Source organism: Mesorhizobium caraganae, from assembly GCF_016836705.1.
In the GTDB taxonomy this organism is placed as follows: Bacteria; Pseudomonadota; Alphaproteobacteria; order Rhizobiales; family Rhizobiaceae; genus Mesorhizobium; species Mesorhizobium caraganae.
Map to the genome: position 1 here is coordinate 56,584 of NZ_JAFCGY010000014.1, position 54,503 is coordinate 111,086.

At 62.1% G+C, this 54,503-nt stretch carries 55 protein-coding genes, 1 tRNA gene and 1 pseudogene (1 of these 57 running past the window's edge); 25 read left to right on the plus strand and 32 right to left on the minus strand.

Annotated features, from left to right (window positions below):
* Window positions 1-147: 147 nt before the first annotated feature.
* Window positions 148-897, plus strand: a complete 750-nt coding sequence (locus tag JQK88_RS21805; RefSeq protein WP_192251175.1) for a cytochrome c biogenesis CcdA family protein — start codon at window positions 148-150, stop codon at window positions 895-897.
* Window positions 898-936: 39 nt separating this feature from the next.
* Here the strand turns inward: JQK88_RS21805 and JQK88_RS21810 are convergent, their stop codons facing one another.
* Complete coding sequence (locus tag JQK88_RS21810; RefSeq protein ID WP_203279418.1) at window positions 937-1,386, minus strand: universal stress protein; 450 nt, start codon at window positions 1,384-1,386, stop codon at window positions 937-939.
* A gap of 662 nt (window positions 1,387-2,048) precedes the next feature.
* Between JQK88_RS21810 and glmU the strand changes: the two genes are divergently transcribed.
* On the plus strand, window positions 2,049-3,422 hold the full coding sequence (glmU, locus tag JQK88_RS21815; protein WP_192251171.1) for a bifunctional UDP-N-acetylglucosamine diphosphorylase/glucosamine-1-phosphate N-acetyltransferase GlmU: 1,374 nt from the start codon (window positions 2,049-2,051) through the stop codon (window positions 3,420-3,422).
* A gap of 3 nt (window positions 3,423-3,425) precedes the next feature.
* On the opposite strand, the gene JQK88_RS21820 is transcribed toward glmU, so the two are convergent.
* Window positions 3,426-3,788 (minus strand): ADP-ribosylation/crystallin J1, encoded by a 363-nt coding sequence (locus tag JQK88_RS21820; RefSeq protein ID WP_203279419.1) that lies wholly within the window; start codon window positions 3,786-3,788, stop codon window positions 3,426-3,428.
* A 210-nt stretch (window positions 3,789-3,998) separates the two neighbouring features.
* On the opposite strand from JQK88_RS21820, the gene glmS reads away from it, so the two are divergent.
* The 4 genes and pseudogenes from glmS (at window position 3,999) to JQK88_RS21840 (ending at window position 7,355) form a co-directional block, all read left to right on the plus strand.
* Window positions 3,999-5,822, plus strand: a complete 1,824-nt coding sequence (gene glmS / locus JQK88_RS21825; protein WP_192251166.1) for a glutamine--fructose-6-phosphate transaminase (isomerizing) — start codon at window positions 3,999-4,001, stop codon at window positions 5,820-5,822.
* 90 nt (window positions 5,823-5,912) lie between these two features.
* Window positions 5,913-6,181: pseudogene (locus tag JQK88_RS36360) on the plus strand (type II toxin-antitoxin system RelE/ParE family toxin).
* A gap of 33 nt (window positions 6,182-6,214) precedes the next feature.
* On the plus strand, window positions 6,215-6,514 hold the full coding sequence (locus tag JQK88_RS21835; protein ID WP_142865495.1) for a HigA family addiction module antitoxin: 300 nt from the start codon (window positions 6,215-6,217) through the stop codon (window positions 6,512-6,514).
* Window positions 6,515-6,596: 82 nt separating this feature from the next.
* Window positions 6,597-7,355: a DUF502 domain-containing protein gene (locus JQK88_RS21840; protein WP_192251164.1), complete on the plus strand. Its 759-nt coding sequence runs from the start codon at window positions 6,597-6,599 to the stop codon at window positions 7,353-7,355.
* Here JQK88_RS21840 and recG read toward each other — a convergent pair.
* Complete coding sequence (gene recG, locus JQK88_RS21845; protein ID WP_203279420.1) at window positions 7,307-9,415, minus strand: ATP-dependent DNA helicase RecG; 2,109 nt, start codon at window positions 9,413-9,415, stop codon at window positions 7,307-7,309. The two genes, JQK88_RS21840 and recG, sit on opposite strands and share 49 nt — an antisense overlap.
* Before the next feature lie 357 nt (window positions 9,416-9,772).
* On the opposite strand from recG, the gene JQK88_RS21850 reads away from it, so the two are divergent.
* The 5 genes from JQK88_RS21850 (at window position 9,773) to JQK88_RS21870 (ending at window position 16,025) form a co-directional block, all read left to right on the plus strand.
* Entirely contained in the window at window positions 9,773-10,060 is a 288-nt protein-coding gene (locus JQK88_RS21850; protein ID WP_142864970.1) for an FAD assembly factor SdhE, read from the plus strand.
* A gap of 71 nt (window positions 10,061-10,131) precedes the next feature.
* Window positions 10,132-13,629 carry a transcription-repair coupling factor gene (mfd, locus tag JQK88_RS21855; protein WP_203279421.1) on the plus strand — a complete coding sequence of 1,166 codons (3,498 nt, stop codon included), beginning with the start codon at window positions 10,132-10,134 and terminating at the stop codon, window positions 13,627-13,629.
* A gap of 117 nt (window positions 13,630-13,746) precedes the next feature.
* A complete protein-coding gene (locus JQK88_RS21860) occupies window positions 13,747-14,079 on the plus strand; it encodes a DUF962 domain-containing protein (protein ID WP_192251155.1) in 333 nt (110 codons plus the stop codon).
* Window positions 14,080-14,081: 2 nt separating this feature from the next.
* The gene (locus JQK88_RS21865; protein ID WP_203279422.1) at window positions 14,082-14,516 is read left to right on the plus strand and encodes a DUF3995 domain-containing protein; all 435 of its coding nucleotides are present in this window, start codon (window positions 14,082-14,084) and stop codon (window positions 14,514-14,516) included.
* 135 nt (window positions 14,517-14,651) lie between these two features.
* The gene (locus JQK88_RS21870) at window positions 14,652-16,025 is read left to right on the plus strand and encodes a class II 3-deoxy-7-phosphoheptulonate synthase (protein WP_192251150.1); all 1,374 of its coding nucleotides are present in this window, start codon (window positions 14,652-14,654) and stop codon (window positions 16,023-16,025) included.
* Between the two features lie 57 nt (window positions 16,026-16,082).
* Here the strand turns inward: JQK88_RS21870 and JQK88_RS21875 are convergent, their stop codons facing one another.
* The 3 genes from JQK88_RS21875 to JQK88_RS21885 all read right to left on the minus strand — a co-directional run bounded on the left by JQK88_RS21875 (window position 16,083) and on the right by JQK88_RS21885 (window position 18,372).
* The gene (locus tag JQK88_RS21875; RefSeq protein ID WP_203279423.1) at window positions 16,083-16,853 is read right to left on the minus strand and encodes an RES family NAD+ phosphorylase; all 771 of its coding nucleotides are present in this window, start codon (window positions 16,851-16,853) and stop codon (window positions 16,083-16,085) included.
* Window positions 16,813-17,196: an MbcA/ParS/Xre antitoxin family protein gene (locus JQK88_RS21880; protein ID WP_203279424.1), complete on the minus strand. Its 384-nt coding sequence runs from the start codon at window positions 17,194-17,196 to the stop codon at window positions 16,813-16,815. Before JQK88_RS21880 ends, JQK88_RS21875 begins: the two co-directional genes overlap by 41 nt.
* A 105-nt stretch (window positions 17,197-17,301) precedes the next feature.
* Window positions 17,302-18,372, minus strand: a complete 1,071-nt coding sequence (locus tag JQK88_RS21885) for a GGDEF domain-containing protein (RefSeq protein ID WP_192251141.1) — start codon at window positions 18,370-18,372, stop codon at window positions 17,302-17,304.
* Window positions 18,373-18,696: 324 nt separating this feature from the next.
* Here JQK88_RS21885 and JQK88_RS21890 point away from each other — a divergent pair, with 324 nt between their 5' ends.
* The 3 genes from JQK88_RS21890 (at window position 18,697) to JQK88_RS21900 (ending at window position 20,252) form a co-directional block, all read left to right on the plus strand.
* A complete protein-coding gene (locus JQK88_RS21890; RefSeq protein ID WP_203279425.1) occupies window positions 18,697-19,116 on the plus strand; it encodes a GFA family protein in 420 nt (139 codons plus the stop codon).
* An 80-nt stretch (window positions 19,117-19,196) separates the two neighbouring features.
* Complete coding sequence (locus JQK88_RS21895) at window positions 19,197-19,556, plus strand: diacylglycerol kinase (protein WP_112392261.1); 360 nt, start codon at window positions 19,197-19,199, stop codon at window positions 19,554-19,556.
* 102 nt (window positions 19,557-19,658) lie between these two features.
* Window positions 19,659-20,252, plus strand: a complete 594-nt coding sequence (locus tag JQK88_RS21900) for a hemerythrin domain-containing protein (protein ID WP_203279426.1) — start codon at window positions 19,659-19,661, stop codon at window positions 20,250-20,252.
* 3 nt (window positions 20,253-20,255) lie between these two features.
* Here JQK88_RS21900 and JQK88_RS21905 read toward each other — a convergent pair whose 3' ends face one another.
* Both JQK88_RS21905 and JQK88_RS21910 read right to left on the minus strand, forming a co-directional pair.
* Window positions 20,256-20,861 (minus strand): DedA family protein, encoded by a 606-nt coding sequence (locus JQK88_RS21905; RefSeq protein ID WP_192251112.1) that lies wholly within the window; start codon window positions 20,859-20,861, stop codon window positions 20,256-20,258.
* Window positions 20,858-21,421, minus strand: a complete 564-nt coding sequence (locus JQK88_RS21910; protein WP_192251109.1) for a DUF1003 domain-containing protein — start codon at window positions 21,419-21,421, stop codon at window positions 20,858-20,860. Before JQK88_RS21910 ends, JQK88_RS21905 begins: the two co-directional genes overlap by 4 nt.
* Before the next feature lie 189 nt (window positions 21,422-21,610).
* On the opposite strand from JQK88_RS21910, the gene JQK88_RS21915 reads away from it, so the two are divergent.
* The 4 genes from JQK88_RS21915 to JQK88_RS21930 all read left to right on the plus strand — a co-directional run bounded on the left by JQK88_RS21915 (window position 21,611) and on the right by JQK88_RS21930 (window position 26,860).
* Complete coding sequence (locus tag JQK88_RS21915; RefSeq protein WP_203279427.1) at window positions 21,611-22,324, plus strand: DNA-3-methyladenine glycosylase I; 714 nt, start codon at window positions 21,611-21,613, stop codon at window positions 22,322-22,324.
* A 105-nt stretch (window positions 22,325-22,429) separates the two neighbouring features.
* Window positions 22,430-24,112: an NAD+ synthase gene (locus tag JQK88_RS21920; RefSeq protein ID WP_203279428.1), complete on the plus strand. Its 1,683-nt coding sequence runs from the start codon at window positions 22,430-22,432 to the stop codon at window positions 24,110-24,112.
* 143 nt (window positions 24,113-24,255) lie between these two features.
* Window positions 24,256-24,666, plus strand: a complete 411-nt coding sequence (locus JQK88_RS21925) for a GNAT family N-acetyltransferase (RefSeq protein ID WP_203279429.1) — start codon at window positions 24,256-24,258, stop codon at window positions 24,664-24,666.
* Between the two features lie 388 nt (window positions 24,667-25,054).
* A complete protein-coding gene (locus tag JQK88_RS21930; protein WP_192251100.1) occupies window positions 25,055-26,860 on the plus strand; it encodes an ABC transporter ATP-binding protein in 1,806 nt (601 codons plus the stop codon).
* A 44-nt stretch (window positions 26,861-26,904) separates the two neighbouring features.
* On the opposite strand, the gene JQK88_RS21935 is transcribed toward JQK88_RS21930, so the two are convergent.
* From JQK88_RS21935 to JQK88_RS21965, 7 genes are all read right to left on the minus strand, one after another.
* Window positions 26,905-27,318, minus strand: coding sequence for a GFA family protein (locus JQK88_RS21935; RefSeq protein ID WP_203279430.1), 414 nt, complete (start codon window positions 27,316-27,318; stop codon window positions 26,905-26,907).
* 26 nt (window positions 27,319-27,344) lie between these two features.
* Window positions 27,345-27,809 carry an SRPBCC family protein gene (locus JQK88_RS21940; RefSeq protein ID WP_192251097.1) on the minus strand — a complete coding sequence of 155 codons (465 nt, stop codon included), beginning with the start codon at window positions 27,807-27,809 and terminating at the stop codon, window positions 27,345-27,347.
* A complete protein-coding gene (locus tag JQK88_RS21945; RefSeq protein ID WP_112567254.1) occupies window positions 27,806-28,126 on the minus strand; it encodes an ArsR/SmtB family transcription factor in 321 nt (106 codons plus the stop codon). The genes JQK88_RS21940 and JQK88_RS21945 overlap by 4 nt, the downstream gene beginning before the upstream one ends.
* 204 nt (window positions 28,127-28,330) lie before the next feature.
* The gene (locus JQK88_RS21950) at window positions 28,331-28,828 is read right to left on the minus strand and encodes an NUDIX hydrolase (protein WP_203279431.1); all 498 of its coding nucleotides are present in this window, start codon (window positions 28,826-28,828) and stop codon (window positions 28,331-28,333) included.
* Between the two features lie 207 nt (window positions 28,829-29,035).
* Window positions 29,036-29,536 carry a xanthine phosphoribosyltransferase gene (gene gpt, locus JQK88_RS21955; protein ID WP_112567259.1) on the minus strand — a complete coding sequence of 167 codons (501 nt, stop codon included), beginning with the start codon at window positions 29,534-29,536 and terminating at the stop codon, window positions 29,036-29,038.
* Between the two features lie 106 nt (window positions 29,537-29,642).
* On the minus strand, window positions 29,643-30,476 hold the full coding sequence (locus JQK88_RS21960; RefSeq protein WP_192251083.1) for a universal stress protein: 834 nt from the start codon (window positions 30,474-30,476) through the stop codon (window positions 29,643-29,645).
* Window positions 30,477-30,576: 100 nt separating this feature from the next.
* A complete protein-coding gene (locus tag JQK88_RS21965; RefSeq protein ID WP_203279432.1) occupies window positions 30,577-31,317 on the minus strand; it encodes a competence/damage-inducible protein A in 741 nt (246 codons plus the stop codon).
* 171 nt (window positions 31,318-31,488) lie between these two features.
* Here JQK88_RS21965 and JQK88_RS21970 point away from each other — a divergent pair, with 171 nt between their 5' ends.
* Complete coding sequence (locus JQK88_RS21970) at window positions 31,489-32,457, plus strand: alpha/beta fold hydrolase (RefSeq protein WP_203279433.1); 969 nt, start codon at window positions 31,489-31,491, stop codon at window positions 32,455-32,457.
* Window positions 32,458-32,554: 97 nt separating this feature from the next.
* Window positions 32,555-32,833, plus strand: a complete 279-nt coding sequence (locus JQK88_RS21975) for a hypothetical protein (protein WP_192251074.1) — start codon at window positions 32,555-32,557, stop codon at window positions 32,831-32,833.
* A gap of 79 nt (window positions 32,834-32,912) precedes the next feature.
* Here JQK88_RS21975 and JQK88_RS21980 read toward each other — a convergent pair whose 3' ends face one another.
* From JQK88_RS21980 to JQK88_RS21995, 4 genes are all read right to left on the minus strand, one after another.
* Window positions 32,913-33,152, minus strand: a complete 240-nt coding sequence (locus tag JQK88_RS21980; protein ID WP_112567278.1) for a DUF2188 domain-containing protein — start codon at window positions 33,150-33,152, stop codon at window positions 32,913-32,915.
* A 42-nt stretch (window positions 33,153-33,194) separates the two neighbouring features.
* A complete protein-coding gene (locus JQK88_RS21985; protein WP_032891817.1) occupies window positions 33,195-33,473 on the minus strand; it encodes a DUF982 domain-containing protein in 279 nt (92 codons plus the stop codon).
* A gap of 73 nt (window positions 33,474-33,546) precedes the next feature.
* Window positions 33,547-33,900 carry an SH3 domain-containing protein gene (locus JQK88_RS21990; RefSeq protein ID WP_203279434.1) on the minus strand — a complete coding sequence of 118 codons (354 nt, stop codon included), beginning with the start codon at window positions 33,898-33,900 and terminating at the stop codon, window positions 33,547-33,549.
* Between the two features lie 17 nt (window positions 33,901-33,917).
* Entirely contained in the window at window positions 33,918-35,015 is a 1,098-nt protein-coding gene (locus tag JQK88_RS21995) for an NADH:flavin oxidoreductase/NADH oxidase (RefSeq protein ID WP_203279435.1), read from the minus strand.
* 267 nt (window positions 35,016-35,282) lie between these two features.
* Here JQK88_RS21995 and JQK88_RS22000 point away from each other — a divergent pair, with 267 nt between their 5' ends.
* A complete protein-coding gene (locus JQK88_RS22000; RefSeq protein ID WP_112567320.1) occupies window positions 35,283-35,861 on the plus strand; it encodes an NUDIX domain-containing protein in 579 nt (192 codons plus the stop codon).
* Between the two features lie 21 nt (window positions 35,862-35,882).
* Here the strand turns inward: JQK88_RS22000 and JQK88_RS22005 are convergent, their stop codons facing one another.
* The gene (locus JQK88_RS22005; RefSeq protein ID WP_203279457.1) at window positions 35,883-37,388 is read right to left on the minus strand and encodes an HAL/PAL/TAL family ammonia-lyase; all 1,506 of its coding nucleotides are present in this window, start codon (window positions 37,386-37,388) and stop codon (window positions 35,883-35,885) included.
* 288 nt (window positions 37,389-37,676) lie between these two features.
* Between JQK88_RS22005 and JQK88_RS22010 the strand changes: the two genes are divergently transcribed.
* Window positions 37,677-38,648, plus strand: coding sequence for an ATP-grasp fold amidoligase family protein (locus JQK88_RS22010; RefSeq protein ID WP_192251062.1), 972 nt, complete (start codon window positions 37,677-37,679; stop codon window positions 38,646-38,648).
* Between the two features lie 203 nt (window positions 38,649-38,851).
* Here the strand turns inward: JQK88_RS22010 and JQK88_RS22015 are convergent, their stop codons facing one another.
* The 5 genes from JQK88_RS22015 to JQK88_RS22035 form a co-directional block, all read right to left on the minus strand.
* Entirely contained in the window at window positions 38,852-39,058 is a 207-nt protein-coding gene (locus JQK88_RS22015; RefSeq protein WP_192251059.1) for a hypothetical protein, read from the minus strand.
* Window positions 39,059-39,192: 134 nt separating this feature from the next.
* A complete protein-coding gene (locus tag JQK88_RS22020) occupies window positions 39,193-39,384 on the minus strand; it encodes a hypothetical protein (RefSeq protein WP_192251055.1) in 192 nt (63 codons plus the stop codon).
* A gap of 2,483 nt (window positions 39,385-41,867) precedes the next feature.
* Entirely contained in the window at window positions 41,868-42,203 is a 336-nt protein-coding gene (locus JQK88_RS22025) for a hypothetical protein (protein ID WP_192251047.1), read from the minus strand.
* 543 nt (window positions 42,204-42,746) lie between these two features.
* Complete coding sequence (locus JQK88_RS22030; RefSeq protein ID WP_192258375.1) at window positions 42,747-42,971, minus strand: hypothetical protein; 225 nt, start codon at window positions 42,969-42,971, stop codon at window positions 42,747-42,749.
* A 92-nt stretch (window positions 42,972-43,063) separates the two neighbouring features.
* Window positions 43,064-43,333 carry a hypothetical protein gene (locus JQK88_RS22035; protein ID WP_203279436.1) on the minus strand — a complete coding sequence of 90 codons (270 nt, stop codon included), beginning with the start codon at window positions 43,331-43,333 and terminating at the stop codon, window positions 43,064-43,066.
* Between the two features lie 1,037 nt (window positions 43,334-44,370).
* Between JQK88_RS22035 and JQK88_RS22040 the strand changes: the two genes are divergently transcribed.
* Complete coding sequence (locus tag JQK88_RS22040; RefSeq protein WP_192251513.1) at window positions 44,371-44,541, plus strand: hypothetical protein; 171 nt, start codon at window positions 44,371-44,373, stop codon at window positions 44,539-44,541.
* 242 nt (window positions 44,542-44,783) lie between these two features.
* On the opposite strand, the gene JQK88_RS22045 is transcribed toward JQK88_RS22040, so the two are convergent.
* From JQK88_RS22045 to JQK88_RS22060, 4 genes are all read right to left on the minus strand, one after another.
* A complete protein-coding gene (locus JQK88_RS22045; RefSeq protein ID WP_192251516.1) occupies window positions 44,784-45,071 on the minus strand; it encodes a hypothetical protein in 288 nt (95 codons plus the stop codon).
* Window positions 45,072-45,300: 229 nt separating this feature from the next.
* Window positions 45,301-45,386: transfer RNA gene (locus JQK88_RS22050), tRNA-Leu, on the minus strand.
* Window positions 45,387-45,520: 134 nt separating this feature from the next.
* Complete coding sequence (locus JQK88_RS22055) at window positions 45,521-46,180, minus strand: outer membrane protein (RefSeq protein ID WP_192251525.1); 660 nt, start codon at window positions 46,178-46,180, stop codon at window positions 45,521-45,523.
* Between the two features lie 113 nt (window positions 46,181-46,293).
* Window positions 46,294-47,145 (minus strand): alpha/beta fold hydrolase, encoded by an 852-nt coding sequence (locus tag JQK88_RS22060; protein ID WP_203279437.1) that lies wholly within the window; start codon window positions 47,143-47,145, stop codon window positions 46,294-46,296.
* A gap of 344 nt (window positions 47,146-47,489) precedes the next feature.
* On the opposite strand from JQK88_RS22060, the gene ade reads away from it, so the two are divergent.
* Complete coding sequence (gene ade, locus JQK88_RS22065) at window positions 47,490-49,301, plus strand: adenine deaminase (protein ID WP_203279438.1); 1,812 nt, start codon at window positions 47,490-47,492, stop codon at window positions 49,299-49,301.
* An 11-nt stretch (window positions 49,302-49,312) separates the two neighbouring features.
* Here the strand turns inward: ade and JQK88_RS22070 are convergent, their stop codons facing one another.
* The 3 genes from JQK88_RS22070 to JQK88_RS22080 all read right to left on the minus strand — a co-directional run bounded on the left by JQK88_RS22070 (window position 49,313) and on the right by JQK88_RS22080 (window position 53,182).
* Window positions 49,313-50,470: an alpha/beta hydrolase gene (locus JQK88_RS22070; RefSeq protein WP_112563419.1), complete on the minus strand. Its 1,158-nt coding sequence runs from the start codon at window positions 50,468-50,470 to the stop codon at window positions 49,313-49,315.
* Window positions 50,471-50,603: 133 nt separating this feature from the next.
* Window positions 50,604-51,725, minus strand: a complete 1,122-nt coding sequence (locus JQK88_RS22075; RefSeq protein WP_203279439.1) for an alpha/beta hydrolase — start codon at window positions 51,723-51,725, stop codon at window positions 50,604-50,606.
* Between the two features lie 53 nt (window positions 51,726-51,778).
* Window positions 51,779-53,182, minus strand: a complete 1,404-nt coding sequence (locus JQK88_RS22080) for an aminopeptidase P family N-terminal domain-containing protein (protein WP_203279440.1) — start codon at window positions 53,180-53,182, stop codon at window positions 51,779-51,781.
* A gap of 116 nt (window positions 53,183-53,298) precedes the next feature.
* Here JQK88_RS22080 and ilvA point away from each other — a divergent pair, with 116 nt between their 5' ends.
* Window positions 53,299-54,503: the 5' portion of a threonine ammonia-lyase IlvA gene (gene ilvA, locus JQK88_RS22085; RefSeq protein ID WP_203279441.1), read on the plus strand. 52 nt of this gene lie beyond the right edge of the window; the window shows 1,205 of its 1,257 coding nt (coding positions 1-1,205); the start codon lies at window positions 53,299-53,301; its stop codon lies beyond the right edge, outside the window.

The window sequence follows — 54,503 nt, forward strand, 5'->3', positions numbered from 1 at the left end:
CGTTTCTTCCCTGGCTTGGTCATCTGACGATGGGCCGGTAACAATTCCTCCGGCCGAGCCGTACCTGTAGCCAAATGCCACACGATGGTGATTGGCGAACATAGTTTTGCATCGCTATATCGGCGCCAGCGAATCTGGAGTCTCGGGATGGCATTGGACATCGGCTATGTCAGCGCGGTCGGAGCAGGGGCGATTTCGTTCCTGTCGCCTTGCGTGCTGCCGCTGGTGCCGCCCTACCTCTGTTACATGGCCGGCGTGTCGGTCGACGATTTTCGCGGGGACAATGCCGGCGTCACCGCCAAGGCTGGCGTGCGCGGCGCGCTCATCTATTCCTCGATCGCCTTCGTGCTCGGTTTTTCCACGGTGTTCGTGGCGCTCGGCGCCGGCGCCTCGACCATCGGCCATTGGCTGCGCGTCTGGCAGGAGCCGCTGGCGATGGCGGCCGGCGTGCTGATCATCCTGATGGGGCTGAACTTCCTCGGCATATTGCGCATTCCGCTCCTGTCGCGCGAGGCGCGCTTCCAGTCGCAGGGCAAGCCGGCCAGTATGGTCGCCGCCTATGTCATGGGGCTGGCCTTCGCCTTCGGCTGGACGCCCTGCATCGGCCCGGTGCTGGGGCCGATCCTGACCTTGGCCGGCGGCCGCGAGACGGTGGGCGAGGGCGCCTTGCTACTTGCCGCCTATTCGCTCGGCCTCGGCATCCCGTTCCTGATCGCGGCGCTGTTTTCCGGCGCCTTCATGCGTTTCCTCGGCAAATTCCGCGTCCATCTCGGCCGTGTCGAAAAGGCGATCGGCGCGCTGCTGGTCGTCGCCGGTGTGTTCTTTCTCACCGGCGGGGTGCAGACGGTGTCGTACTGGCTGTTGGAGAATTTCCCGGTGCTGGGACGGCTGGGATAGGTGCTCAGGGAGTTGGCACACGGCAACACGCGACCAACTCTACGAACGGTGAACAAGCACAGGGATGTTGCTGTGCGTCAGCACCTTGAGCGTTACGCTTCCGAGCAGCACTGCCGATATCCCACTTCGCCTATGTGATGACATGACGATGAGATCGCAGCCCCTGGCTTCAGCCGTTTCGATGATAGCTGCGAAGCAATGCTCATGCTTGATGTGGACAGTCTCGAAGGACACCTGACTGGCTGCCGCGACGGCTGCGGCGGAAGCGAGATACTCCTCCGCCTTTCCATGCAAAAACTTATGAATGAATTCGGCCGCCCCAGGGATCTCGACGACTGGCGTGGGGTCGGATGCGACCGAATGCAACGGGGCCTCTACCGTAAGAATAGTTACTTGTGCGTTCAGGGCCGCGGCGAGGCCAACGCCGTGCGTAACGGCATTCTCGGATCTTTCCGAGCCATCGGTGGGGATCAGGATATGATGATACATCTTGTGCCACACGGATCGAATGCAATGTCCCCAAAGTCGGGCAACAGCCGATTATGCCACATCATTCGTGCGGATCGTAGCTTGCGTCCGCGCAGGCGGCCAAAGCCAGCATGGAGCAAATGCCCTTTTCGTTGCGACTTATGGGCTTGGCAGCCGTTGGCGTTGTCGTGGCCGACAAATGCCCGGACAGTGCCCCTTCAGGCCTGACTGGTGCGCCTATACCGGCAAGGCATGCCCCACACGAGCTTACTGTGGTCGTTGGTAGGGAGGGCCGGTCCCGGTTTGCGGCACGGGAGGGGGGTACCCTTTCAGAGTTACTTGCTTCGAAATCGCGCCAGATTTTTCAAGGGCGACCAATTGGACGACTTTGACACCGCCCACAGGCGGGAACTGCTCATGACGAACTACCTCAGGGAACCACCCCCTAACTGGCAGTTCCTAGTCGTCTGGTTGCCATGTGGTTGCACCATTTTTTGGTGCATTCCCGAATTTCCACCAAGCCTTTGGAAAGATTGGTGGGTGCGCACAGGATTGAACTGTGGACCCGCTGATTAAGAGTCAGCTGCTCTATGGTCTCACCGGAATTTAACCGCATTGGTGCAGCATGGCGCCAGATGCTACCACTCTGCGATTCCTGATCCCTTTCATACGGTTGTCCTTCCATGAGCCAGAGATCCTGCCTGTCCGTCATCCTCGCCGCCGGCGAAGGCACGCGCATGAAGAGCGCGCTGCCGAAGGTGCTGCATCAGATCGCCGGGCTGCCGATGGTCGCCCATGTGGTGAAAGCGGCCGAGGCTGCCGGCGCCGGCAGCCAGGCGCTGGTGATCGGCCATGGCGCCGAGGAGGTGCGCAAGGCGGCGGCGAAGTTCGCGCCGAAAGCCGAGACGTTCGTGCAGGAAAAGCGCTTGGGCACCGCGCATGCCGTGCTGGCCGCGCGCGATGCGATATCAAAGGGTTATGACGATATTCTCGTGATGTTCGGCGACACGCCTTTGATCGAGGCCGAGGCGCTCGCGAACGCGCGGCAAAAGCTGGCCGAAGGAGCCGCTGTGGTGGTGATCGGCTTCCGCCCGCCTAATCCAACCGGCTATGGCCGGCTGATCGAAAAAGGCGGCAAGCTCGCCGCCATTCGCGAAGAGAAGGACTGCTCCGCTGAGGAGAAAAAGATCGGCTTCTGCAATGCCGGCATGATGGCTGTTGCTGGCGCTCACGCGCTGAAGCTGCTTGATACCGTCGGCAACAAGAATGCCAAGGGCGAGTACTATCTGACCGACATCGTCGAGATCGCCAGCGCGAAAGGGCTCGATGTCGTCGCCACCGAAGCCAGCTTCGAGAGTGCGCTCGGCATCAACAACCGTGCCGAACTGGCGCAGGCGGAAGGCATCTGGCAGCAGCGCCGGCGGAACGAGGCCATGCTGTCCGGCGTCACGCTGATCGCGCCGGAGACTGTTTATTTCTCGCACGACACCGAGATCGGCGCCGATACGGTGGTGGAGCCGAATGTCTGGTTCGGTCCCGGCGTCAAGATTTCTACCGGCTCCACCATCCATGCCTTCAGCCACATGACAGGTGCCACCATTGCCTCGAATTGCGAGGTCGGCCCGTTCGCACGGTTGCGGCCGGGCGCGGATCTCCGGAACAAGGCCAAGGTCGGCAATTTCTGCGAGGTCAAGCAGGCAACGGTCGAGGAAGGCGCCAAGGTCAACCATCTGACCTATATCGGCGACGCACGAGTGGGTGCGGGCGCCAATATCGGCGCCGGCACTATCACCTGCAACTATGATGGCTACTCGAAATTCTTCACCGACATTGGCGAGGGTGCCTTTATCGGCTCGAACTCGTCGCTGGTGGCGCCGGTTACGATCGGCAAGGGCGGCTATATCGCCTCGGGCAGTGTCATTACCGACAGCGTGCCCGACGATGCGCTCGCCTTCGGCCGCGCCCGCCAGAAGACCATTCCCGGCAAAGCCAAGGAATTGCGTGAACGCTTTGCTTCAGCGGCTGCGGCCAAAAAGAAAGCCGGCGCCGACCATTAACGGTCAGCCGGCAGTTTCTTTGCCAAAGGTCGCTGTCACCTGGATCTGGCCGACAATCGCCCTGGTGAAGTCGGCGAGGTCTTCGGCCGGAATCCAGTATTCGAGATGTGCCCTGCTGCCGGCATGTTCCACCCGGTAGCGGTCGAGAAAGCTTTTCAGCACGTCGAAGCGGGTGACGAAGCCGGAGCCGCTGGCCGGCACGTTCCAGTCGCGGGCAATCTGCGTCGCATAGGCCTCGGTCAAGACGGGATAGAAGATCGGCTGATCGGGCAGGCGCGGCGGGAATTCCCGCATCCCTGACGCCTCGATCAGTTCCAGTTCCTTCGGTCCGACGGGACGCCAGAGTGTGACGGTGGCTTGGCTCATCATGGCCGGACCTTAGCCAGATATTGCGAAAACGAGAACCGGACGCCTGAAAAATCGAGCAATTGCGGTAACCGGATTGCAAGAGCGGTCTATCATGGTGCAGGGTCGGGAAGCGTTCCGTTACACCGGACGAAACGCAAAGTGACTTTCGCGGCAGGCCGGCAATCCCTAGATAGCGCTGGTTTTCCATCGGGAATCGGGGGCAGGCGCATGTGCGGTATCGTCGGAATTGTCGGCCAAAACCAAGTCGCGCCGCTCATCGTCGATGCTTTGAAACGACTGGAATACCGCGGCTATGACTCGGCCGGCGTCGCCACCGTCGAGAAAGGCGCGCTCGGGCGCCGGCGCGCCGAAGGCAAGCTGATCAACCTCGAACGGCGGCTGAAGGACGAGCCGCTCGACGGCACGATCGGCATCGGTCACACGCGCTGGGCGACGCACGGCGTGCCCAACGAGACCAACGCGCATCCGCATTTTTCCGACGGCGTCGCCATCGTCCACAACGGCATCATCGAGAATTTCGCCGAGTTGCGCGACGAGCTGATCCGCGACGGCTACGTCTTCTCGTCGCAGACCGACACCGAGGTCGTGGCGCATCTGGTGGCGCGGGAACTGGCCAAAGGGCTGAGGCCGGTCGAGGCCGCGCACCAGGCGCTGAAGCGGCTGGAAGGCGCCTTTGCGCTGGCCATCATGTTCACGGGCGACGAGGACCTGATCGTTGGCGCCCGCAACGGCCCGCCTCTGGCCGTCGGCCATGGCGAGGGCGAGATGTTTTTGGGCTCCGACGCCATTGCGCTCGCACCGTTCACCAATTCGATCACCTATCTCGAAGACGGCGACTGGGCGGTGGTGCGCCGCGAGGGCGTCACCATCTTCGACATTGACGGCAAAAAGGTCGACCGCAAGCGGCAGCAGTCGCTGTCGACCAGTTTCATGGTCGACAAGGGCAACCGCCGCCATTTCATGGAAAAGGAAATCCATGAACAGCCGGAAGTGATCTCGCACACGCTGGCGCATTATGTCGATTTCGTCTCCGGCGTGTCGAAGCCGCTGGAGCTGCCGTTCGACTTCGCCAAGATCGGCCGCCTGGCGATCTCGGCCTGCGGCACCGCCTATCTGGCCGGCCTGATCAGCAAATACTGGTTCGAGCGCTATGCGCGGCTGCCGGTCGACATCGATGTCGCCTCCGAATTCCGCTACCGCGAAATGCCGCTGTCGGCTGATGATGCCGCCTTCTTCATCTCGCAATCGGGCGAGACCGCCGACACGCTTGCCTCGCTGCGCTACTGCCGCAAGGCCGGCATGAAGATCGGCGCCATCGTCAATGTGCGCGAATCGACCATGGCGCGCGAATCCGATGTCGTGCTGCCGACGCTTGCCGGTCCGGAGATCGGCGTCGCCTCGACCAAGGCTTTCACCTGCCAGCTTTCGGTGCTGGCGTCGCTGGCGGTGCGGGCCGGCGTGGCGCGCGGCACGATCTCGAAGGATGAGGAGAAGACGCTGGTGCGCGCGCTTTCGGAAGCGCCGCGCTACGCCAACCAGGTGCTGAAGCTCGAGGAGCAGATCGAGCGCATTGCGCGCGAAATCTCGCGCTACAAGGACGTGCTCTATCTCGGCCGCGACACCAATTTCCCGCTGGCCATGGAAGGCGCGCTGAAGCTCAAGGAAATCTCCTACATCCACGCCGAAGGCTACGCCGCCGGCGAGCTGAAGCACGGCCCGATCGCGCTGATCGACGAGAACATGCCGGTCATCGTCATCGCGCCGCATGACCGCATCTTCGAAAAGACCGTGTCGAACATGCAGGAAGTGGCGGCGCGCGGCGGCAAGATCATCCTGATCACCGACGCCAAGGGCGCGGCGCAGGTCAGCGTCAAGACGATGGAGACCATCATCTTGCCCGACGTGCCGGAAATCATCTCGCCCATCATCTACGCGCTGCCGATCCAGATGCTGGCCTACTACGCCGCCGTCTTCATGGGCACCGACGTCGACCAGCCGCGCAATCTGGCGAAATCGGTGACGGTGGAGTAGGTTCCCGGCACGAACTCGTATCAGTCATTGATACTTCAATGTTGCAAGTCATCTTGTATCAGAGTATGATACAAGATGAGGGGTGCAACTTTGATCGTTTCGTTCAAAGGCAGGGCGGTCGAAGCGGTTGCAGCGGGTAAGGCACCGAAAGGCTTTCCGTCAGATTTGGTCGCTCGCGCTGAGCGTCGTCTTCGAGCAATCGACAATGCCGTCCAAGCTGAACGACCTTCGATCGCCGCCCGGAAACCACCTCGATTCGTGCCGGACAGCATTCGATACGCATCAACGACCAATGGCGCATCTGTTTCAGGTGGACCACTGCAGGTGCCGAAGACGTGGAGATCGTTGACTACCATTGAGCGGGCACTCGCCCTAACCCTTTGAGGATATTGATGCCCAAGTTCGCACGCCCCATTCACCCCGGAGAATTCCTGCGGGAAGAGTATCTTGTTCCACTCGGCATGAGTGCCGGTGCGCTCGCGAAGAAGCTCAACCTCCCGCGCACCCGTATCGAGCGTATTGCCAAGGAGGAGATCGGTCTGACCCCCGACACAGCCTTGCGCCTCGCCCGTTTTTTCAACACGACGCCTCAGTTCTGGATGAATTTTCAACAGGCCTATGAACTGGAAACCGAGGCCGAGAAACTGGCGCCGGAACTTGAGAAGATCGAACCGCTCGAAGCGGCGGCTTAATCGGTTCTTTTAAAAACTTCGTAGTTTCAAAGCGACTTCGGGTTCACTAATGTTGCGCTGCAACCTGCGCCCCCGGTGAACCATGTCCGATGCTCCCAGAACTTCAGGCATGACCCGGCTGAGGAACTATTTCCTCACAGGCTTCATCGTCTGCGCGCCGTTGGCGATCACCGCCTATATCGCCTGGTCGTTCATCGGCTGGGTCGATTCGTGGGTAAAGCCGTACATTCCGGCACGCTACAGCCCCGACACCTATCTGCCGTTTCCGGTTCCGGGTTTCGGCCTGATCGTGGCGCTGATCCTGATCACGCTGATCGGCTTCATGACCGCCAACATCGTCGGCCGAGCCATCGTCAATTTCGGTGAGCGACTGCTGGGCCGCATGCCGCTGGTGCGCGGCATCTATGGTTCGCTGAAGCAGATTTTCCAGACGGTGCTGTCGAACAAGGGCGACATGTTCCGCCAGGTCGGGCTGGTCGAATATCCGCGCAAGGGCGTCTGGTCGCTGGTCTTCGTCGCCAGCGAGAAGGAAACCGAGATCAACCGGAAGCTCGACCGGGAGGGCGACCCGATGATCGCCGTCTTCATGCCATGCACGCCGAACCCGACCACCGGGTTCCTGATGTATGTGCCGAAATCCGACATCGTGCTGCTCGACATGACGATCGAGGACGGCGCCAGGCTGATCGTTTCGGCCGGGCTGGTGGCGCCCGAGGTCAAGCCGAAAATGGTGACGGTGAACGGTGAGCCGATCGAAGGAGATCTCGCCAATCCGCCGCTTGGCGCCCTGGCTCAACCGGCGCGCAAGAGCCGAACAGCCTCGTCACGGCCGAACAGATAGAGCAACAGGCGCAATGCTTCGCCACGCTGGGATTGCAGTTCCGGATCGCGCGACAGGACCAGCCTTGCATCGTCGCGGGCGGCTTCGAGCAGGTCGGCATGCGCCTCGATGCGCGCCACCTGGAAGCCCGGCGTGCCGGATTGGCGGGTGCCCAACAACTCGCCTTCGCCGCGCAGTTTCAGATCCTCCTCGGCGATCAGGAACCCGTCCTCGGTCTCGCGCATCACCGACAGCCGGCGTTTGGCCGTCTCGCCGAGCGGGTCCTTGTAGAGCAATACGCAAGAGGAGGGCTTGTCGCCGCGCCCGACGCGGCCGCGCAACTGGTGCAGTTGGGCCAAACCAAAACGTTCGGCATGCTCGATGACCATGATCGTGGCATCCGGCACGTCGACGCCGACTTCGATGACCGTGGTGGCGATCAGGATGCGGGTCTCGCCGACCTTGAAGGCGCGCATCGCCTCGTCCTTTTCGGCGCCCTTCATGCGGCCATGGACGAGGCCGATGCGGTCGCCGAACAAAGGTTGCAGCGAGGCAAGACGGTCCTCGGCCGACATCAGCTTGATCTCTTCGGATTCCTCGACCAGCGGGCAGATCCAGTAGATCTTCTGGCCGTCAGCAACGGCGTCGAGCATGCGGCCGACCAGTTCGTCGAGCCGCTCCAGCGGCAAAGTGACGGTGCGGATCGGCTGGCGGCCGACCGGTTTTTCCGTCAGCTTGGAGACGTCCATGTCGCCGAAAGCGGTCAGCACCAGAGTGCGCGGGATCGGAGTCGCCGTCATCACCAGCATGTCGGGCGCGTCGCCCTTGGCGGTGATGGCAAGCCGCTGGTGGACGCCGAAGCGGTGTTGTTCGTCGACGACGGCAAAGACGAGGTCGTGATAGGTCACCGTTTCCTGAAACAGCGCATGGGTGCCGACGACGATGTCGATGTCGCCGCTGGCAAGACCTGCCAGCGTTTCGGTGCGCTCGCGGCCCTTCTCCCGGCCGGTCAGGATGGCGACACGCAGGCCGGCCTGTTCGGCCAGCGGCGTGATCGTTGCCAGATGCTGGCGCGCCAGGATTTCGGTCGGCGCCATCAGCGCTGCCTGTCCGCCGGCCTCGACGGCGCGCGCCATGGAAAGCAGCGCCACCACCGTCTTGCCTGAGCCGACATCGCCCTGCAGCAGGCGCAGCATGCGTTCGGGATCGGCGAGATCGGCGTTGATTTCGGCGAGTGCGAATTCCTGTGAAGGGGTGAGCTTGTAGGGCAGGGCCGCGCGCAGTTTCTCGACGATGCGGCCGTCGCCGATCAGCGGCCGACCCGACAGCCGGCGCACTTTTGCCCGCACCAGCGCCAGCGACACCTGGCCGGCCAGCAACTCGTCATAGGCGAGGCGCCGCCATGCCGACCCCTCGACAGCGACGTCGATCGGGTCCGCGGGATGATGGATGCGGGCGAGCGCGTCGCCAAAGGCCGGAAAAGTCTGTTTGCGCATGAAGGCGCCGTCCTGCCATTCCGGCAGTTCCGGCAGCCGGCCGAGCGCCTGGCCGATGGCGCGCCGCAGGACCTTTGCCGACAGGCCGGCGGTCAGCGGATAGACTGGCTCGACCAGCGGCAGGGCTTCGGCATCGCTGGCCAGCGCGATGTGATCGGGATGGACCATGGTTGGGCGGCCATTGAACCATTCCATGCGGCCGGAGACGATGACATGCTCCCCCACCGGCATCGCCTTTTCGAGATAGGCGGCATGGGCGTGGAAGAAGGTCAGCCCGATCTCGCCGGTGTCGTCGTGGGCGTAGACGCGGTAGGGCACCGACCGGTTGCCGCGCGGCGGCGGCTGGTGACGGTCGATGCGCACGTCGAGCGTGACGATGGCGCCTGCCGGCGCGAGCGCGATGCCCGGCCGGTTGCGGCGGTCGATGACCGAGTTTGGCAGCACGAAGAGAAGATCGCCGGCGCGCGCGGCGCGGTCGCCGAGATCAGCCGCCACCACCTTCTCGATCAGCGCGCCGACCTTCGGCCCAACGCCGGCAAGCGAAGTGATCGGAACGAACAGAGGGTCGAGGAGGGAAGGTCGCATGCCTTACCCTCCCCCTTGTGGGGGCCCGTAGGACGGGCGAGACGCGTGGCTCGCCCCGGCAAGTCGATCCGCGAAGCGGAGCGGGGTGGGGGTCGGTGCGCGTCTAACTTTCGAGGAAGTCGGTAGGTCAGCGCCGTACCCCCACCCCGTCTCATCCGCTTCGCCTTGCGAAGCGTGCTCGCCGACCCTCCCCACAAGGGGGAGGGTGGTGCGCCGGCGATATCCGCCAGGACAGAAGGAGGTGTTGTCAGGAGCGTTGGCCACGTGCGGATGTTTAGACGCCCACCCGGCTGTTGCAAGGCTGACACCGCCCTCTATCCACGCTATATGCGCCGCACCAAGCAAGGATGCGGCACGATGACCGGGACGAAACGATCAAGCGAGGGCCTGGATATCAGGCGCCGCAAGCTGTTGTTCCGATCCTGGCATCGCGGCATGCGCGAGATGGACCTAATCCTCGGCACCTTTGCCGACAACGAGATCGGCGCCTTGACCGGCGACGAAATCGACCAATATGAAAGGCTCCTCGACATTCCCGACACCGAATTCCTGCCCATGGTCACCGGCGAGCGCCCGGTTCCCGGGGATATCGACTGTGCCGTCCTGCAAAAGATCCTGGCATCGCGCCGGACCATGACATTCTGAACACAAGCAATTCCAGGAAAAGTGCGAAGCGGTTTTCCGTCCGGAATTGCGACAACCAAGACCGTGATTTCATGAGCCTCATCCCAAAAATCGGTCTGCCGAAAGGCCGCGCCGGCCAGTTCATCGTCGATGGCGTCGCCGACGGCTACGAAGCCTTTGCGCTGGTGCAGGCGATCCATGAGATCGCGCCCGACAAGCCTGTGCTGTTCGTGGCGCGCGACGGCCAGCGCCTGCCGGCGATCACGGAAGCACTGACTTTCGCTTCGCCCGGCCTGCCGGTGCTGGAGCTGCCGGCCTGGGACTGTCTGCCTTACGACCGCGTCTCGCCCGGTTCGGACGCCGCCGCCAAGCGGCTCGATGCGCTGACGGCGATGATCGCACTGGCGAAAAAGCCGCATCGCGCGGTGATCCTGACCACCGCCAATGCCTTGCTGCAGCGCATTCCGCCGGCCGACCTTGTCGAGGCACAGACCTTTCACGCCAGGCCCGGCAACCAGATCGACATGAACGCGCTGGTGTCGCGGCTGGAGATTTCCGGCTTCGAGCGGGTGCCGACGGTGCGCGGCGTCGGCGAGTTCGCGGTGCGCGGCGGCATCCTCGACCTCTACGCGCCCGGCTGGACCGAGGCTCTTCGGCTCGACTTCTTCGGCGACACGCTGGAATCGATCCGCGTCTTCGACGCCGCCACCCAGCGCACCACAGGCCAGCGCAAATCGATGGCCTTGCAGGCGATGAGCGAAGTGGCGCTGACGCCTGAAACCATCAGCCGCTTCCGCCGCTCCTATATCGAAGCCTTTGGCGCGCCGCAGCGCGACGACGGGCTCTATGCAGCCGTCAGCGAGGGCCGGCGCTTCGCCGGCATGGAGCATTGGCTGCCGCTCTTCTATGAGCGGCTGGAGACGGTGTTCGACTATCTGCCGAATGCGCCCGTCATCTTCGACCATCTGGCGCATGAGGCGCTGGCCGAGCGCCATACGCTGATCCTGGATCACTACGAAGCGCGCCGCAAACAAGCGGATGCCGCCTTGAAGGATGCCGTGCCCTACAAGCCGGTGGCGCCGGACTTGCTCTATCTCTCGCCGGAAAACCTCGTCGCGTCGCTCGGACCGCGCGAAGCCATCGACTTCACTGCTTTTGATGCGCCTGACGTCGGCGCCAAAAAGGTCTTCCATGGCGGTTCGCGCCATGGCCGCAGTTTTGCCGAGGAGCGCGCCGACCCCAACGCCAATGTCTTCGACGTTGTCGTGAAGCACATTGCAGACGAGCGCGCGGCGCGCCGCCGCGTCATTGTCGCCGGCTGGACCGAAGGTTCGCTTGACCGTCTGGGCCAGATCCTGGCCGAGCATCATCTCGGCAATCTCGTGCCGGTGGCGACGCTGGCCGAGGTTGAAAAGCTCGAGCCCGGACAGGCCGCACTTGCGGTGCTGCCATTGGAATCCGGCTTCGAGACCGAACAGCTGGTCGTCATCGCCGAGCAGGACATTCTCGGTGACCGGCTGATCCGACGCTCGAAGCGCAAGAAGCGCGCGTCCGACTTCATTGCCGAGGCTTCGTCGCTGTCGGCCGGCGATATCGTCGTTCACACCGACCACGGCATCGGCCGCTTCATCGGCCTGCGCACCATCGAGGCGGTCGGTGCGCCGCATGACTGCCTGGAAATCCACTATGCCGGCGACGACCGGCTGTTCCTGCCGGTGGAGAACATCGAGCTTCTGTCGCGCTATGGCTCCGATTCAGCCGAAGCCTCACTCGACAAGCTCGGTGGTGGCGCCTGGCAATCGCGCAAGGCGCGGCTGAAGAAGCGCCTGCTCGACATGGCTGGCCAGCTGATCCGCATCGCCGCCGAACGGCAGATGCGCTCCGCCCCCACCATGGTGCCGGCGGAAGGGCTTTATGGCGAGTTCTCGGCGCGCTTCCCCTATGAGGAGACCGACGACCAGCAGGGCGCGATCGATTCCGTCATGGACGATCTCGGTGCCGGCAAGCCGATGGATCGGCTGATCTGCGGCGATGTCGGCTTCGGCAAGACCGAAGTGGCGCTGCGCGCCGCCTTCATCGCGGCGATGGAAGGGTTCCAAGTGGCGGTCGTCGTGCCGACGACGCTGTTGTCGCGTCAGCATTTCAAGACGTTTTCGCAGCGCTTCTCCGGCTTGCCGATCCGCGTCGCCCAAGCCTCGCGGCTGGTCGGCGCCAAGGAGCTGGCGGAAACCAAGAAAGGCATCGCCGAGGGCCAAGTCGACATCGTCATCGGCACCCACGCACTGCTGGGCTCGGCGATCTTGTTCAAGAATCTCGGCCTCCTGATCATCGACGAGGAGCAGCACTTTGGCGTCAAGCACAAGGAGCGGCTGAAGGACCTCAAGACCGATGTCCATGTGCTGACGCTGTCGGCGACGCCGATCCCGCGCACCTTGCAGCTCGCCTTGACCGGCGTGCGCGAACTGTCCCTGATCGCCACGCCGCCGGTCGACCGCATGGCAGTGCGCACCTTCATCTCGCCCTTCGATCCGTTGGTGATCCGCGAAACGCTGCTGCGCGAGCGCTATCGCGGCGGCCATTCCTTCTATGTCGTGCCGCGCATCAGCGATCTCGCCGAAATCCATGATTTCCTGCGGGAATCCGTGCCTGAGCTGAAAGTCGCGGTGGCCCACGGCCAGATGCCGCCCGGCGAGCTCGACGACATCATGAACGCCTTCTATGACGGCCAATACGACGTGCTTTTGTCGACGACCATTGTCGAATCCGGGCTGGATATCCCGACCGCCAACACGCTGATCATCCATCGCGCCGACATGTTCGGCCTGTCGCAGCTTTACCAGCTGCGCGGCCGTGTCGGCCGCTCCAAGGTGCGGGCGTATGCGCTGTTCACGCTGCCGGCCAACCGCAAGCTGACCGACACTGCGGAACGGCGGCTGAAAGTGCTGCAGTCGCTGGACACGCTCGGCGCCGGCTTCCAATTGGCCAGCCACGACCTCGACATCCGTGGCGCCGGCAATCTTCTCGGCGAAGAACAGTCCGGCCACATCAAGGAGGTCGGCTTCGAGCTCTACCAGCAGATGCTGGAAGAGGCAGTCGCCGAGGTCAAGGATTCCGGCGAGGTGCAGGATGGCGGATGGTCGCCGCAGATTGCTGTCGGCACCGCGGTGATGATCCCGGAAAGCTATGTGCCGGACCTGCAGCTCCGGCTGGCGCTCTACCGCCGCCTCGGCGATCTCGAAAATACCGACGAAATCGACGCTTTCGGCGCCGAGCTGATCGATCGTTTCGGTCCGCTGCCGGAGGAGGTGAAGCATCTGCTCAAGATCGTCTTCATCAAGGCGCTCTGCCGCAAGGCCAATGTCGAAAAGCTCGATGCCGGCCCAAAGGGCGTCGTGATCCATTTCCGCAAGCGCGAGTTCTCCAACCCGGTCGGGCTCGTCAACTACATCGGCGAGCAGGGCTCGCTGGCCAAGATCAGGGCCGACCACAGCGTGGTCTTCATCCGCGACTGGCCGACAGCCGAGAAGCGTCTGGCGGGCTCGGCGGTCGTCATGGCGCAGCTGGCGCGGTTGGTCGAGAAGGCCGCTTAGGGCGGGACTTTGCCTAGCAAAGGTCTCTCCGGAGGTCTGCGACGATTGGAGCCATTGAGGTATTTGGGCCCAAGGCGTCAGATGGATTCTGCAATTCATCGCTGAACGGGGAAATCCATGAACCCGCAGACCTTCGATGAATACTGGCTCGGTTATCTTGCCGGCCATTCAAAAGCTTCGACCCGGCTTATCCACTATATCGGCCTGTTTTTCGCGCCGCTCGCAGGGATCGCCGCATCCTTTCTGGTCGTCTGGTGGGCCTTTCTGGTCATCATTCCGTTCTTCTATGTCGCGGCTTTTCTCACTCACCCTTTCCTCGAGCACAACAGCAACAAGCCGTTCGCGGATCGGCCGTTGTGGAGCGCCATCGCGCTGCTGCGCATGCTTGCTCTCGATCTGACGGGCGGGCTCGGTCGCCAGCTCCGGCGGTTGAACGAGGTCGCCCGATAGGCATGGCGAGCGTGGTCGTCGCTTTCTGCTCGGCCATTCTGCTGCTTGGCGCCGGCTTTCATCTCTACTGGGGTTTCGGTGGACGCATCGGCGCCGGCGTCGCGTTGCCGCAACGCGAGGACGGCACTCCCGCCATCAAGGAGACGGCCTTGGGGGCGATGGTTGTGGGGTTGATCCTGACGCTGGTGCTGCTGCTGGTTCTTGGCTTCACCGGCGCGGTTCGCCTGCCGCTGCCGCAACCGTTGCTGAAGGCAGGCATCGTCCAATGCGCGGTCATCTTCACCGCGCGAGCGTTGAGCTGGTCCCGGTATTTCGGGCTGTTCAAGCGGGTCAGGACCACACGTTTTGCCAGCTACGACAGCTGGTTCTACAGTCCGTCATGCCTGCTGTTGGGGCTGGGCCTTTTCTATCTCGCTTTGTCACAGGCAGCAGAGTGAGCCGCCGGCCACCATTCGCCAGCACTTGAATTCCGGTCTAGAATAGGAAATCGGCTTCGTGTATGGAGCCGCGATCCCCATATGGGGCGGGAATGGCGGGCAACAGCTCGCTGGAAAGAGCGTTTGGGTGCAGCGATGACGAAATGGTCGCCGAATTCTTGGAGAGCAAAGCCGATCAAGCAGGTTCCTGCCTATCCGGATCTTGTCGCGCTGAAGAACACGGAAGCTCAACTCGCCACCTTTCCGCCGCTGGTTTTTGCAGGTGAGGCGCGCAAGCTGAAGAAGCAGCTTGCAGCTGTCGCTGCCGGTGACGCATTCCTTCTCCAGGGCGGCGATTGCGCCGAGAGCTTCGCCGAGCATGGCGCGGACAATATCCGCGACTTCTTCCGCGTCTTCCTGCAGATGTCGGTGGTGCTGACGTTTGCCGGCGCGCAGCCGGTGGTGAAGGTCGGCCGCGTCGCCGGCCAGTTCGCCAAGCCGCGCTCGTCCGACAACGAGACCAAGGGCGAGGTGACGCTGCCCAGCTATCGCGGCGACATCATCAACGGCATCGAGTTCGACGCCAAATCGCGCATTCCCGACCCGGCCCGCCAGGAGATGGCTTACCGCCAGTCGGCGGCGACGCTCAACCTGTTGCGCGCCTTCGCCCAGGGCGGTTATGCCAGCCTGGAGAATGTGCATAGCTGGATGCTGGGGTTCGTCTCCGACAGCCCGCAGGGCGAGAAATATGGCAAGCTCGCCAACCGCATCACCGAGACGATGGATTTCATGAAGGCCGTCGGCATCACCTCGGAGACCAACTACGCCTTGCGCGAGACCGATTTCTACACCAGCCACGAAGCGCTGCTACTCGGCTACGAAGAGGCGCTGACCCGCGTCGATTCGACCTCGGGCGACTGGTATGCAACTTCCGGCCACATGATCTGGATCGGCGACCGTACGCGCCAGCCCGATCATGCCCATGTCGAATATTGCCGCGGCATCAAGAACCCGCTCGGCCTCAAATGCGGCCCGTCGCTGACGCCGGATGGGTTGCTGGAACTGATCGACCTGCTCAATCCGGAGAACGAGCCGGGCCGGCTTACGCTGATTGCCCGCTTCGGCTCCGACAAGGTCGCCGACCATCTGCCGAAGCTGGTGCGCGCGGTGCAGAAGGAAGGCCGCAGCGTGGTGTGGTCATCCGATCCGATGCACGGCAACACCATCGAGGCCGCCGGCTACAAGACGCGGCCGTTCGACCGCATCCTCAAGGAAGTGCAGACCTTCTTCGAGGTGCATCGCGCCGAGGGCACGCACCCTGGCGGCATCCATGTCGAGATGACCGGCAAGAACGTCACCGAATGCACCGGCGGGGCGCGTGCCATCACCGCCGAGGAGTTGCAGGACCGCTACCACACGCATTGCGACCCGCGCCTCAATGCCGACCAGGCGATCGAACTGGCGTTCCTGGTCTCCGACCTGTTGAAGAAGAGCCATCCGGTCCAGCACAAGCAGGTAGCCAACGGTTGAACCTGTTTGCAGGCTGAAGAGAAAAAGCGCCGGCGAAATCCGGCGCTTTTTTGTTGATCAGCGGCCGCGTTCCCAACGCAGGCCGTTGAGCCGGGGATCATTGGCGAAAGCGGTTCTGGAAAACTCGATGCGCCTTTCCGGAAACTCACAGATCGCCTGCACGCCGAACGAGCCGAGCCGGATGCGCCAGGTATGCGGCTCCAGCGGCTTGGCCTTGGCGAAGCCGCGGCATGTCAGCAGCGCCACGTTGGCGCCCTTGGGATCACGCGCCGAGCGGTAGCGGATCGCTTCCAGCCCGGCCTCGCGCGTAACGTCGGCAATGGCCTGGCAGGCGGCATAGTCGGTCGGATGCGTCCACTGAGCCTGGTCGCGGTCAAGCGGTGGCCGCGTCAAGTCGACAGCTTTGTTGGTGCGGATCGCGGCGGCGAAAGCGGTGTATTCGGCGGCGTCATGCGGCCACGGCGTGTCGGGCGAATCGGCAAAGAACAGCAAGCGGTAGAAGGCCATTTCGGCGACGGCGGTCATGATCGTCTCCGCCGCGTAATAGACGCCCAGGGTGCGGCCGGCGCGGCGGAAGCGCGAGCCGTGAGGGTAGATCGAGCCGTAGCGAAAGGGCGTCGCCAGGAGATAATGGAGATGCCGGCATTCCATGGGGATCTGCGGCTTGGTCTCCTCGATCAGATCCTCGATCAGCGCCTGTTCGTCCAGCGTGTCGACGATTTTCAGCGTCGAGACGCGGTGCTGCGCCTCGACCATGCGCCAGTATTTGCCGTCGAGCCGTACGGCTTCAGACGAGAGCGCGTCGGGAGTCCAGATAGGCAATGACATCGACAAGCCCGGTGATGGTGAGGATCTTTTCAAGCGGGCTGCCGTCGAACGCCGTGTTGGTGTTCTTGAGCCATGCCCGGGCGATCGCCTCGTCACCGCCAACAATGGCGTCGAGCGAACGGAACAGCCGCACGAACAGCACCGCGAGTTCGAATGGCTTGGTGCCGCGCTCGAGCAGGAATTCCTGCCTGCGCATGCGCGAAACCGTAGCTTCCGAGACGCCGATGATCGACGCCAGCGTCCTGGCGGTAATATTCATAAGCTCGGCGGCGCGCAGCGTGGCCTTGGTCAGAACCGCGTTTTCGCCCGTCTTGGCGGCAGCATCGGGTTGTGAAACAGACATGGCCTCTCTCTTTCCATGGAAAATATAGGCCATGAAAATTCATATGGAAAGAGACCGTGCCCGATAAATTTGCCCACGTCCGCGAATAGGCTGTGCGCCGAAGCGTCAGTCTTTCTTGTAGAGCAGCCAGTTCTTGCCAGTGCGGCCGGCCATTGTCGAATGCCGGGTGACGCGGTTGCGCCCACCGACCTTGGAGCGGTAGAGCGCCCGATCCGCCTTGGTGTAGAGATCTTCCGGGCTTTCGGCCTCCGAAGCCATGCAGATGCCCATGGAAACGGTCACCGTGCCGTAATTGGTGCCGGTCTGGCTGCTGGTGAAGGGCGTCTGTTCGATCAGCACGCGGATGCGTTCGGCGATCTCGTAGGTGGTATCCTCGCTGGCACCCTCGATGATCAGCGCGAATTCCTCGCCGCCGGTGCGGGCAACGAACATGTCTTCCCGGATGCTGGTCTGGAAGATTTCGGCGATGATCTGGATGATCTTGTCACCGACCGGGTGGCCGTAGCGGTCGTTGATGTCCTTGAAATGGTCGATGTCGGCAAGGATCAGCGCGTTGAACAGGATGCCCCTGGTGGAGGTGTAAATCCCGGTGATTTGCTTGTCGAAGGCGCGGCGGTTCCAGATATGGGTCAAGGGATCGGTGTCGGCGAGCCGCTTGTACTCCTCGAGCTTCGACTTGACGCTCTCCAGTTCCGCCGTCTTGTCGCTGAGCGTGGTGGCAACCTGCCTGCCATGGTCGAGGGTCGAATTGGTGGCGACCGCCATGGCGTTGGCGACCTTCTGCAGCAGATCCTGTGACAGCAGGCTGCGGTTGGCCAGCCCGCTCGACGTCTCATCGAGGATCTTGCCGTATTTCTCGATATGGCTGCGTTCGCTTCGCAGCAGCAAGGCGATATCCTCGAGTTCCCTGGCCAGCACATCGCGCGCCTGCTCGACAATGCCTGGACCATGGTGCTGGGCAAAGAAGGCGCGGCCGATGCGGTCGAGATCGTCCTGCGTCGGCCGGTTGCCGAGCGCCACGACGGCAAGGCTGAGTTCGCGATTGGTGCCTTTCAGCGCTTCGTAGAAGATCTCGTAATTGCGCGGCAGACCAAGCACGCCGAGCTGGCGCATGGTCGTCACAACAGCTGTTGCAATGTCGCTGTTTCGGTCGGTCTGGGCGGCTGCCGGCTGCATGTCCTGTTCACTCTACCCCTGGGAACCATCGCAGACTTGCGCGTGCGAGATGTCGCCGACCGGGGGAGAACCAGCCGTATTTCGGATCATCTTACGAAGGACGCGTCCCCAATCGCGGCCTTCGCTTGGCAACGACCATAAATGCGCTGGCGCTAAAGTTTCCTTAATGTGCCGCTAGGTAACGCGACTATTCTACTTCAGGCTGCAGGGGAGAAGCGCGAACACGCCCATCTCGTGTCGCATTTGCTCGTACCTGGCCGCCGCAAAACTGAAATCCTCTCCGGTGGCGGTGAAGCCGTGAACGATGGCCGGTGGAGGGCAGGGATGAGCAACAACCACAGCGGATCTTGCCTGTGCGGGGCGGTGCGTTTCCAGACGCGAGGGCCGCTGCGCGGCGTGATCTATTGCCACTGCTCGCAGTGCCGCAAGCAGAGCGGGCATTTTTACGCCGCAACCAACGTCGCCGATGACAACATCACCGTAACAGGGTCTGAGAATATCACCTGGTACGAAGCATCTTCGTTTGCCCGGCGCGGCTTTTGCAAGACATGTGGCTCGGTGCTGTTCTGGAAGCCGGGCCAGGATGCCTACGTCTCGGTTCTGGCCGGGTCGTTCGATGGGCCGACCGGGCTCGAGGGCGAATGCCATATCTTCGTCGGCGACAAGGGCGATTACTATACGATCGACGATGGGCTGCCGCAGTTCGAGAGGTCGACGCCGACCATCAAGGTTGCGGACGAATGATTTTTGGTATGGCTGCCTTATTCCCTTGATCCAGCCATTGCGATATCCCCTGCCGGTGATTCGAAGGGGATGCGCGGGCAATGCAGCGGCTGATCGATGCTTTCTTCAATTCGGTGCGGGCTTTTCGCAAGCTCGCAGCCAGCGAAAAGGCGTTCCAGCAGGAACTGATGCTGCTCGTGCTCGCCTTGCCGCTCGGCTGGTTCGTCTCGGTGTCGTGGCGGGGCTATGCGCTGCTGATTGGCGCCGTGCTGCTTTTGATCATGGTCGAGGTGCTGAACACCGGCATCGAGGCTGCCTGCGATGCCTTCAGCCGCGAGTTCAACGTCGACATCCAGCTTGCCAAGGATTGCGGCTCGCTGGCGGTGCTGATTTCGGTGATCATCGTCGCCGGCGTCTGGGGCATCGCCATCATCGAGCGCATCACGGGTCTACCGATCTGATCTAACCGTTCCCATATGTCGGTCGCCCCGACCTGATCCTGACCATGATCTGTTCCGAAAACCGGAATCCACTTTTCGGGATCATGGTCTGAGGAGACCGACATGACCGCCCCCGCCAATTCTCTGCTGCTCGAGCGAGCCGGCCTGCCGGACGATCTGCGCTGGCTGGTGCAAAAATATCCGCGGGAAAACTGGCAGGGTCACGCCAACATCCACGGCCTGGCCAATATGTGGCTTCAGCGGCACGACATGTTCCGCGAGCTCGGCGGCATGCTGACCAACGGCATTGGCGACTATCGCGAGGGCAGGCTGACGGCGCCGGATTTCGCGCGCTGGTTCGCACCGCGGCTCAACCATTTCCTCGGCAATCTCGACGGCCACCACAATGTCGAGGACTATCAATATTTCCCGGCTTTCGCCAAGGCCGAGCCGCGCCTGAAGCGGGGCTTTGACATACTCGATGCCGATCACCACACCATCCATGACGGGCTGGAGCGCAATGCCGAGACCGCGAACGCCTTCATCCGCACGCTTGAGGAGAGCGAGGACAAACAGCGCTTCGCCGCCGATGCCTATGCCGACGAGAACAGCCGGCTGATCGCCATGCTGAAACGGCATCTTGCCGACGAGGAGGATCTCATCATCCCGCTGATCCTCGACCGCGGCGACCGCGCTTTGGTCGAGGACGACGACTGAGCTTCAGCCGGCTTCGCTCTCGCGAGCGTCCTTGGCGCGCTCCTTGCCGGCGACGGTGCGGGCGATGAGCCAGGCAAGGATGGCGACGGCGAGCCCAATGCCGATGGCGATCAGCAACCTTTCGTGATGGAGCAGTGCCTTGCCGACCATCTGCTCGGCGCCGAGGCCGAAGACATAGCCGATGCCGCAGAACAAGGCTGCCCAGACCAGCGACGAGATGGCGTTGAGGATGATGAAGCGCGGCACCGATATGCTGGCGAAGCCGGCCGCGATGCCGCCGACCAGGCGCAGACCGTAGATGTAGCGGTTGGACAGCACGAAGATGTTGGGATGCGACGAGACGAGGCGATAGGCGTGGTTGAAGCCGGGACGCGCCTTCAGTTTCAGCACCCTGGGATGGTCGGCAAAGCTGCGGCCGAGGACGAAGAAAAAAGTGTCGCCGACGAAGGCGCCAATGGCGGCCGCGAGGAAAGCCTTCCAGGGGACGAAGACATGCTGGTGGGCGAAGAAGCCGCCAAGGATGGCCGCACTTTCGCCTTCGGCGACACAGCCCAGGAAAACCGCGATCAGCCCGTATTGCTCGATGAGGTGATGGACGATCCCGGTCATTGAGACGTTTGCCGGCCTGACAGTCTTTCGTCGATGCGGCTCACCTGTTCGGCCAGGCGCGCCATGTCCTCGCGCATGCCGATGATCTGGCTGTGGCGCAGTTCGTCCAGTTTTTCATGTAGCGCCATGATCTCGATCTCGGCCTTGAGATTGACCTCGTAGTCGTGCGCGGCGTCGAGGCGATCGCGTGCGGCCTGCCGGTTCTGCGACATCATGATCACCGGCGCCTGCAAGGCAGCAATCATCGACAGCACGAGATTGAGGAAGATGAACGGGTAGGGGTCGAACGAATCTCGCCCCAGCAGCCACCAATTGGCGCCGATCCACAGGACCAGGAAGGCGATGAAGGACAGGATGAACGTCCACGAGCCGCCGATGCGGGCGATGGCATCGGCGATCCGGTCGCCGGCGCCCTGAAGACCGGTGAGGCTGTCGTTGATATCCTGCGATATCGGCTTGCGGTCGACGGTGCTTTGCAAGACCCGCCGCTCAAGCTCGCTGAGGGTCTCAGGCGTTCGCCTCAGCCAGCGGTCGGCCAGTTCGGGCACGGTCTTATGCATGGTCGCCTCCATGGTCAGCGTCTGGTCTAAAGCGCGCTCAAGCGACGCGCTTCAGGTCTTTGTTTTTATGCATGTCGCTCTCTCAAAACCGGGGCCACTTTCGAGCGACATGCATTAGACCTAAAGGCTGCCGGCCCGAACGGGAAGTGGTAGATTGCCGCGTCTACCCGAAGTGAATCAGGGGAGCCAATGGCTGATTTCCACAGGATTCGTGCCCGTGCTGCAAAACGCAAAGGCGGCGACGCCGTGCTGACGTCGCTGCTCGGGCCTTTGCCCGACAACGCCGCCGTGGCCAAGATCACCGACGACCGCATCCTGTCGACGATGGCCGAGCGGGTGTTTGCCGCCGGCTTCGTCTGGCGCGTCATCGAGCAGAAATGGCCGGGTTTCGAGGAAGCGTTCCTGCAGTTCGAGCCGAAGCGGCTGTTGTTCCAGCCCGACGATTTCTGGCACGAGCTGACAGCCGACAAGCGCATCGTGCGCAATCCGCAGAAGATCAAATCGGTGCGCGACAACGCCGCCTTCGTCGAGCGTGTGTCGAAGGAGCATGGCGGCTTCGGCAAGTTCCTGGCCGAGTGGCCGGCGGACGACCAGGTCGGGCTGATGGCATATCTCGGCAAGCACGGCAGCCGGCTCGGCGGCAACACCGGCCAATATTTCCTGCGCTGGCTGGAATGGGATGCTTTCGTCATCTCGGCCGATATGGCGGCCGCCCTGCGCGACGCCGGCCTCGACATCGCCGAAAGCCCGATGTCGAAGAGGGATCTCGACAAGATCCAGGCGCAGATCAACCAATGGGCTGAAGAGACCGGCCTGCCGCGCCGGCACATTTCGCGCATCCTGGCGATGTCGATCGGCGAGAACCATTCACCGGAAGCGCTGCGCGAATATATGGGCGAGTAGGGCTGTCGCCCTCAGGACACGATCGAACTCGATCGGTCTGGATTGGTCCAAACGAACGCCATTGCCGGGGCAATTTTGCCGCGCTAAACCGCAGGCATGACCAACATGACCAAGAAGACCGCTCCCGATATTCTGCGCATCGCCGTCGCCCAGCTCAACCCGACAGTCGGCGATGTTGCCGGCAATCTTGCCAAGGCGCGCGAGGCGAGGGCGGATGCGGCCCGCCAGGGCGCCGACATCGTGCTCTTCACCGAGCTTTTCCTTGCGGGTTATCCGCCCGAGGATCTGGTGCTGAAGCCGGCCTTCCTCAAGGTTTGCGAAAAGGCTGCGCAAGACTTCGCTGCGGACACTGCCGATGGCGGGCCGGGCGTCATTATCGGGACGCCGCTGAAGCGCAAAAGCGGCACCCACAATTCGATCATCTTCGCCGATGGCGGCAAGATCCTGGCCGAGCGCTACAAGCTCGATTTGCCCAACTATGGAGAGTTCGACGAGAAGCGCGTCTTCCAGGCCGGACCCGAGGCTCAGGGACCGGTCAACTTCCGTGGTGTGCGCATCGGAATTCCGATCTGCGAGGACATCTGGGGCGACGTCGGCATCTGTGAAACCCTGGCTGAAAGCGGAGCGGAAATCCTGCTGGTGCCGAACGGCTCGCCCTATTACCGCGCCAAGATGGACGTGCGCCATCAGGTCGTTATCCGCCAGGTCATCGAAACCGGTTTGCCGATGATTTATGCCAATCAGATCGGCGGCCAGGATGAGTTGATCTTCGACGGCGCTTCTTTTGCGATCGGCGCCGACAAGACGCTGGCTTTCCAGATGAGCCAGTTTGAGGAGACTGTCGACATCACCACTTGGAAGCGCACCGATGCCGGCTGGGTCTGCTCGGAAGGGCCGATGTCGAAAATACCCGAGCGCGAGGAAGCGGACTACCGCGCCTGCATGCTGGGCCTGCGCGACTACGTCAACAAAAACGGCTTCAAGAACGTCGTTCTCGGCCTGTCCGGCGGTATCGATTCGGCGATCTGCGCCGCATTGGCCGTTGATGCGCTCGGCGAGGAGCGGCTACGCGCGGTGATGATGCCCTACCGCTATACCTCGAAGGATTCGCTGAAGGACGCCGAGGACTGCGCCCGCGCGCTTGGCTGCCGCTATGACATCGTGCCGATCTTCGAGCCGGTTGAAGGCTTTCTGCATGCGCTGACGCAGCTCTTCGAAGGCACCAAGGAAGGCATCACCGAAGAAAACCTGCAAAGCCGCGCGCGCGGCACGATCCTGATGGCGATCTCCAACAAGTTCGGCTCGATGGTGGTCACCACCGGCAACAAGAGCGAGATGTCGGTGGGCTATGCCACGCTCTATGGCGACATGAATGGCGGCTTCAACCCGATAAAAGACCTCTACAAGATGCAGGTCTATGCGCTGTCGCGCTGGCGCAATAGCCATGTGCCGCCGGGCGCGCTCGGGCCGTCGGGCGAGGTGATCCCGAAAAACATCATCGACAAGGCGCCGTCGGCGGAATTGCGCGAGAACCAGACCGACCAGGATTCGCTGCCGCCCTATCCGGTGCTGGACGATATTCTGGAGTGCCTGGTCGAAAACGAGATGGGCGTCGACGACATCGTCGCGCGCGGCCACGACCGGGCGACGGTGACGCGCGTCGAACATTTGCTCTACATTGCCGAATACAAACGCCGGCAGGCGGCGCCGGGCGTGAAGATCACCCGGAAGAATTTTGGCCGCGACCGCCGTTATCCCATCACCAACCGTTTCAGGGATCGCGGCTAAATAGCTGATTCCATTGATAAACCTTTGGACTTGCTTGCTTCAAGAACGGCAAGCTCCGGGCGCGGCATCAGCTTCTGGTACGGCACGCTGGGCAGTCACTGACCGGACCGAGAGTTCGGCCGCCCTATTCTTTGCGAGGCACCATGCCCGACAGTGAAATCAGCTTCGACATGTCACGGATCGATTTCGGGGCGACCTCCGACCTGTTGACGGCGAGCTACTGGGGCAACGGCCGCAGCGATGAGTTTCATCACCGCGCCTTTGCCAATTCGCTTTGCGCCGGCGCCTATCTGGATGGGAATCAAGTCGGTTTTGGCCGGGCCATCACCGACCGTACGGTGTTTGCCTATCTCGCCGACATCATCATCTGGCCGCAGCATCGCGGCCGGGGCATTGGCTTACAGCTGGTGCGGGCGCTCATCGATCACCCTGAACTCAGCACGGTCTCGCACTGGAGCCTGTCGACCGGTGATGCACATGGCGTTTATGAGAAGCTGGGCTTCAAGGCATCCACCGATGGCCGCTACATGCGCCTCGATCGCAACCCGGAATGAGGCACACAGGCGAGGGCTTGGCCGCCGTTGTTGCAAAATAACCTCACTGGTTGGACCAGATCGCTTTGGGCTCTCGCTCGCTCTTGGCGATCCGCAGGGGCGTCTCTATAAGGACCGCTCCGCAATTGTCTTGCGGGAGGTCCGAATGGCAGTATTTCACATGGTAATGCGAGGCCGCGAAGCCTAGGTCTCACCTGGCGTTCGGGAAGGTTTGCCCTTCGCGCCGATGCCGGGTCGAGTACAGGCCTCTGCCGATGCCGGTCGCCCACCGATATCTAGGGCGCGCCGCCACCTATGCCGAACCTCCGCAGCCCCGGGCGAATTGCCCAGCGCGGTTTTCAATTTTCGACCTTACCGGGACCGGGCACGTTTGCGCCCGGATGACATCATGGCTCGTTTTCGAATCGATCTGCGCGCTGGCGCCTTTCGCAGCGTTCTTGGCTTCACGCTCAGCCACTGGCGGTGCCAGCCCTGGCGGCTTTCGCTGATCATGGGCGGCTTCCTGCTGTCGACGCTGGCCGACGTCTTGACGCCGCTCTATTCCGGCCGGCTGGTCGATGCCGTCGCCAGCAGTGCGGCGGCCGACGATGTCGCGTGGAATGCGGCGATGGCAGCCTTCTTCGCGCTCATCGGCCTGGCGCTGACCGGCGTGGTGCTGCGCAACCTCGCCTTCATGGGCATTGTCGAGCTGACGCTCAAGATGATGGCCGACATTGCCGCCGACGCGTTCCACCGCGTGCAGCGCTTCTCCACCGACTGGCACGCCAACAGCTTTGCCGGATCGACGGTGCGCAAGGTCACGCGCGGCATGTGGGCGCTCGACCTGCTCAACGATACGATCCTGATCGCGTTGCTGCCGTCTGTCGCCATGCTGGTCGGCTCGACGCTGCTGCTTGGCTGGTTCTGGCCGCTGATGGGGCTGGTCGTGGCAGTCGGCTCGGTGCTGTTCATCATGGTGACGGCGCTGCTGTCGCTTGGCTATGTCGCGCCCGCGGCACGGCTCGCCAACACCTGGGACACACGCCTCGGTGGCTCGCTTGCCGATGCGGTGAGCTGCAACGCCGTGGTCAAGGGCTTTGGTGCCGAGACCCGCGAGGAAACGCGCCTCGCCAAGGTCGTCGCCAAATGGCGGGCGCGCACGCGCCGCACCTGGGTGCGCGGCACCATCAACGGCACCACGCAAGGCGCCATGTTGCTGGTTCTGCGGACGGCGGTGATCGGTCTGTCGCTGATGCTGTGGACCTGGGGCCAGGCGAGCGCCGGCGATGTCGCCTTCGTGCTGACCTCGTTCTTCGTGCTGCAGGGCTATCTCAGGGATATCGGCACGCATATCCGCAATTTGCAGCGTTCGATCAACGACATGGAGGAACTGGTCGATTTCCAGTCGCAACCGCTTGGCATCGAGGACCGGCCGGGTGCCGGGGCGATCCGGATCACACAGGGGGCTATCGGCTTCGACAACGTCACCTTCCACTATGGCAGTCATCGGCTGCCGCTCTACCGCGACTTTTCGGTGGACATTGCGGCCGGTGAACGCGTCGGGCTGGTCGGTCATTCGGGCTCAGGCAAGACGACCTTCGTCAAGCTGATCCAGCGCCTCTATGACGTCAGCGGCGGCAAGATCCTGATCGACGGCCAGGACATCTCTCAGGTGGCGCAGGCGTCGCTGCGCGCCCAGATCGCCATCGTCCAGCAGGAGCCGATCCTGTTCCACCGCTCGCTGGCCGAGAACATCGCCTATGCCCGGCCGAACGCCACGCAGGCCGAGATCGAGCATGCCGCGACGCTCGCCAGCGCACATGACTTCATCACCAGCCTGCCGAAGGGGTACGGGACGCTGGTCGGTGAACGCGGCGTGAAACTTTCGGGCGGCGAGCGTCAGCGCGTGGCGATCACGCGTGCCTTCCTGGCGGACGCACGCATCCTGATCCTGGACGAGGCGACATCGAGCCTCGATTCGGAATCGGAGGTGCTGATCCAGCAGGCGATGGAGCGGCTGATGGTCGGCCGCACAACGCTGGTCATCGCGCACCGTCTGTCGACGGTGCGGGCGCTGGACAGGCTGCTGGTGTTCGATCGCGGCAAGATCGTCGAGGAGGGCTCGCATGACGAGCTGATCCGGCTGAAGGGCGGCATCTACCGCCGCCTGTTCGAGCGCCAGGCACTGGAACTGACCAAGGGCCTGGTGGTCTGAGCTGAAAGCAGAGCCCTATCCGAGGGGATAGGGCTCTGCTTGGTTCATCCAGGCATTCTCTCGAATGGTTGGAGCACGGGATCGATCGTATCCCAGGCGTGGCCCCGAACGGTGTATGTGACCGCCTGCGGGTTGAACTGGCCGGGATCGTCGAGGCTGGTGGCGTGGATAGCCGTCACCTCCGGCATGGCGACGAAGGTCAGGTAGAGCGGCGTGCCGCAGGTCGGGCAGAAGGCCTGGATTTTCTCGTTTCCGCTGTCTGCGATCATCCGCCAGGTGCTCGGCTGGCCGCTGATCTCAACGTCAGCGCGCCGGCCGAAGGTCACATAGGAGCCATGGCCCGTGCCGCTCCGCTTCTGGCAGTCGAGGCATTGGCAATGGTTCTGAAAGATCGGCTCGCCGCTCGCCTCATAGCGGATCGCGCCGCAGGCGCAGCCGCCGGTAAAGTGCCCGGTCATTGTGGTTCTCCTGCTGGAAACTTGCTTCAGGCCGATTTCGGTTTGGCGAACAGGTCGATTCCGCTGCCGGTTTCGAGGAAGGATTTCATGCTGGACAGCACGGCCGGCCAGCCCTGGCTGATGCCCTTGGCCATGCCGCTGCCGGCTTCGAGTTCGTCATGGGTAACGGTGAGCCGGACCATGGCGTCATATTCCTCGATGGCGAAGGTCACCCGGCTTTGTTTGGTCGGGTCATCGGCTTGGGACGCGTTGGCCCAGGTCATGACCAGACGGGTCGGCGGCGAGATCTCGACCACCTTGCCGACGAGTTCGACGGTGCGCTCGTCATTGGCGCGGATGTGTTCCCATTTCGAGCCGGGCTTCCAGTCGGAGACGTTCTCGTGGGCCCAATAGCGCTTGGCGATATCGGGCTTGGTGATGGCCTCGAACACCTTTTGCGGCGTCGAGCGGATGTAGGTCACATAGACAAAACTGGTGGTTTCCCGGGTCATTGGTTGTCTCCTTCGAGTTCCTGTTTCAAGTCGTGCAGCAGGCTCAGCCGCTGCCGTTCGAACTTGCGCACCCACCGCTCGTAGACTTCGTGCAGCGGCACGGGGTTGATGAAATGCAGCTTTTCGCGGCCACGCTTGACCGTGCTGATCAGATTGGCCGCCTCCAACAAGTCGATGTGCTGCGTCGCGGATTGCCTCGCCATGTCGAGGTTCTCGCAAAGCTGGCCCAGCGTCTGTCCGTTCTTCTCGCACAGAAGATCGAGCAGCTTCCTGCGTGTCGGGTCGCCCAGCGCTTTGAAAACCTTGTCGGCGTCCATCGGTCTCACTCATCTTGCAGTCACAATATGCAGGTAAATACCTGCATGTCAACTCGCAACCAATCGTAACCCGGAAGGGGGAGGGATCCGTCGATGTCAGATGGAGTCGGATCGGTGCCGCCACAGGCGAAACATCGAATGGAATCAATGGGCAAGACCCCATACTGGCGCATGGGAATACGGCACGGCCGCTGTGGAGTCGTGCTAGGTTTTAACGACGAATTTGTCCGGATCGGCGCAGAAATGTGCGATGATCTGGCAAAGATCCGGCTCGTTGATCATGCGCACGGCCTCGGCAGCATTGACCCATTTGCGGGTGCGCGCGCGCTTTTCCTTCCAGCGGTCGGAGACGCGCTCGACCTGCATTGGAAACACCAGCACTTCGCAAGGCACTTCCTCGCCGGACGCCAATGCCTTGGCGTAGAAGTAACGGCCTGCCTCGAAATGAGAGATCTTGCCGCGCAATCCGGCTTCCTCGCCGGCCTCGCGCGCCGCGGCCTCGCAGAGCGGTTCCCTGGCCTCGGGCCAGCCCTTGGGCAGCACCCAGCGGCCGGTGTCGCGGCTGGTGATCAGCATGATTTCGATGCCGTTTTCGGTGGTGCGCCAGGGCAGCGCGGCAACTTGCAGACGGCACGGCGCGGTGCCGAAGAGTCGCCGGACCCTGTCGGCCATATGGCTGTGCGTCGTTGGTCTCGTCAGCATCGGAGAAGCTACCCCAGCCCTCAGAATCGTTTGCCGTCACACGAATCTTACGGCGAAGTGTAAGTCATAAAAGTAAAAAACGTCACACCAACCCGTCGAAATCCGCCAACAGGTGTCGATTCAACAGAATATTGTGTCTTGCGGTGCCAGTTTCCACGGCAAACCGCGCGGGCCTTGCCACTGGGGCGGATAAAGGGGTGCTGCGAATCAGCCGGCGTGATCGTCGGCGATCGGCTTCTGGTAGGTAAAACCCATATCCCAGGGAAAGTAGATCCAGGTGTCCTGGCTGACTTCGGTGACAAAGGTGTCGACCAAAGGCCGGCCTTTCGGCTTGGCGTAGACGGTGGCGAAATGCGCCTTGGGCATCATGGCGCGCACGATGCCGGCCGTCTTGCCGGTGTCGGTGAGGTCGTCGATGATCAGCACGCCGACGCCGTCATCGGTGAGCAGGGCGGGCGTGATCTCCTTCAGCACCTGCAACTGCCCCTGGCTGGTGTAGTCGTGGTAGGAGGCCACGCAGACCGTCTCGATGACGCGAATACCGAGTTCGCGCGAGATGATGGCGGCGGGAACCAGTCCGCCACGGGTGATGCAGACAATGGCTTTCCACTGACCCTTGTTGGCGCCGGCTAGCCGCCAGGCGAGCGCACGGGCATCACGATGGAACTGGTCCCAGGAGACCGGAAAGGCTTTTTCAGGAAGAGACATGGTCGCGCACTCCGCAGGGCGCGCAAGCCGCGCGCAGTCACGATGGAATGCGCGCGGAATTAGCTGGAAAGCCTTGGTCTTGGCAAGGGCCGCATCGATTGTAGGCTTAGCGCGACAGGAACGCCGCCACCGGCACGGTGCGCAACACGGTTCGCGTGACGCCGCCGAACAAAAGCTGGCGCAGCCAGGAATGGCTGTAGGCGCCGAGCACCAGAAGGTCGGCGCCGGTTTCTGCGATCCGTGTCTGGATGACGTCATCGATCGAGGCATTGCCCGACTGCTGCACCGAAACACTGACGGTGGCGCCATGCCGGGAGAGCGCCGCGGCGATCTCCGCGCCGGCTGCCTCCGGATTGTCGTCCAGTGTATCCGGCGGATCGATAACCAGAATATCGGTCTTCTCGGCCTCGATGATGAAGGGCAGCGCGTCGAAGGCGGCGCGGGCGGCTTCCTTGCTGCCATTCCAGGCCAGCAGCACATGTTTGAATGTTGTGACGAGTGGACCCTCATGCGGCACCACCAGCACCGGCCGGCCGGCATCATAGACCAGCGTGTCGACATCGGCGCTCGGATCGCCGCCGGTCTCGCGCTGCGCGGCGATGATCAAATCGGCGGCGCGTACGCTGGAAATGCCGGTCAGTGCGCTGTCGCCGGAAAAGCTCTCGAGGCTGCGCCATTCGAAGGAAAGGCCAGTTTTTTCGATCCGCCCGAGGAAAAGCGCCTGCAGTTTTTCGGCGCGCTCGCGATTCATGTCGGCGGAGACTTGCAGGAACTCGGTGTCGGGAAAGCCGGTGGCGGAAGTGTAGGGCACGGGCAGCGCTTCGGCATGAATGCCGATGAGATGGCTTTCAAACCGGTCGGCAAGCGGAATGGCGCAGTCGAGCACGCGCTCGGCATCCTGTTCGTTCTGCAATATGGCGACGATGGTCTTGAAGCGCATCGGAATCCCTCAAATCTGTCGGCGCCTGATGCGCCCGAAGGAAAACGTCAGAGTATGGCGCTTGGTTCCGGCTCGGCGATGGGGGCCGCGAACCCCAAGGTCAATTGGCGGCGGTGAAGCCGGCCACCATCCCCTCGACATCCGCGCGTGCCGAATCCAGCGCCTCCTGGCTGCGGGCGCGCACGACCAGCTCCGTCCAGAATTTGCCGTCGCCATATTTCGGGTAGGAACCGATGATCGTGTCGGGATGCGCCTTTTGGATGTCGCCCAAGGGACCACCGATCAGGCCTTCGCCGAACGGGCAATGGACGGTGGCCGACAGCATCTTGGTGCCGGCCTTCAGTGTCGGCACGACATTGTCGAGCATGGCCTGGAAGATCGCCGGCACGCCGGCCATGACATGGACATTGCCGATGCGAAAGCCGGGCGCGACGGAGACCGGGTTGTCGATATGGTCGGCGCCGCGCGGCATGCGTGCCATGCGCTTGCGCGCCTCGGTGTATTCGATGCCGCGCGCGGCATAGCTCTCGCCCAGCATGGCATAGGCCTTGGCGTCGTATTCGCACGGCACGCCAAAGGCCTTGGAGACCGAATCGGCAGTGATGTCGTCATGCGTCGGGCCGATCCCGCCGGTGGTGAAGACATAGGTGTAGCGGGCACGCACGGCATTCACCGCAGCTATGATCTCGTCCTCCTCGTCGGGAACGATGCGCACTTCCTTCAGATCGATGCCGATGGCCGTCATGATGTCGGCGAGATGGCCGATGTTCCTGTCCTTGGTGCGGCCGGACAGAATCTCGTCGCCGATGACGAGCATGGCGGCAGTGACGATTTCAGGCATGGAAGGCTCCGGTGGAAGGTGCCTCAGGGCAGACGGATCGCCTCGGCAGACAAGACCGCCTGAGATAGCGCGACATGGGACGGGCGGCAATGCCGTCAGAAGCCGGCAGGCTGCCTTGCCGTGCGTCCGGCGGTGGGTGATGGTGCGCGCCGGTCCGCTCTCGGGTGAAACATGCTGGTATCGATTCTGCTGTGGCTCTTGGTCGGCCTGTTGGTGCTGGCTCTCGTCATCGTCGCCTGCCTGGTGGCGGCGACGCTCTGGATTGCGGCCAAGGCCGAAAGACTGGTGTCGGCCAGCGGACAGTTTGTCGAGATCGACGGCAACCGCATCCACTATGTCGAAACGGGCGAGGGGCGGCCGATCGTGTTCGTGCACGGACTTGGCGCGCAGCTCCACCAGTTCCGGCACACGCTGTTTAGCCGCTTTGGCCCGGGCTACCGGCTGATCGCGCTCGACCGGCCGGGATCGGGCTATTCGGTGCGGGCGAGAGGAGCCACCGGCCGATTGCCGGAACAGGCCGAGATCGTCAGGCGCTTCATCGAAACGCTCGGACTGGAAAGGCCACTCGTGGTCGGCCATTCGCTGGGCGGTACCGTCACGCTGACCCTGGCGGTGGAACATCCCGAGGCGATTTCCGGCATCGCCTTGCTGGCGCCGCTGACGCGTCTGGAAGCCGGCGTGCGCGAGAAGGCGGGCCTGCTCTATATCCGCTCGCGGCTATGGCGCCGGATCATGGCCTATACCGTCGCTGTACCGACAAGCCTCCGATATGCGCGGCAGACCCTGGAGTTCATCTTCGCGCCGCAGGTCGTTCCCGCCGACTACATGGTCAATGGCGGCGGATGGCTCGGGCTGAGGCCAAGCCATTTCCATGCGACCTCTACCGATTTCGTGGCGGTCGAAGAGGATCTTGGCCGCATTGAGCAGCGTTACGGCGAGATCGCCATGCCGGCCGGTATTTTCTTCGGGAGCGCCGACCGCGTCATCGACATGCGCATCCACGGAGAGCCAATGAAGGACAGGATCGGCGGGCTCGATACCGAGACGATCGATGGCCTCGGCCACATGCCGCAATTCGCCGAGCCGGACCGCGTCATCGCCTTCATCAAGCGCATCGCCGAGCGGGCATTTTTGCCATAGGCATCACTCCGGCCTCACGACAATTTCACTGAACCATTCGGCGGATGTCCGGATTTACTCCGTGTCGCAACCAAGGCGGCAGATACGGAGTAATTCAATGTACAGGAAACTTTTCGCAGCATCTGTTCTGACGATAGGTCTCGCCACGTCGGCGATGGCTCAATCATCTGACGGAACCTCCTCCAACCATCGCAGCTGGTGGCCGTTCGGCAACGAGCAGTCCTCGACCGTCGACCAGAACACCACCGGCAGCATCAATGCCGACGGCTCAGGCGGCCAGGACTATATCGGTCCTGCCGGGCCGTGCGCCTCTGACCCGTCAGGACCCTACGGAAATGTGAGGCCCAACGTGAACGATCAGTATTGCGGCAAATAATCGACGCAGACTCTCGACTGACCCGCAGGATGCCTGAAACAGGCATCCACGGCCGGCAGCGATATCAAACAACCAAGGATTAGTCGGAAACTTCGGTCTGTGGCCGATCGCGGCCGTCGGCCAGTTCGTCGTGCCACTTGCCGTCGGCATCCTCATACTGGATGCCGTCTGTCGCGCCGGCGACCTGCTGCTCGGCCGAGGCGATCTCGGCGGCGCGCAGAGCGTCCTGGTGGGTGGGGAATGTCTCCGAGAATGTCGAACCGACCTTGTAGGCCCAGCCCCCGTCATGCTCGACGATCTTGTAAGTCAGCTTCGCCATGAAATCCTCCGGTTCGTCCGTTCGTTCAATGCGGCCGGTTCTTCAATGCAATTTGGCGTCGGGCAACCGGTCTTCGGGAACCAGCACTTCCGATTCCTTGGCCGCTTCGATCAAAGCCCTGCGCGCATCAGCCGTCGAACGATAACCTTCCAGCACTTTGAGGCAAGTGTCGAGAGCATCACGATGGCGCGGGCCGCGATTGAGCGGCCAGACAGTCATCAGACACTCCGCCGCTTCCTGAGTGCTGCGGATCTGGCGATATTTGCCGACGTGGCCGAGTTCGACCACGACGGGCGTTTCAAAAGGTTTGTTATCCATGATGGCCGCAACGCAAAGCAGCCAATTTGGTTGCAAAAGTGGCAGTCAGCCTGCGCCCAAACGTCTCAGAGGCCTCTCAGTAGCCGCAGTCGTTGCGCAGCCAGCGCGCGTTGGCCCAGCCGGTCCGGCCCTTGAAGTCGATCTGGTACCAGTTGCCGCGACGGTCGAAGATTTCGGTGTGGTCGCCGTTGAACAACTGGCCGATCATGCGCGACGACGAGTTCGGCCGCGCGCGTACGGCGAGAAACCCGCTGCCTGAGTCCAGATCGTAGTGCCTGGACAGGCCGTGCACGGTGCCTTCGCAATATTGCGCGCCAACCGGAGATGACGCAGCGAACGACAGCGCGACCACCAGAGCGGCGGCCGCGGGAGTGTGGGTGGATTGAAGCGAAGCTGCGGCTGCCCGTCCAGCAAATGCGCTTTTGCGCATCCGTCGGTGCAGCCTGCTTAGACCTTCATCCAGTGCTGCATCGTCGTCACCGAGCGGGCAAGCTGCGGCGCCGGATGAATCGTCTCGGCGAAAGTGGCGGCAGCGCGCCAGCCCCAGCGCGGATCGGCGAGGAAGGCGCGGGCCAGCGCCACCATATCGGCGCGGCCGTCGGCGACGATCGCCTCGGCTTGGCCCGGATCGTCGATCAGGCCGACGGCCCGCGTCGGAATGCCGGCGCCCTTGCGCACCGCTTCGGCCAGATGCACCTGATAGCCGGGGCCGGTCGGCAGCTTCTGCAAGGGAGAATTGCCGCCACTCGAGCAGCAGAGATAGGCAATGCCCAGCGCTTTCAACGCCTTGGCCACCTCGATCGCGTCGGCGACGTCGAAGCCGCCATCGACCCAGTCTTTTACCGACAGGCGTGCGCCAAGCATCAGGTTTGGAACGGCCTTCCTCACCGATTTGGCGATCTCAAGCAGAAAACGCATGCGGTTTTCCAGCGAGCCACCCCAACGGTCGGTGCGCTGGTTGGAAAGTGGCGACAGAAACTGGAAGATCAGATAGCCATGCGCGGCGTGCAATTCGAGGAAGTCGAAGCCGGCGCGTTCGGCCCGCCTTGCGGCCTCGGTGAACCGTTCGATGAGCTGCAGGATTTCCTCATCCTCCAGCGCATGCGGCACGTTCCAGCCGGTGTCGTAGGCGATGGCCGAGGCCGAGACGGTCTGCCAGGGATCCTCGCCCGGCCGCAGCGGCCCGCCGCCTTCCCAGGGCTTTCTGTTGGACGCTTTGCGCCCGGCATGGGCAAGCTGGATGCCGAATTTCGTTCCCGGCGCGGCGACGCGCCTGGCGGCATCCAGCGTGCGCCGGGCGGCGGCCTCGTTGTCGTCCGAGTAGAGACCAAGGCAACCATGGGTGATGCGGCCGCGCCGCTCGACATCGGTCATTTCGACGGTGACCATGCCGGCGCCCGACATGGCCAGGTTCATCCAATGATAGAGGTGCCAGTCGCTGGCCGAGCCGTCATCGGCGGAATATTGGCACATCGGCGCCACCGCAATGCGGTTCGGAAAGGTCAGGCCATCGAGGGTGATCGGCTGGAAAAGCGCTGCGGTCATCAAAAAACTCCGGGGACGGGGCTTGAGCTATGTAGGCGATGGCAGTTGCCGGCACCAGACACGACGCGGTGAAGCTTCGCCGTTTCGGTTGCGCGCAAAACGGTTCGCGGCTAGAGCGTTTCACCGTTTCATGGAAACGGTGAACCGCTCTATCTCTTTGTTTGACGCAATTCCCAAGGGAAAGCGCTACGCGCTTTCCCCGGGAAAACCGCTCACACTTTTCCTGGAATTGCTTTAGGCCATGGCGCCGACAGCATGGAGTTCATCATGGAAGATCGCATCCGTATCCGCTCGGAGGAAGTCCTGTCCGACGACTGGGCAGTCCTGAAGAAGACTGTGCTGGACTATCGCCGGCGCGATGGGCAGTGGGAGACGCAGATTCGCCAGACCTACGATCGCGGCGACGGCGCCGTGATCCTGCCCTTCGATCCCGAGCGCCAGACGGTGCTTCTGGTGCGGCAGTTCCGCTATCCCGCCTATGTCACCGGCCACCGCGAACCGCTGATCGAGGCCTGCGCCGGTCTGCTCGACGAAAACGATCCGGAAACCGCCATCCTCAAGGAGGCCGAGGAAGAGCTCGGCTATCACTTAGAGAACATCGAGCGGCTGTTTGCGCCCTATATGAGCCCGGGCAGTGTGACCGAACGGCTGTGGTTCTTCGTGGCGCGCTATTCACCCGCCGACCGCATCTCGGCCGGCGGCGGCGCACCGGAAGAGGGCGAGGACATCGAGGTGCTCGAAATGCCGCTCGACGAGGCGCTCGCTGGCATAGCCGACGGCCGCATCATTGACGCCAAGACGATCATCCTGATCCAGCACCTGAAACTGTACCCGCTGAAGGCTTAGCTCCGCGAAGCTCGGCGGGCCTCACTCGGTGGGCTGCGGACAGGGTGGCACGTCCACTTCGCGGATGAAGTTGCGCAATTCCTCCATGTCCCCGGACAGAGGCCGATCGTCGGAATAGTGCGCTATGTTCTCCCGGACCATGCGGTAGATGGTGTCGGCGCCGGGCGCGCGTGCACCGCGCTCGGCCAGAAAATCATGGGCCTGCGCGGCGGCCATGAGTTCGATTGCCAAAATGTATTCCGCGTTGTCGATAACGGCGAGCAGCTTGTTGGCTGCCACCGTTGGATGCGCCAGAAAATCCTCTTGCAGGCCGGATGTGACGCCGCCGTCGGTCGCCGCCGGAGCGGCCAGGCGCCGGTTGACGTTGCTGAGCGACGTGGCGGTGTATTGGGCAATCATGAAGCCGGAATTGGCTCCGTCCTCATCGGCAAGGAAGGGCGGCAAATTGTTGACCAGGGGATTGACGAGACGGTCGATGCGACGCTCGCTCATTCCGGCCACCTGCGCCAAGGCGATCGTCAGGCCATCGGCGGCCTGTCCGAGCGCCGGCGCCACCGCATGCGCCTCCGAGACAACCCGGGGATCGTTCAACGACCCGAACACAGCCGGATTGTCGGTGACGGCAGCCAATTCACGGTCAACCAGCTCAGCGGACCGGTCCAGCACCTCGCGGGCGGCGCCATGAACATGCGGCACGGCGCGAAGACTGAGTGCGTCCTGCGTGCGACTGCCGTGAGCAAGCGCGATGAGCTCGCTGCCGTGAAGCCAGCCGCGCAGCGCCTTGCCCACATCCTGAATGCCGGGCGAGGGCCGCATCGCCAGGATTTGCTTGCCGAAGGCCGGCATTTGTGCGCCCGCGGCTTCAAGCGTCAAAGCGGCCGCGGCGTCAGCCCATCCCAGCAAGCGCTCCGCGCGCTGCACGGCGATGCTGGTCAGGCCGGTCGCGCACGCCGTGCCATTGACCAGACTCAAGCCTTCCTTCGCGCCAAGCTCCAAGGGCTCCAGACCCATTTCGGCAAGCGCTTCCAGTCCGCTCATCGAGCGACCTGCCACTGTTGCACTGCCTTCACCGATCAAGACCAGTGCCACATGCGCGTTGTGCGTCAGATACCCGGCCGAACCCCTGGACGGCACGTCGGGAATGCAGTCGCGCTCGATAAAGGTGAGCAAGTTACGGACGATCTGAGGGCTTACGCCCGAACGGCCATGCGCGAAATTTGCCACTTGCGCGGCAATGATGGCGCGCACGCCGCGTCTCGGCACCAGGTCACCGACGCCGCATGCGTGGCTGCGAATAATATTGCGCGACAGTTTCTTTTGCAGCGCAGGCGCCACCACCTTGCTTGCCAATGCGCCGACCCCGGTATTGACGCCATAAGCGCGGATACCTTTTTCGACGATGGCTGCCACGAGCTGGTTCGCAAAGGCGATCCTCTCCCACGCAGCCGGACTGAGCGCCAGGGATTCGCCTTCGCTCACTTGCGCGATGTCGCGCCAGCTGGCGTTGCCATCTATCGTTATTGTCATTGGTCGTTCCGAATTAGCGCTGCGGATGGGCAAACGCTGTTGGGTCGCACGAAAGGCTGGTGAGAACCTTGCCCTTGGCTCCGTAGCGCAGAACCGCGATGCATAGTGACGATGGAATCGGCGATTGATGCGACTGGAGCGACGTTGTGGGTCATAAAACTCTGATCCAGCACCCGAGGCTCAATCCGCTTTCGGGCTGAACCACGGCTCCACTTCGGCGCGCGCATTATCGGGCTTGACCCGCGAATCCCGGTCGCCTAGTCGTCCGGAAGTTGCAAGGACACCGGAATGGCGCGTGGCGCAAAGGCATGGCTGAAGCGAAGCAGCGCGCGGGCATCTCTCCTGTTGCTGAACGCCGCGCTGCTTGTCCGCTACCGCCGGTTGACCCAGCGTTTCCTCAAGCGGATGCGGCATCTGCCGAATTTCGCAGCCCCTGTGACCTTCACGGAGAAGATCCACTGGCGCAAGATTTTCGATGACGATCCTCGCTTTGCCGGTCTTCTCGACAAGCTCAAGTCCAAGGAACTCGTCCGGGAGCGGCTTCCCTGGCTCTCCATTCCCGAGATTCTGTGGCAGGGCGACGACCCCCGCCAAATCCCCTTCGATGACTTGAAAATTCCCTACGCCGTCAAATGCAACCACGGTTGCGCCATGAATGTCATCGTTCGCGATCCGGCAAACGCCGACCGGGCGGCAATCATTGCCGAGATGACCGGACACCTTGCGCAGACCTATGGTACCCGCAAGCTGGAGCGCAGCTACGCGCATATCAGGCGGCGGGTTTTCGTCGAAGCGCTGGTCGGCAAGGACCAGGACTATAACCCGGTCGACTACAAGCTCTGCGTGCTGGCTGGCCGCGTCGAATACATCGTCGTCGTCGCTTTCCGTTCCACAGTCAAGAATACGGGCCACCTGGACCGTGATTGGCGCCCGTTGAACATCGTCCAGGGCGCGATCGACTCTAGTCTGAAAATCCCTCCTCCCAAGAGCCTCGCCCGGATGATCGAGGCAGCCGAGGCGCTTAGCAGCGAATTCGACATGGTGCGTGTCGATTTCTACGAGGAGGATGGAGAACCGATCTTCGGAGAATTCACGGTCTACCCCCGCAGCGGGCTGCTGCAATTCGACCCGGCCAGCTTCGATGGCGAACTGGGGGCGCATTGGGATATTGGCGCCTCCGGCTACCTCAGCCGTGTGCCCAGCCGATTTGCCCGACGATACAAGGCTATGCTTGTCGCTGCCGGCTATCTCGACATTTGAGGCAACTGCTTCGGGTAACCTGCCCGTTGCCGATCCATAGCGGTTGCTTTAGACAGCTTGGCCAGCTCGTCCTCGACCAGCCTGGCTGCAGAGTCGGTGCTTTCGAAGTGTTGCATCAACTGATACCGGAGTAGCGCGAGTTGCGCCGGGCGATAGATGGGCCCACTTCTCGCGATTTCGGGGTTCAGGGTCGCGATCATCGGTCAATTTGCCTTGATGGGGTCGATCTTCGTGAGCCGCTGCCGAGCCTCGACCACGCGCCGTTGCGCAGAGCGAATTCGGCAACACAAGGCCAGGTTCACGGCGACGCCGCACTCTTCGTCGAGCAAGTTTTCAGCGCGTTCGAGATCCAACTTTGCCCGGCCGACACGCTGTCGCGCTCTGGCCAATTCCAAGTTCATCAGGTCCATTGTTCCGCGTCCTTTGGGTTGCAATCCCTTCGGAACACCAACCCCTGCCGAACGCTTTGGTTCCTGCGACGTATTGGCCGGTCACCGCCGAGGCTGCCAACAACCTCTCCCACACTACCCGCAGTGGAGTGCGATTATTGTGCGAACTGTTTCAGGGCTGTTGGGTCGATTGTCGCCAGACGCCCTCTGGCCTTCACGACACGCCGCCTCGCAGACCGTATCCTGCTGGATAAAGCGAGGTTCTCGGCCACCATTTTCTCGCTGAGTACAAGCGCGAGCTCGGTCTGTTTGATGCGCTGCTGTTGCATCGTCAGAAGGGCCGCCATTCTGGCTCCGGGGTCCGCGGGTTTCATGAGCTCCTAACACATGACGGGCGAAATCGTTCCCTATTGTCGGGCGAAACCGGCGCCGCATCAAGGGGGGTGGCTGAGGTTGAACCGACGAGATATCCCAAGATCGACGTGGTGGGCGCGCACCTGTCGGCACGCCAGAAGAGTGCGACGAACGCAGGCGGCGTTTGGGCCGAGCGCCAGGGCATCGAGACGACGACGAGCGGGAGCAACCCGACCACCTCTAATCAAGTTGCCAAGTTGGCGACTTGAAACCCGCCGCCTCACGGTGGCGGGCTGTTTAGAATGGTCAGGCTCGCTACAGCCTTGACAGGTACCGTCACGGCCTCACCAAGCGGAGGTATCAATGGTCTCGGCGATTGGAAATCAACATCGGCAGGTACCGGAAACTCAACCGAAACCCGCAAAGACAGAACCGGGCGAAGTATTTGTGCCAGGCAAAAGCGCAGACAGCGTAGGACATCGCGCCAAGGCTATGGTGGCAGAAAGTGGCGACACAGATCCTGGTGCGCAGGGGCGCGCCGCGTCGACAATCGCCAGAATGGATATTACCGTTTTGACTCCACCGAGCGAAGAGCCGCCTTTGGAGTAGCTCGGGCGGCCGTGCCGGCTGCCTCACGGTGGCGGGCTTCAGTCTTTGTGCCGCACGATATAGCGACTGCTCACCGCATTCGCGCCCATGCCCCGTGTGACGACAACCGTCCTGTATCCCGCGGGAAGGGAACCTGTAGCGGATGGGTCGACCGGACTGCATCGCCCGACGATCTCCCCGTTGGGGGCGCCTGCGAGCCTGTTGGCCAAAGCAACCCGGCATTCGTCAAGGGATACGAACGTCTTGGCCGGTGACGGATCGAGCGGTTTGCAGACAACCTGGCCTGGACTGCACGACAGCAGAACCATCATTGCTGCAGTTGCCGGATCCATTTGCGAGTTTCTCCCCTTTGTGGACGAAATCTCAACGCGCGAGCGGGGACTTTGTTTCGCAGCTGCTAAAATATCAGGGCGTGCGTGGGAACAAGAAGCGGCTATGTCGGTTCTTTGAGCATGCGAGGCAAAATCAAAGATCCGCCGACGAAACCCAGCCCGAAGAAGACGCCTGTCCGTCCAGACCAGGACGCATCGCCAGAGCCTCAACATGTCGATCCACCACCGCGAGATGTGCGCGAGGCGCCGGCGCCAAATCCTAACGGCGATAAAAAGTCCTGACGGCCAGCCTGCCGACCAAGATGCCGTTTCTGAGGCAGCCACCAGCGAAGACGTAGGCAGCGGCGATGAAGAACCGCGCCGGCGGATGGGCCTAGAATCTTCACGGCGGCGCCGAAGGGCTGAGGCAAGGTGCGCTCACGTGCAGCACGATTTGCGGATTAAGCAGACCCATGAACAGCGTCTGGGTCGCATACTGTTTGGTCGGTATCGTGGTGGCACTGGTGTTATGGTCAATGAGGCTATAGCGGCTCCTCCAATCTCTGATTGACGCGCAGATGTGAGCCTGTGCCATTTCGAATGAGATTTGTCGGCATCAATCTTGCAGCGCAGGTTTGCCGGCTGACCCCGGTCCTGATCGCGTACTCTGATCAGGTTTGTGAGGCTCGCCGGGATTGAGGTCGTGGGGGTCTTCGCCCGGCGAGTTTGCCACTTGCCGCCCCGCCAGGATGCGTGATGCCGTTTTGTACGATTCCGTACCATCTTTTTTATTGAAAGGCCGGTTTCGGCAGACTTATGAAACGCGACGTTGCCACTGCTTTCGTATGGAGGCTGCGATGGATAGCGTGGAGCCGAACGGCAAGGTCTCGCCGTGCATTGAAGTGGTCGAAGCCTGCGGCGAATGGTTCGTCCGCGTGGTCGAGGATGACCAAGAACTAACCCGATCCTTCGAACTGGAATCGTTCGCTCTAGCCTTTGCGGAAGTTTTTGAGCGGAGGCCGACCTTCGAGAGGGGGCTTAGGGGGACTTCAGTCTTAGTTGAGCTATCGCTAATATGCCTGTAGCTTGGGCAGTGCGGGAAACCCGAATACCAAATGTCCCATGGGTGGCATCGGGCCTGTTCGCCGCATCATCAGAAGGCTGTCCTAAGTGCTCTCAACTGTATTGCGGGAAAAGCTGGTTTGCGAATGCGGTCGCACCGGGTATTTGAAACTACGAGAAGACGCTCAGCCCCTCAGCGGCACCTGGGAATCCTACAGCTTGGAGGGTTTCGAGGGCCGCAGCCTGACGATCACTAGTTCGGGAAATATTCCGGGCGACAAGTTGGCCTATCTCCATCCTTTGTGTCCTCAATGCAGTCAGTGGGGCAAGGTGAAGTATGCCAGCCGTGCCTGAGCCCGCAAGACATGCTCGAATGGATCGTGCGCAAGTAGGCGCTACCCAGCCATAGATGAGTGGCCGGCAGGGTTGGGTTGCCTTGTGGGGCTTGTCATGCCGGCCACTGCGGGTGAGTTTGGTCCCCCGCGCGGATGACCCTATGTGTCTATTAGCAATCGCGCAATTAAGCCGTATGAACTAGCTAGCCCGCCGTAGGAGGCCGCGCCGGCCCGCCCTATGGTGCCCCACTGGATGAACGGCGGCCTTTTACCGGTGATGGTCTCGATCGACTTCAACAGCGGCTCATGGACCTCACGAAGAGCGCGATAGCGCTCGCTGTGGTATTCCAGGAGCGGCCGGACAATGCTCTTGTGCAGCGCCTCTGCCGCGACCAGGACGCGGTCGATCTGATCTTGCGTGCGAAGTGTTTTGAAAAGAGACGCAAATGCGGCATGCAACTTGCTTCCTGCGAACCGCCAGGAGGCAAACCACATGATACTTTCACGAGATCGGGACGATGACGATATGATCGTCCAATGCCCTAACTGCAAGCGAATGATGATCCGAAAAGGTCGCCTGATCAAAAGCGCCAAGTCTCTGACATGTGAGGGTTGCGGCAATGAGATCCGCCTGACTTATTCGTACAAAATGGCAATCTTTGAAAACCGCAGGCCACTATCATAGTTTGTCCGGCCGAATTGCCAAATGCTCGACGGTTTTGGCTGGAACAGGAAAGTGGCCGACGCCAGGGGGTTGGGGAACCTCGGGTGGGGCAGGCGCCGGGCCAAAAAATGCAGGGAGCAACCCCACCCGGCGCTCCTACATGCACGTCGACCTGGGCACTCCCGACTTCAACACACTTAATCCTCCAGATCCTTCGACTTCCAGAATCGACTTCGACACGGCCCGCGTAGGCATCAACTATCATTTCTGAAGCGGGCTTCCCGACTTCAAGCGGCTGAACGGCATACTCGTGATGCTTTGGCCGTCAAGCCGCCCGTCAACTCTATCCAGCCGTAGGGCTCGTACATGATCGCCTAGACCAAGACAAAATAGACAACCGGTGCAAGGATCAGGCAGATCGCCATTGCGATAACTATGGCAATGCCCCGGCGCTCTGCCCGCCGCGAAAGGTCAGCGAAATCATCCTCATTTGCGATCAGGTCCAAGATCGAGCAGCCACTGGGAATCGAACGATTGTCGTTTGCAATTCGGGATGCCGCGTTATTGACTTTTGGTTTGCGGGACGAGATCTGGTTCACGTTTGCCTCGCTCTTCGATGATGCCGGCTTCGCCATCCCGCCCCGGCGAAGCGGAGCGGGATGGTAGAAAGCGGAAATCGATTTTCGGACGCTCAAAGACCTATGGCGTCCTTTTCGCATCCAAATGGACGCGCGGCGCTACAGTTTAATGTTCTCTCACTGATCGTATCCGCAACGAAGGATGCAGCAATCAGGTCATCGGCATTGAGCCGGAGTGAACCTGCATCGCATCCCATCAAAGCAGCTACTTTTTGGAAGGCTTTCATATCGTTCTCGGTAACATTGGCGCTTCGCATTTTTGCTTTGAGCTCGGCGATGCGTGCCCCTAGAGTCTGAGACGTTCCAAATTCACCTTTGGACATCGTTGTCTCCTCCTGACGTGGTTCGCTCCCCGCCTGGCTATGATCCAACCCACTTTAGCAACGCGCGTGCAATCGAAGGCTCCAACGTTCGTTAGCAAAGTCTTAAGTAAGGCAGGGACGTGCGAAGTGTTTTGAAAAGAGACGCAAATGCGGCATGCAACTTGCTTCCTGCGAACCGCCAGGAGGCAAACCACATGATACTTTCACGAGATCGGGACGATCACGATACGATCGTCCAACGCCCTAACTGCAGCGAATGATGATCCGAAAAGGTCGCCTGATCAAAAGCGCCAAAGTCTCCGACATGTGAGGGTTGCGGCAATGAGATCCGCCTGACTTATTCGTACAAAATGGCAATCTTTGAAAACCGCAGGCCACCATCATAGTTTGTCCGGCCGATTTGCCAAATGCTCGACGGTTTTGGCTGGAACAGGAAAGTGGCCGACGCCAGGGGGTTGGGGAACCTCGGGTGGGGCAGGCGCCGGGCCAAGAAATACAGGGAGCAACCCCACCCGGCGCTCCTTAGTGACGGCAGGCCGCGCCCCCAAACCCATGACCCAGCGCAGCCTACCGTCCCCATAAGGTACGCGGAGCCAAAACAAGTAGTTGCAGAGAAATGGCCGGCAGGCGCCGGCGCCCGCCTTCGGTCGCGATTCCTACAGGCCGACGCTTTCTGGCCATGGGGCACAAGCCATTGCTGGAAAACCGACCGGCCTAGCCAGCCGACGCGGCTTTCCGAACTCGCCGCAATGGGCCGAAGCGATGCAGGGCTACATTCTCCTCATGCAGCGCGCCGGCCATTTGCTGGTCGTGCTCGTCTGGATGCGTGGCCTTTGCCCGGGTAATACTTGGTAAAGCTCTAGCCCGCGCGCCGCAAATCACGCTGTGATTGCGCTCCTCGCTCCAGCCGCTTCGATGCAAATTTGGGCGACAATCCCTGGGTTCGAGACGTCAGCGCGACGGATCCGAGGCGCCTTCGGATGCGACGCTTGGAACCTCCGACGTACCCGATGGATTATCTATCGAGGCGAATTACCATGGAAGATAAACCGGCGACCAAATTTTCAGGAGAAACGCTCGTCACGGTGCTGGTGATTTGCCTGCTCCTCATAGGCCTGTTTTTTATTGGCTTCCGATACTCGGAGCGCGATCAAGGGGCGCTGATCATACCTGGCGCCGTGCAGCAAGGAGGCGGTGAACGACCCTAACGCGTGTCTCGGGTGGCCTGCCAGCCGAAGCTCGAAGAGCGAAGGCTGAATCGAAGACCCTGAAGGGGCGAAGAGAAACTTCGCCATGCGAAGCTGTTGGATTTTGGGAAAACAACTGAAAGTTCTTGCTCGCGCCAGATGTATCAGTGAGCGCGCCGTGGACGATCTCGCCGAATACGGCAACATCTCTCGGCGAAGGAAAGCCCGCCGACGGAGTCAGCGAGCTTTTTTTGCGGAAAGGCTCATTTCCCCATCATCATTGCCATTTTGCAAAAGTTTTCATGCGCCTTGGCTATAGTTGCGTCGGCGCAGTCCTTCATCACGGCGTCACGGTCTTCCTGAGACATTGCCGCCCAAGCTGCTTTGGTTTCGGCTTCAGACTTCATGGTCTTCATGCCAGCATCCGTGAAGAAGGGAGACATCTTTGCAGGGTCGTCGAGTGCAGACGTGCCGCTAGAGCTTCCTGCGACAGCGGAGCCGGAAACCATTGCAAGGGCCATTGTACCGAAAACCATTTTCTTAAGGTTCATGTCAAACTCCTCCTAAAAGGGTCAGCCTTTATGGCAACCCGTGCTTCACCAACGCGGATTTTTGGGAAAGGTTTCTAGCAAACGCAAAGTTGCCCAATTCGGGGTGGCCTTTAAGGATGTGTGCGGGCGTAGATATCTTCCAGCGGTGTGTGGTTACATGGCACTTTCGCATGACCGTCCTATTTAAGGGCCATGCCTCAAAGGCGAAAAATCGATGAAACTGCGAAGCTGGTGCGGACGACGGGAATCGAACCCGTACGATCAGAGATCGAGGGATTTTAAGTCCCTTGCGTCTACCAATTCCGCCACGTCCGCAGGCAGCCCTTTTCAGACGCCAGCGAAAACCCGTCAAGCCATCTTTTTCCGAGTGTCGCCACTCGAATTCATGAAAGGTGGTTCGTGATTTTAAAACAATTGGTTGTGGCGAAAATCTCAGTCGCCGCGCGCGTTCAGAACTTGTAGCTGAGATTGACGCCGACCGTGTTCAGCTTGACGTCCTGGTCGCGGCCGACGAATTCGTCGGAGCCGTCATGGTGTTCGGAACCGAAATCGTAGTAGCGGTATTGGGCGCCGACGACGAACTTGTCGGTCAGCGCATAGTCGACGCCGGCGCCGACCGTCCAGCCGACATGCGTGCTTGTGCTGGAAAAGTCCGGGGCTTGCGAGGTCTCGATGCCGGCGAAAGCGACGCCGCCAATGCCATAGACCAGCAGCCGGTCCATGGCATAGCCAGCCTTGGCATTGACCGACCCGAACCATTTGATGTCGGTGCCGAAATTGTTTCCCGGGGGGCCAAGTACCGTCGTGCCTTCGATACGGGCATAGTTGAGCTCGGCCTCGGCGCCGATCACCGCCTGGTCGAACTGCCACAGGCCGGCGACGTGGCCGCCGACGAAACCACCATCGAGGTCGGGCGAGGTGGAAAATGGCTCGCCCTCTGTTCCCGTGATGTCAGACTGGCCCCAGCCGTAGCCGGCCTGCAGGCCGGCATAGTAGCCGGTCCAGTCGAAGCCAGGTTCGGTCATCGGCACCGGCATCGGGTCGGCGGCAAAAGCCGGCGCGGCCAGAGCGGTCAGAAATCCGGCACTTGCGAGCGTCAGACGACGCATCGAGCTCTCCGAAATGGTGGTTCAGAAGACTCCTGGCCGCAAGGTAGCTCTATTCGCCGCAAAACGGAACCCATTGTTCAACAATCGAAATACGCTGTCGCTGCAGGCGCTCGCTATTTGGCGTCGATGAAGTCCAGCGCCGCCTGGCTATATTCGTCCGGCGCCTGAAGCATGGCGAAATGACTGGCGTTGGGCAGGATGATGAGCTTGGCGCCCGGAATGACGGAGGCCATGTATTCGGTGTGTTCGCGCTTGATCGCCTCGTCATGATCGCCGGCGACGATCGCCGTCGGCGTGGTGATCTTGCCGAGCTGTTCCTTGGTCCAGGCAGGCTCCGACTCCCACATGTGGCTGATCTGCGAAACGAAGGCGTCGTACTGGTCCGGCGTCTTCGACATCTTCTTGTAGTCGCGGCCGGAGCGTTCGATGTAGGCGGCAAATGTCTTGTTGGTCATCACGCCGGGATCGACGCCATCGGTGGTGACATTGGCGGCCTGCGCAAAGAGCCTGGTCAGCCGCTCCGGATGATGCAGCGCGATGTCGATACCGATAATGCCGCCGTCGCTCCAGCCGACAAGAGCGGTCTTGTCGATCTTGAGGTAGTCGAGCAGGGCCAGATAATCCGACGCCATGAGGTCGTAGCCGTAAGGTTGCTCGGTGCGGGTGGAGCGGCCATGGCCGCGGCTGTCGGCGACGATCACCTTGTGGGTCTTGGACATCGTCGCCACCTGGCTCGCCCAGATATCGGCGTGGCCAAGACCGCCATGGATCAACAGGATCGGGTCCCCGGCGCCGAAAACGGCGTAGTACATCTGGATGCCGTTGACCGGCGCATAGCCGCTCTGATCCGGTTTGGGCATCGCCGCCGGCTCCGGCAGCGTCAGCCAGCGCTCCTCGGCGGATGCAAAGCCGGCCGAAATCAGGAACAGGGCGACGAAGACGAACGCTTTCAGGAACCGGGTCATGACTTCACCTCAGGAGGTTTCGTCCTTGGGTCGTTTCGGCCTCGGACGATTGCGAAGGTCGATTTAACAGTCTTCCCGTGTGCGGAGTCAACGAACGGGGGGGGGCGGGCTGGCGGCGTGAATTGAAATTTCAATCCGTGCCGCCCGCAACGCGTCCGGTTCCGCCTGTGACGGCAATCGCAACAAAAAACCCGCCTCGCGGCGGGCCATTGGCGCAAATCAGCACCATCTAAAAGACAATAGCTTAAGTGCCGGCACAAATAAACCTCGCCGAGCGGATTTCGCCCGCAATCGCTGGTCAAAGCCATGCCGGCTTGGCACAGTCGGGCAAACAGGAGTCTCTTATGGCAAAGACCGCGCACGCGACGAAACCCAGGCCTTGGACCGAGATGGCGACCCATCTGGTCGATGTCGCGACCGGTCGCAAGCCGGCCGATCTCGTCATTCGAAACGGCCGCTGGGTGAATGTGCATTCGGGCGAGATCATCGCCGGCACCGACATCGCCATTGCCGGCGGTCGCTTTGCCTATTGCGGGCCGAATGCCAGCCACGCCATCGGCCAGGGCACCAAGGTGGTCGACGCCGGCGGCCGCTATCTCGTGCCCGGCCTTTGCGATGCGCATATGCATGTCGAGAGCGGCATGGTGACGGTGACCGAATTCTGCCGCGCCGTCATCCCGCACGGCACCACTTCGATGTTCATCGACCCGCACGAAATCGCCAATGTGCTGGGGCTCCCCGGCGTGCGGCTGATGCACGACGAAGCTGTCGCCATGCCCATCAACGTCCACGTCCAGATGCCGTCCTGCGTGCCTTCGGCGCCGGGGCTGGAGCATGCCGGTGCCGAACTGACGGTCGCCGATGTCACCGAAGCGATGACCTGGGAGAACATCATCGGCCTCGGCGAGGTGATGAATTTTCCCGGTGTCGTCGCCAACGATCCGGTGATGTCGGGCGAGATCGCCGCGACGGTGAGGGCCGGCAAGACCGTTGGCGGCCACTACGCCTCGCGCGATCTCGGCCTGCCGTTCCACGGCTATGTCGCCGGCGGTCCGGAGGACGATCACGAAGGCACGCGCGCCGAGGATGCGATCGCGCGCGTGCGCCAGGGCATGAAGGCGATGCTCAGGCTGGGCTCGGCCTGGTACGATGTCGCCTCGCAGATCAAGGCGGTGACGGAGAGCGGGCTCGATCCGCGCAACTTCATCCTGTGCACCGACGACAGCCATTCCGGCACGCTGGTGCATGAAGGCCATATGGACCGGGTGGTGCGCCACGCAATCCAACAGGGCCTGAAGCCGGTGACGGCGATCCAGATGGCGACGCTCAACACCGCCCAGCATTTCAAGCTTGAGCGCGAGATCGGTTCGATCGCGCCGGGACGGCTGGCCGACCTGCTGATCGTTTCTGATCTCGCCGCCATGACCATCGACGAGGTCTATGGCCGCGGCGTCAGGCTGGCCAAGGCCGGCAAGCTCGAGATCGACATTCCGGCCTATGACTATCCGAAGACGGCCAAGAACACGGTCAAGCTCGGCAAGAAGCTCAAGGCAGGCGACTTCGATATTGTAGCGCCCAAGGGCGCCAATGAAGTGCGGGTGCGGGTCATCGGCGTCATCGAGAACCAGGCGCCGACGCGGGCGCTGGAGGCCGACCTGCCGGTCGAGGACGGGCTGGTCGCCATGGACCGCCGCAACGACATCTGCCAGATCGCACTGGTCGAGCGCCACAAGGGCACGGGCGGCGTCACCAACGCCTTCGTCTCCGGCTTCGGCTATATGGGCGACTGCGCCCTGGCCTCCAGCGTGGCGCATGACGCCCACCACATCATTTGCGTCGGCACCAACAAGGAAGACATGGCGCTGGCCGTCAACCGGCTGGGCGAGGTTGGCGGCGGCGTGGTGCTGTTCTCAAAGGGCAAGGAGCTGGCGCTGGTCGAAATGCCGATCGCCGGGCTGATGTCGGACGAACGCGCCGAGATCGTCGCGGCCAAAGCCGAGAAGCTGACCGAGGCGATGCGCAAGATGGGATGTTCCCTGAACAACGCCTATATGCAGCACTCGCTCTTGGCGCTGGTCGTCATCCCGGAGCTGAGGATCTCCGATGTCGGGCTGATCGACGTGACGACGTTCCAGAAGGTCGACCTTTTTATCTGACAGACCGGTTGTCATCCGCCGGTGGCGATGGTCAGCACCTTGAACGGGGTGGTGATGACGACTTCGGCCATGGAGCCGACCGCCTTGCCGATCCCTTGGCCGATATCGTCAAACTCGCCCGGATCGTTCGATCGCAGGGCGGCTGGTGTGCGCAGTCGGTCACCGAGCAATTGCACCAGGATCGGATTGTCCGCGAACTTGGCATGGTTCAAACGGTCACCGCCCTTGGTCTTGGTGAGATCCGCCACGACCACGCCATAGCTGGCGAGGTCGGCCGCGTTGCCGTAGTCGCCGACGCGCGGCTTGTCGCCGGAGATAATGGACGACAGCTTCAGCGCACGGTCATCTCCCGAGAGCAGGATGGCGAACGGCTTGTCGGGTTTGCCGTAGCGGATCATCTGTTTCTTGAAGACGTCGACATCGATGTCGGGCGAAGCGAGGACGACGTAGCCGAGCTTGCCGCCGAGATCGCGGTCGCCGGTGATGGCGAGCTGGCGCAGCGCCTCCATCGTCACCCAGGTGCCCATCGAGTGGGCGATGATGTCGATGCTTTTCACCCGGGTCTTTGCGAGCATTCTGAGCGTCGCCTCGAGGTCGTCGCGCGCGGCGTTGGCGCTTTCCTTGTCATAGATATAGCCGGTGGTCTTGCCGCTCGAAGCCCAGGAAAACAGCACCGGCGTGCCCGGATATTTGGTGTCGTGGGCGATCTGCGTCAGCCGGTAGACGCCATCGTCGAAACCGTTGTTGAAACCGTGCACGAAGACCAGGGCGCGGTCGCCGTTTATGGCGATGTTGGCGCCGACAGCCTTGGCGAATTGCGAGGCGTCGCCATAGTGGACGACGTCGGTGGCGGTGAATTGCTTGGCTGGGTTGGAGTCGGCCGAACCCTTGGCGCGCTCGATGGCGCCGAGCTGGTGCACCTTCGGCACGGTGACGTCGACGCGAGCGTAGCTGGTGGTCAGCGAACGGTCGCCGTCGAACACCTGGCGCGGATCCTTGGTCGCCGGCTGGCGGGTGGTGGCGACGAAGATTTCGTGGGTGGCCGCGATGTCGGAGGCAGGCACCGACACTGTCGTCTTGTTCAGGAGGTCATGCGTGTTCTGGCCGGCGCAGCCGGCGACAGCGAGCGCGAACGCAAGGACGAGGACGGTCTTCCAACGCACGTTCACGCGGGCTCCCGCTGGCGCATGGCGCCGATTTCAATGTCGATAGAGGCAGAGACCGGCCCGGTCCAGTTGAAAATGAGCGGGCCGCGCGGCATTTGCGAACTCACGCGGCGACAGTAGCCGCAGGGCAACAGCCTTATTGTCCGAGCGCGCTGATGCGGTCGGTCACCGTCTGGTCGCTGGCAAAGCCGTCATCCTCGCGCAGCCGCTGGCCGATCATCTTCACCAGTTCGGGATTGTCGGCGAATTTGGTGTGGTTGAAGCTGTCGGTTCCCTTCACCTTGGAGAGATCGACCACGGTGACGCCATAGGCAGCGAGGTCGGCGGCATCCTTGTAGTCGCCGACGCGCGGCCGCGAGCCGGCGATCAGGCCGGAGAGCCTGAGCGCACGGTCATCGTCGGAGAGCAGCAGGATGAACGGCTTGTCGGGCTTGCCGTAGCGGCGCATCTGGCTCTTGAATACGTCGACATCGATGTCGGGCGAGGCCAGCACGACATCGCCGAGCTTGCCGCCGAGATCGCGGTCGCCGGTGATGGCGAGCTGGCGCAGCGTTTCCATGGTGACCCAGGTTCCGAGCGAATGGGCGACGATGTCGATGCGCCGCGCGCCCGACTGCTGCAGCATGCGCAAGGTCACTTCGAGCTGGTCGCGGGCAGCACTCGCACTTTCCTTGTCATAGACATAGTCGGTGGTCTTGGCGCCCGATGCCCAGGAAAACAGCACCGGCGTGCCGGGATAGCCGGAATCATGGACGATCTGGGTCAGGCGGTAGACGGCGTCGTCGAAGCCGGTGTTGTAGCCATGCACGAAGACCATGACGCGGCCGCCGCGCGCGGCGATATCGGCGTTGAGCGCGGCGGAAAATTTCGGCTGCGCATCGTAGCCGACGACCTCGGACGCCATGAAATACTTCGCCGGGTCATTCGATTTGCCGCGCGAGCGGCGCTCGATCTGGCCGGTCTGGTGGATGCCGGGAACGGTGACGTTGACGCGCGCATAGTTCAGCGTCGCCGAACGTTCGCCGTCGAAAACCTTGTTGGGATCGTCGGATTTCTTGCGTGTCGTGGCGATGAAGATCGAGTGATTGCCCGAGATTTCGGTCACCGGCGTGGACATGACGGCGCTGCCGAGCAGTTCCTCGGTTTTGCGGCCGCCGCAGCCCGCCACAAGCAAGGCAAGCGCAAGAATGCAAATCGTCTTCAAACGCACGTCAAAATTCCACTTAAGCCAAAAAGGGCCATCCACCCTCCGCGACATCTCCCGGACAGGCCAAGTGCGGCGGAAGTAAGTCGTGTCCAGCCGAAATGTGATCAGCGCCGGGCGACCGTCATCGCGCTGTTGCGCGAAAGCCAGAATGGTGGCAGGAACGCCGGAATGTTGGAGAAGGGCAGCACTTCGGGCTTCAGCCTTATGCCGAGCACCTCCACCATGAAGGCGCGGCGCGCCTCGATGCGGCGCCAGGCCTCGGGATAGCGGGCGGCGATCTCCTCGCGCAAGGCCTGGTCTGCGAGCGCGATGCCGTCCTCGATGTTGGTGGTGAAATAGATGGTTCCGGTCGCCGGGATGATGTCGACCTGCAGCGCCATGCCCGACCGCAGCTTGATGTCCGACCCGGAAAACACCGGCGAATGCATCCATTCGTCGATATGGATGAGATGGCCGGGATTGAGCGACACGCCGAAGAATGGATCGCCGATGCGGTCATGCACGGCTTTCCATAGGGCACCGCCGGTAACGCCAATGCCGATGGTCTCGTACCAGTCGACGACGGCGGCGAAATAGGGTGCGACCAGTTTGTCGACATAGTCGCTTATCTCGCGCGGCAGTTCCTGCGCACTCTCGACCAGGAAGCCGGCGCGGGCGTTGAGCGAGCCCTGGATACCATAGGCCATGGTGACGGGGTCGGCGCGCTTGATGATATCCAGGCGCGGGCTTGGCAGGCCGTAGGGCGCACGTTTGCCGGCGGACAGCATCGGGTGGCAGCACAAGGGCAGGCCGTTCATGCCCATCAGCTTCGCGGCCTGCAATTCGCTCATGCCGGGCTCGATACCGCTCAGCACATTGCGCAGGCCTTGCGAGGAAAAGGTCGCTGCGAATTCGAAGGCTGCCAGCTGGTCGGCCTCGTTGATGGCGCGCAGACCATCCGTTGGGTTCATCAGAAGGTTGGCGGCGTTGACCACCGCGCCCTTGTCGCCGGCCAGCGCCCGCAGCGTGTCGGCGATGAAGGACGGCAGGTCGAGCGTTGCCTCGCCAAAACCGGCATCGCCGGGCCCGAACGGCTTCCAGCCGATGGCGCCGATCTTTTGGCCGGTCTTTAGGCCGCAGGCGGCAAGCGTGTCGGACAGGGAGGCGGAACGGTCGCGTGGCTGCGCCGGCAGCGAGAAGGTCTGGTAGAGAACGCGCTCATAGGGTCCGTCGCAGATTTCGGCATAGCCCCAGCCCTCATTGCCGACGAGAAGTTTTGGCTGGTTGCCTGGAACGATGACCAGCAGCGTCTCCTCGAAACGCGGGTCGTAACCACTGAGGTAGGCGACATTGGCGGCATGCTCGCGGTCGCCATAGACGGCGAAGGCGTCGAACCCGGCTTCGGCGCCGCGCGCCAGCAGAGTCTCGATGCGCGCTTCATAGGTCCGGCGCGAAAGCAGCGGCATGGTGGTCGGCTCGCCGAATTCAGGAAGCGCGACGGTCTTCAGGGCGACAGCCGAAACAGGCATGAAGATGGCTCCAATGAATTTCTTTCGGCGCATCAAAGCGGCCGCGCCGCATCGGTGGCCGCAAACGGCGAATTGTGCAATAGGCTTGGCATTCCAACCACGTGATCACGGGCGCCATGAACAGTTTCTCCTCCCGCGTCGCCATTGCTGCCGCAGCTATCCGCGAAATCTTTCCCGAAACGCCGCTGCAGGAAAACGACTATCTGTCGAAGAAGACCGGGGCGCGGGTGCTTTTGAAGCGCGAGGATCTTTCGCCGGTGCGCTCCTACAAGATCCGCGGCGCCTTCAATTTCTTCCGCAAGGCGCTGGCCGCCGGCAACGAGGCCGAGCTTTTCGTCTGTGCTTCGGCCGGAAACCATGCGCAAGGCTTCGCCTTCGTATGCCGCCATTTCGGCAAAAAAGGCGTGGTCTTCATGCCGGTGACGACACCGCAGCAGAAGATCGACAAGACGCGGCTGTTCGGCGGCGATTTCGTCGAAATCAGGCTGGTCGGCGATTTCTTCGACGACTGCTACCGTGCCGCCTTCGAATTCACCGAAAGTTCGGGCGCGCATATGGTGCCGCCCTTCGACCACAAGGATATTATCGAGGGGCAGGCCACCGTTGCCTATGAGATCGCCGACCAGATGCCCGGTGCGCGCATGCCCGACATCATCATGCTGCCGGTCGGCGGCGGCGGCCTGGCGGCCGGGGTGACGCACTATTTCGCCGACCAGCAGCGCGAAGCCCGCTACGTCTTCTGCGAGCCTGCCGGGGCGCCGAGCCTGCATGAGAGCCTGGCCAGCGGAAAGCGTATCAAGCTCGCCAATGTCGACAATTTCGTCGATGGCGCGGCGGTGGCCGAGATCGGCCGCGAGCCGTTGCGTTACCTGAAGGAGTTCTCCGCTGACGCCGTCCGTCTGATCCCCGAGAACCGGCTCTGCGCCACCATGATCGAAATGCTCAACATCGAAGGCGTGGTGCTGGAGCCGGCTGGCGCGTTGGCGATCGATGCGCTGAAGGATTTTTCGCGGAAGGAGATCCGCGGCAAGACCATCGTCGCCGTGGTGTCGGGCGGCAATTTCGATTTCGAGCGGCTGCCCGACGTGAAGGAGCGGGCGCTGCGCTTCGAGGGCCTGAAGAAATACTTCATCATCCGTTTCCCGCAACGGCCGGGCGCGCTGCGCGACTTCCTGGAAATGCTCGGTCCCGACGACGACATTGCCCGCTTCGAATATCTGAAGAAATCGGCGCGCAATTTCGGTTCGGTGCTGATCGGCATCGAAACAAAGGACCGGCGCAATTTCGACCTGCTCAAGGCGAATTTCGAGGCCGAGGGCGT

Excerpts from the sequence above, each read along its gene's own strand:
- JQK88_RS21805 (WP_192251175.1), top strand. The coding sequence starts at position 148 with ATGGCATTGGACATCGGCTATGTCAGCGCGGTCGGAGCAGGGGCGATT.
- JQK88_RS21810 (WP_203279418.1), bottom strand. The coding sequence starts at position 1,386 with ATGTATCATCATATCCTGATCCCCACCGATGGCTCGGAAAGATCCGAG.
- glmU (WP_192251171.1), top strand. The coding sequence starts at position 2,049 with ATGAGCCAGAGATCCTGCCTGTCCGTCATCCTCGCCGCCGGCGAAGGC.
- JQK88_RS21820 (WP_203279419.1), bottom strand. The coding sequence starts at position 3,788 with ATGAGCCAAGCCACCGTCACACTCTGGCGTCCCGTCGGACCGAAGGAA.
- glmS (WP_192251166.1), top strand. The coding sequence starts at position 3,999 with ATGTGCGGTATCGTCGGAATTGTCGGCCAAAACCAAGTCGCGCCGCTC.
- JQK88_RS21835 (WP_142865495.1), top strand. The coding sequence starts at position 6,215 with ATGCCCAAGTTCGCACGCCCCATTCACCCCGGAGAATTCCTGCGGGAA.
- JQK88_RS21840 (WP_192251164.1), top strand. The coding sequence starts at position 6,597 with ATGTCCGATGCTCCCAGAACTTCAGGCATGACCCGGCTGAGGAACTAT.
- recG (WP_203279420.1), bottom strand. The coding sequence starts at position 9,415 with ATGCGACCTTCCCTCCTCGACCCTCTGTTCGTTCCGATCACTTCGCTT.
- JQK88_RS21850 (WP_142864970.1), top strand. The coding sequence starts at position 9,773 with ATGACCGGGACGAAACGATCAAGCGAGGGCCTGGATATCAGGCGCCGC.
- mfd (WP_203279421.1), top strand. The coding sequence starts at position 10,132 with ATGAGCCTCATCCCAAAAATCGGTCTGCCGAAAGGCCGCGCCGGCCAG.
- JQK88_RS21860 (WP_192251155.1), top strand. The coding sequence starts at position 13,747 with ATGAACCCGCAGACCTTCGATGAATACTGGCTCGGTTATCTTGCCGGC.
- JQK88_RS21865 (WP_203279422.1), top strand. The coding sequence starts at position 14,082 with ATGGCGAGCGTGGTCGTCGCTTTCTGCTCGGCCATTCTGCTGCTTGGC.
- JQK88_RS21870 (WP_192251150.1), top strand. The coding sequence starts at position 14,652 with ATGACGAAATGGTCGCCGAATTCTTGGAGAGCAAAGCCGATCAAGCAG.
- JQK88_RS21875 (WP_203279423.1), bottom strand. The coding sequence starts at position 16,853 with ATGTCATTGCCTATCTGGACTCCCGACGCGCTCTCGTCTGAAGCCGTA.
- JQK88_RS21880 (WP_203279424.1), bottom strand. The coding sequence starts at position 17,196 with ATGTCTGTTTCACAACCCGATGCTGCCGCCAAGACGGGCGAAAACGCG.
- JQK88_RS21885 (WP_192251141.1), bottom strand. The coding sequence starts at position 18,372 with ATGCAGCCGGCAGCCGCCCAGACCGACCGAAACAGCGACATTGCAACA.
- JQK88_RS21890 (WP_203279425.1), top strand. The coding sequence starts at position 18,697 with ATGAGCAACAACCACAGCGGATCTTGCCTGTGCGGGGCGGTGCGTTTC.
- JQK88_RS21895 (WP_112392261.1), top strand. The coding sequence starts at position 19,197 with ATGCAGCGGCTGATCGATGCTTTCTTCAATTCGGTGCGGGCTTTTCGC.
- JQK88_RS21900 (WP_203279426.1), top strand. The coding sequence starts at position 19,659 with ATGACCGCCCCCGCCAATTCTCTGCTGCTCGAGCGAGCCGGCCTGCCG.
- JQK88_RS21905 (WP_192251112.1), bottom strand. The coding sequence starts at position 20,861 with ATGACCGGGATCGTCCATCACCTCATCGAGCAATACGGGCTGATCGCG.
- JQK88_RS21910 (WP_192251109.1), bottom strand. The coding sequence starts at position 21,421 with ATGCATAAGACCGTGCCCGAACTGGCCGACCGCTGGCTGAGGCGAACG.
- JQK88_RS21915 (WP_203279427.1), top strand. The coding sequence starts at position 21,611 with ATGGCTGATTTCCACAGGATTCGTGCCCGTGCTGCAAAACGCAAAGGC.
- JQK88_RS21920 (WP_203279428.1), top strand. The coding sequence starts at position 22,430 with ATGACCAAGAAGACCGCTCCCGATATTCTGCGCATCGCCGTCGCCCAG.
- JQK88_RS21925 (WP_203279429.1), top strand. The coding sequence starts at position 24,256 with ATGCCCGACAGTGAAATCAGCTTCGACATGTCACGGATCGATTTCGGG.
- JQK88_RS21930 (WP_192251100.1), top strand. The coding sequence starts at position 25,055 with ATGGCTCGTTTTCGAATCGATCTGCGCGCTGGCGCCTTTCGCAGCGTT.
- JQK88_RS21935 (WP_203279430.1), bottom strand. The coding sequence starts at position 27,318 with ATGACCGGGCACTTTACCGGCGGCTGCGCCTGCGGCGCGATCCGCTAT.
- JQK88_RS21940 (WP_192251097.1), bottom strand. The coding sequence starts at position 27,809 with ATGACCCGGGAAACCACCAGTTTTGTCTATGTGACCTACATCCGCTCG.
- JQK88_RS21945 (WP_112567254.1), bottom strand. The coding sequence starts at position 28,126 with ATGGACGCCGACAAGGTTTTCAAAGCGCTGGGCGACCCGACACGCAGG.
- JQK88_RS21950 (WP_203279431.1), bottom strand. The coding sequence starts at position 28,828 with ATGCTGACGAGACCAACGACGCACAGCCATATGGCCGACAGGGTCCGG.
- gpt (WP_112567259.1), bottom strand. The coding sequence starts at position 29,536 with ATGTCTCTTCCTGAAAAAGCCTTTCCGGTCTCCTGGGACCAGTTCCAT.
- JQK88_RS21960 (WP_192251083.1), bottom strand. The coding sequence starts at position 30,476 with ATGCGCTTCAAGACCATCGTCGCCATATTGCAGAACGAACAGGATGCC.
- JQK88_RS21965 (WP_203279432.1), bottom strand. The coding sequence starts at position 31,317 with ATGCCTGAAATCGTCACTGCCGCCATGCTCGTCATCGGCGACGAGATT.
- JQK88_RS21970 (WP_203279433.1), top strand. The coding sequence starts at position 31,489 with ATGCTGGTATCGATTCTGCTGTGGCTCTTGGTCGGCCTGTTGGTGCTG.
- JQK88_RS21975 (WP_192251074.1), top strand. The coding sequence starts at position 32,555 with ATGTACAGGAAACTTTTCGCAGCATCTGTTCTGACGATAGGTCTCGCC.
- JQK88_RS21980 (WP_112567278.1), bottom strand. The coding sequence starts at position 33,152 with ATGGCGAAGCTGACTTACAAGATCGTCGAGCATGACGGGGGCTGGGCC.
- JQK88_RS21990 (WP_203279434.1), bottom strand. The coding sequence starts at position 33,900 with ATGCGCAAAAGCGCATTTGCTGGACGGGCAGCCGCAGCTTCGCTTCAA.
- JQK88_RS21995 (WP_203279435.1), bottom strand. The coding sequence starts at position 35,015 with ATGACCGCAGCGCTTTTCCAGCCGATCACCCTCGATGGCCTGACCTTT.
- JQK88_RS22000 (WP_112567320.1), top strand. The coding sequence starts at position 35,283 with ATGGAAGATCGCATCCGTATCCGCTCGGAGGAAGTCCTGTCCGACGAC.
- JQK88_RS22005 (WP_203279457.1), bottom strand. The coding sequence starts at position 37,388 with ATGACAATAACGATAGATGGCAACGCCAGCTGGCGCGACATCGCGCAA.
- JQK88_RS22010 (WP_192251062.1), top strand. The coding sequence starts at position 37,677 with ATGGCGCGTGGCGCAAAGGCATGGCTGAAGCGAAGCAGCGCGCGGGCA.
- JQK88_RS22015 (WP_192251059.1), bottom strand. The coding sequence starts at position 39,058 with ATGGACCTGATGAACTTGGAATTGGCCAGAGCGCGACAGCGTGTCGGC.
- JQK88_RS22020 (WP_192251055.1), bottom strand. The coding sequence starts at position 39,384 with ATGGCGGCCCTTCTGACGATGCAACAGCAGCGCATCAAACAGACCGAG.
- JQK88_RS22025 (WP_192251047.1), bottom strand. The coding sequence starts at position 42,203 with ATGTGGTTTGCCTCCTGGCGGTTCGCAGGAAGCAAGTTGCATGCCGCA.
- JQK88_RS22035 (WP_203279436.1), bottom strand. The coding sequence starts at position 43,333 with ATGTCCAAAGGTGAATTTGGAACGTCTCAGACTCTAGGGGCACGCATC.
- JQK88_RS22040 (WP_192251513.1), top strand. The coding sequence starts at position 44,371 with ATGGAAGATAAACCGGCGACCAAATTTTCAGGAGAAACGCTCGTCACG.
- JQK88_RS22045 (WP_192251516.1), bottom strand. The coding sequence starts at position 45,071 with ATGAACCTTAAGAAAATGGTTTTCGGTACAATGGCCCTTGCAATGGTT.
- JQK88_RS22055 (WP_192251525.1), bottom strand. The coding sequence starts at position 46,180 with ATGCGTCGTCTGACGCTCGCAAGTGCCGGATTTCTGACCGCTCTGGCC.
- JQK88_RS22060 (WP_203279437.1), bottom strand. The coding sequence starts at position 47,145 with ATGACCCGGTTCCTGAAAGCGTTCGTCTTCGTCGCCCTGTTCCTGATT.
- ade (WP_203279438.1), top strand. The coding sequence starts at position 47,490 with ATGGCAAAGACCGCGCACGCGACGAAACCCAGGCCTTGGACCGAGATG.
- JQK88_RS22075 (WP_203279439.1), bottom strand. The coding sequence starts at position 51,725 with ATGTCGCGGAGGGTGGATGGCCCTTTTTGGCTTAAGTGGAATTTTGAC.
- JQK88_RS22080 (WP_203279440.1), bottom strand. The coding sequence starts at position 53,182 with ATGCCTGTTTCGGCTGTCGCCCTGAAGACCGTCGCGCTTCCTGAATTC.